We start from the raw sequence: 56,862 nt of genomic DNA, 5'->3' as shown, positions 1-56,862 counted from the left end.
CCTGTATGTCTCCAAGCAAAACGTTCAACATGGCGGGCCTAATGTTCTCCAACGTGATTATTGCAAATGAAGGACTTCGAACGATCTGGCAGAAACGGCATTATGGATTCAAAAATCCGCTGAGCATTGCAGCGACTCAAGCGGCTTACGAACTTGGCGACGAATGGCTGAAACAGTTGAAAACGTATCTCGACGACAATTTTGCCTTTGTGGATCAATATGTGAAGCGTTACCTGCCACAGGCGGTCTTTCATATTCCGGATGCTACGTATCTGGCATGGATTGATATTACGGCATACGTCCCCTCAAATGTAAACCTGCCTTTATTTTTCGCTGAACAGGCGGGGGTATTACTTGAAGATGGGCATATGTTCGTAGCTAATGGAGGTGGGTGTATCCGCCTGAACCTGGCATGCCCGCGTTCGGTTCTTGAAGAGGGTCTCAGAAGAATAAGCACCGTGTTGGTCAATAAAGATGAGGGCGTACCCGTTCAAGTCTGAATAGTACAGATTCAGAGCGTATCAATTCTCAGCGATTGCCATTTCATGGTCGGTCTGAAGTAACGTTAGTTATACAGGCAACCTATCCCCCTGATGTACACTTCTGGTCTGCTGTCCCCGGTTATGTTAAAATGGTGGATAGTCTATGAGTCGTAGGTTTCGGCTCACGCAGGTGGCAGTTCGTTATGTGGACTGCACGGATATGTATTCATCAGGGAAAGGAGCCTTTACATATGTTTGGAAATGATTGGGACACGGTACTTCAGGAAGAGACTGAAGCCGAGTATTTCAACAACATTCGTTATGCACTCGCCGCCGAGTATAAAACACAGACCATCTTTCCACCCAAGGAAGATTTGTTCTCGGCTCTTAAACTGACCCCGTATCATAAGGTCAAGGCCGTTATTATCGGTCAGGACCCTTATCATGGAGCAGGTCAAGCTCAAGGATTAAGTTTCTCAGTCAGACCGGGGGTGCGTATTCCTCCTTCTTTGAAAAATATATATAAGGAGCTTCACGCGGATCTGGGTCTGCCGATTCCGAATCACGGATCGCTGGTTCATTGGGCAGAGCAGGGCGTGCTGTTGCTTAATGCGGTTCTTACGGTACGTGAAGGACAGCCGAATTCCCATCAGGGACTGGGTTGGCAGACGTTTACTGACGCTGTTATCCGGGCATTGAACGAACGTTCAGAACCGATGGTATTTATGCTTTGGGGCAGTCATGCCCAGAAGAAAGGGGCTTTCATTAACCGGGATAAACACCTGGTGTTGGAGTCTACGCATCCAAGTCCGCTTGCAGCACATCGTGGTTTCCTGGGCAGTCGTCCTTTTTCCAAAGCCAATGAATTTTTGACCTCCAAAGGTATTGAACCGATTGATTGGACGATACCGGAAAACTAGACAAACGGGGGGCGATGGCATTGCGACATTGGGTAGGGCGGAAAGTAGCCGTATATCGTGCAACCGGCATACGAGAGCCACTGAAAGGAACGCTGGTTGAGTGGGATGAAGAAGCGGATTGTGTACGAATCGGACCCAAGCGGATCAAGGTATCGTTCGACAATATCGCAATGATCCGGCCTCTGCCTGAAGAGAGCCTTCCCTTGAAAAAAGCGCGATCCGAGGTGCATAAGGTTGGATATGTGATGAAAAAGGCCGTACAATTTGAAAATGCCATCTATTTTAAATCACAGGTTATGATTTGGCGTCGGGCCAAAATTGTAGCATTATCCACAACGATTATACGTCATGATGATGATCAGGTTGAGCTTGCAGACGGCCGGATTCTTCGCAAGGACAAGCATATGTTTGTAGTGCGCTCACGGCGTGGAATACGATAAGTCCACTGATATTTAATATTCATTTCATGCAAAGATCATATGGATTTAATGTTCGGCCTTTATAGTAAACAGTAACAACCCCTTCTAAATGATGTGTACTAATTATGGGAGCCCGGCCGGCTGCAAACGGTCGGGTGTTTTTTTTATTCACTTGTGTAAGATGATTGATGTAACATAGTATTTACATTCATGTTATACACTAATGAAATAGATAATGAGAAGGAGTGAAACCCATTGAAACGTATATGTGTTTTTGCAGGCTCCAATCCGGGAAATCACCCCGATTACACACAGCAGGCTATTAAATTGGGTAAACAGATCGCCGATAGTGGGTACGCACTTGTCTATGGCGGTTCATGTATGGGATTAATGGGTGCGGTAGCCGATGCTGCTCTGGAACAGGGTGGAGAAGTGATTGGTGTCATGCCGACTGGCTTGTTCCGGGGAGAGGTCGTACATGCAGGTCTTACGCAGCTGGTTGAAGTGGGAACGATGCATGAACGCAAGGCAACGATGGCTGAACTGTCCGACGGATTTGTGGCTCTTCCTGGTGGTATGGGTACATTTGAAGAACTATTTGAGGTTCTTTGCTGGGCACAAATTGGCATTCATCGTAAACCCGTCGGCTTGTTAAATGTAAATGGATATTACGAGCCGTTGATGAAAATGGTTGAGCACAGCGTGCATGAAGGATTCTCCAATACCTCACATCTCAGTCTATGGAGTCTGGAATCTGATCCGGCTGAACTGTTGAACCGGATGTCCTCCTATATTCCGGCACAGTTGACCCAGAAGTGGTCTCAGCTTCAGGATAAGTAACTACCCGCTCCAGCGGAAAACTTTCCGATGTGCCCAAGCAAGTTCCCTCCCCAAACATAGTCTATAGTGTACTTTCTTAAAAGAGGGGAGTGTCACTCATGAGCGAAATCAAAGGCACAGGATATGGTTACGGATACGGCGGCTTTGGCGGTGGAGCATGGACATCAACAGGCGCGATTTTGGTGTTGTTCATTCTGCTCGTTATCATCTCTCGTACATTCATACTTTAATTCGGTCAGCCATTCCGGGACGGTGACATAGTTGCCGGAGCAATGCCCGGTGAAGAAATGGCCTTTCCAAAGAGACGTCGGTACGGTCGGCGTCTCAGGGGAACGGTTTTTTTCTGTCTGCAAAAAAAGGAACTCCGCCTCTAGGGAAAAGGGAGACAGAGCAGGGCAAGAGAGGTTAGACCGTTACCACAGTATCACCCGGCAAACTGAGTGTTCTCCAGGCAATGTATAGTCCAATTGCAGCCGCAATAAGAGCAAGGATGGCAGCGATAAAAGCCAACTTATCCAGTTGACTCTGTTCATTAATAACAGTTGATTGATTACTTGTTTTGTCGGGAACAGCCAGCCCCCGAACGGATGCCTTTTTCATGTGTTGGCGTGTTCCGGGTGGGGTTCTTGTTTTACTGCCGGGTTTGCTGGGTCTGCTTTTGGCAGAAATTCTGGGTAAGGGAGCTTTTTTGGAGGAAGTTGTGTGAGATACAGATCTCTTCTTCGTTAGGGGTTTCAATGGGCGACCTCCTTACAGCGGAGTGCAGTTGTCTATGACTGATACTATATTATGTTTGCTTTACAGATGGGTTCACAAAATGAGTGAATCCCCAGCCCTCCAAGATGTTGCCCTATACACGGACGGAGCATACAATTAAACGCTCTGTTAATACAGGTATGACAAACTGTGTTTATAGTGAGATTCATAGAGTTAATGTTGAACTCAGGAGGCGCTGGAATGAAAAGAATTGAAAATATTGCCCATAGGGGAGCATCCGCCGTATGTCCCGAGAATACGATGGTGGCATTTGAACGCAGTTTGCAGCTTGGAGCAACAGGCATCGAAACAGATGTCCAGCTGTCCAGTGATGGTAGACTTGTACTGATACATGATGAGACGTTAAGCCGCACTGCCGGAGCAGAAGGCTGGGTAAAGGATAAATTATATGAGGAGTTGCGTACTCTTGACGCAGGAACTTGGTTCCATGCCGATTTTGCTGGAGAACGTATTCCATCTTTGGATGAATTATTCGATCTGGTTCGGGGGAAAGACATTTTACTTAACCTTGAATTGAAAAATGGTATCATTAGTTATAAAGGAATGGAAGAAAAGGTCATACAAGCGATTCGGGATTGGGACATGGAACAACAGGTCATTCTGTCCAGCTTCAATCATGCTTCGTTAGTGAGGTGCAAACGTCTTGCCCCGGAAATTCGCACAGCAATTCTATATATGGAAAAGCTGTACCGCCCATATAATTATGCGGCCAAACTGGAAGCTTCTGCTCTGCATCCCTACAAGCTGGCTGTAACACGAGAAGAAGTTGCTGCTGCACTGGCTCAGGGAATTGCAACACATCCGTTCACGGTGAATGATCCTGCCGAGATGCAGGAACTGATCGACATGGGTGTAAAAGGAATCATTACGGATGTGCCTGATGTACTGGCAGCATTGACTGCGGTGCTTAGTCGTTAATTCATTTTAAAAACCAAGGTGCTGCATTGGAGTTCTTATACTCCAAGCAGCTTTTTTTAGTACAAAAATTCATTTATGCAATAAACATGTCCCATTTGTCCATTGCCAGCGACAGTTAGTTGACATACAATGGTCTATGGGAATGAGAATCAATATCAATATCAGTTATGTATTAATAGAGAGGTGAATGTTATGTACATAGGATCTGTCTACACCACTCATAACAAAGGTGGGGGCATATGAGTTCGAAAGTTTCACCGGCAAGTCAACCTACGGAATCACCAACAGCCAAAATACACACTCGTCCCTGGGCTGCCACATTGATCCTGACCGGGGGGATTCTGCTGCTCGCGCTGGGTATGGCGTTATCCATTTCGTTTGGGGCCGCAGATATTAAGCTGGGCGTGGTATGGGAAGCAATTTTTAACTTTAATCCTGAACTGACTCCGCATCAGATCATATGGGAGATTCGGTTACCGCGTATTCTTGGCGGAGCGATGGTGGGTGCCTGCTTCGCAGTAGCCGGTGCCATTATGCAGGGGATGACCCGTAACCCGCTGGCAGATTCCGGTTTGCTCGGACTGAATGCTGGCGCGGGATTTGCGCTTGCTGTCTGCTTTGCCTTTTTCCCAGGCATGCCATATATGTATATCATTCTGTACTCCTTCGTTGGTGCAGGACTTGGGGTTCTGTTGGTCTACGGTTTCGGTGCAGCTTCTAAATCCGGACTTACACCTCTCCGGCTCGTTCTGGCGGGGGCGGCAGTGTCTGCGATGTTATCAGCACTCAGTGAAGGGATTGCATTGTATTTCAAAATTGGACAAGACCTCGCTTTCTGGACAGCTGGCGGTGTAGCCGGGACGAAGTGGTCCCAGTTAGAGGTCATGTTCCCTTGGGTTTTGGCGGCGCTTATTGCAGGGATTATTATCTCCCGTTCCATTACGCTGCTTAGCTTGGGAGAAGACATCGCCGTTGGATTGGGTCAACGTACTGGCTTGATCAAGCTGGTTGGTCTGATTGTTGTCCTGATCCTCGCGGGTACAGCCGTATCCGTGGTGGGTGCTGTTGGTTTTGTAGGTCTTATCATTCCCCATCTCACACGTAAATTGGTTGGGGTCGATTATCGCTGGATTATTCCATGTTCCGCAGTGATGGGCAGTCTGCTGCTGGTATTCGCGGATCTGGCTGCACGTATGATTAACCCGCCATATGAGACGCCAATTGGCGCCTTGGTTGCCCTAATTGGGGTACCTTTCTTCCTCTATCTGGCGCGTAAAGAAAGGAGGACTCTGTAACGATGGAATCCTCAACTCTGGTTGGAGCAGAACGCAAAAAGAAAACAAAAAGCACCATTGTCATGATTGTGCTGGGTGCGTTGATTATTACCGCTTTTATTATCAGTATGAACACAGGGTTCACTCGGCTTTCTCCGCTTGAGGTTATGCGGACCCTGTTTGGCGGTGGGACGGCAAAGCAGGAACTGATCTTGTTTGAATTCCGTTTGCCGCGTATCGTCATTTCGGTTCTGGTTGGTGCGGGACTTGCGTTATCCGGTTGTATTCTGCAGGGGGTATCCCGAAATCCTTTGGCTGATCCAGGGATTCTTGGTATCAACGCTGGAGCCGGATTGGTTGTTATGTTGTTTGTTTCCTTCTTCCCGACAACAACGGCAGCTCCAGTATTTTTGCTGCCAATCCTGGCCCTGATCGGTGCAACTTTTGCTGCATTTCTGATTTATGTGCTCTCTTACAAAAAGGGAGAGGGTCTCATGCCTACTCGTATGCTGCTTACAGGGATTGGGGTAGCGGCAGGGATTAGCTCAGCCATGATCGTGTTAACACTTCGGCTCAGCCCGGAGAAGTATCAATTTGTGGCCACCTGGATGGCAGGTAGCATCTGGGGTTCCAACTGGAAATTCGTAACGGCGTTGCTACCATTTCTCATTGTCCTTGTGCCGCTTGTTCTGTACAAAGCCCGTGTGCTCAATGTACTGAACCTGGGTGATCAAACAGCGAGTGGTCTCGGCGCTCCGGTGGAACGGGAAAGACTGATCCTGCTGGCTGCTGCCGTGGGACTGGCTGGATCATGCGTATCCGTCAGTGGGGGCATTGGTTTTGTGGGTCTGATTGGTCCACATCTGGCACGTCGTCTCGTGGGGCCAAAACATCAGTTCCTTTTGCCTGCATCCGCATTGGTCGGCTCATTGCTTGTGCTTGTTGCAGATACGCTGGGACGCGTAATTTTGCAGCCTTCAGAGATTCCGGCAGGTATTCTGGTTGCCATCATTGGTGCCCCGTACTTCCTGTATCTCTTGAGCAAAACGAAATAGAAAGCAATCATGTAGTATGGTTTGCTATAAGGAGGACTTCAGTCCATGCTTCGCCGTTTCTTTGCCTATTACAGGCCTTATAAAAAGCTGTTCATTCTGGACTTTAGCTGCGCGATTTTCGTAGCTCTGCTGGAACTGGCCTTCCCGCTGGCAGTTAATAGAGTCGTGGATGACCTTTTGCCAGGGGGACGCTGGGACTGGATATTATGGGCATGTCTTGCGCTGCTCGCGATCTATCTATTAAACTCGTTCCTCAACTTTGTTGTTACATACTGGGGACATAAGCTTGGTATTAACATCGAGACCGATATGCGTAAGGCTCTTTTCAACCATGTACAGAAGCTATCATTCCGTTTCTTTGACAATACCAAAACCGGACACCTGGTCTCTCGTATGACCAATGACCTCATGGATATCGGCGAGATTGCCCATCATGGTCCGGAGGATGTATTTATCGCAGTGATGACGCTGATCGGTGCATTCAGCATCATGATGAGCATTAACGGAAATCTGGCCGTGTTAACATTTATTATCGTACCGCTCATTATTTATCTATCCTTGTATTTTGGAAGCAAGATGTCCAAGGCATTTAGCCGAATGTTCGGGGATATAGCAGATTTCAACGCACGTGTAGAAAACAATGTAAGTGGTATTCGCGTGGTTCAGGCTTTTGCTAATGAAGAGCATGAAAAAGCACAATTCGCTGTAAACAACAGCCGTTTCCGTCAGACCAAACTGATCGCGTACAAAATCATGGCCTGGAACTCTTCCATCAGTTACATGCTGATGAAGCTGGTATCCCTTTTTGTGCTGGTATGCGGTACATGGTTTGTCATTAAAGGCAGTATGAGCTACGGTCAATTTATTGCATTTATTATGCTGTCCAATGTGTTTCTTACACCCATTCAGAAGATCAACTCCGTTATTGAGACGTATCCAAAAGGAATTGCGGGTTTCAAACGTTATACGGAATTGCTCGATATGGAGCCGGACGTTGAAGATCGACCGGGTGCCACTACGGTATCTCATCTGCGTGGAGATATCCGTTATGAGCAAGTGACCTTTGGCTATTCGGACCAGGAGCCTGTTCTTAAAGGGATTGATCTGAATATTCACGCCGGCGAAACAGTGGCCCTTGTAGGACCATCTGGTGCAGGGAAAACAACGCTGTGCAGTCTGCTGCCTCGTTTCTATGATGTGCTGGAAGGTCGCATCACGATTGATGGTCAGGAGATTCAAGACATGACGCTGGATTCATTACGTAGTCAGATCGGAATTGTTCAGCAGGATGTGTTCCTGTTCGATGGAACAGTTCGTGAGAATATTGCGTATGGCAAGCTGGATGCAACAGAAGAAGAAATCTGGATGGCAGCTCGTCGTGCACAGATGGAAACACTGATCACTTCCATGCCGGAAGGTATGGATACGTTAATTGGTGAACGCGGTGTGAAACTGTCCGGTGGACAGAAACAGCGTTTGTCCATTGCGCGTATGTTCCTGAAGAATCCTCCGATTCTAATTTTGGACGAAGCTACATCTGCATTGGATACTGAGACAGAAGCGGCGATCCAGCAATCCCTTGCGGAATTGTCAGAAGGACGGACTACCCTGGTCATTGCCCACAGATTAGCTACGATCAAAAATGCGGATCGCATTATTGTTGTTGCCGAACAGGGAATCACGGAGCAGGGCAGACATGAGGAATTGCTTCAAGCGGGTGGAGTATACAGCCGTCTGCATTATGCACAGTTTGGTGCCTGAACGTAACTTAGAGTTTGTGAACGCAATATAAGAAAGATGTATATAAATTAAAAATTAACGCCTTCGTCTACTCATTATCCTGAGTAAGCGAAGGCGTTTTTTTCTACTTTCTAATATCACGTTACTGAGCTTGAGTTGAGGTGGTGGATTCACCAGATTTTGCTTCAGCGTTCGTAGTGGATGGCTCTGCTTTGCTGCCAAAGGCTGATAATAGCACACCAATTAGGGTAATCATCAGTATAAGGATACCTAGTTTGCGTGTTGCTTTCATCGTTATGGTTCCTCCCGCATATCATTACTTGTTGTATAATGATAATCATTATCAATTTCATTCGAATGTGATCAGGTTTATCGAAAGCGGGGTGGCAGTACAATGGACAAACAGGAGGAAATCCTTTGTACAAAAATAAGGGGAATTTGAAGGAGAGGAGACAAAAGCTATGTTGTACATTTTCATAACCTGGCTAATATTGATTTTAATGTTGATTATACTGGCTAAAGGCATCCAAAAGAATTCCAAGGATAGAGAGGGATCTGTTAAACGTTGGGGCGGATGGTTAATCGGACTTTTTATTTTAGGTAGCGTACCATTGGGGTATGCATTATATACGGAGTTACGAGGGGGATATATAGGAGCCAACATTGGATTGGGACTGGCTTTGTTTTTGACATGGGGATACTGTGCTCTCTTGTTATGCGTTGCATTAGTGATCTGGGGAAGGTATGGGTATAAGCAGTACAGAAAGAAGTGATTTTGTTGCCCTCATGTTTATGATAAACGTAAGTTTGCATGCAACTATAAGCATATATTGAACGTTGAAATTAGAAATAGGTTTAAATAAGGGGATTTACATATGTCCCATCTTCATCGAGTTCTGATATCGCTTTCGATCCTGATCGTATGCCTTCCTGGATGCTCGGGATATAACGATTGTAATTCAGTGCAAACTCAAGCGAATACACCAAGTGAAGATGGATTCACTGGTTATGTGGTTGAGCGCAAAGACGATTCCATTCTAGTGGTTGATCCTGTGTATAAAGACTTCGGTGCGAACAAAGGAGAAAGTCGGTATTATCCGGCAAAATGGTTCTCCAATGCGCCTAATCCGCAGATCGGCTCCTATGTTGAGATTTGGACGGATGGCAGCCCGGAAAATCAGCCCTATCCCGGGCAGGCCAGAGCGGAAACGATTGCTGTATCTTGCCCGGCCAATCCAGATGGTGCTCATATGAGTGAGGAGGATGCCATCCGGGCTGGATTGTACTCATCAGACGGAGAGCAAGTACGTATTCCTGTAATTGAGAATGTCGATTTCGATAAGGACATAGGAACATGGACCGTTCGTATGCGAGATGCAATGACCACGACGGATATTCAGGATCATATTGAAGTGAAAGTAGAAGACATTGAGCCAGTAGGGGAGCAGGAGTAAGGATGTAGGATTTCAATGTTGGATGAAAAGAGGAGATAGGTCTGAATGTTAGAGAATGGCTTCCCCGCGACAAGCATGATTTTGAAGCGGTGCGTAAGTTAAGTGAATTAGGTAATGAAGAGTTGAGAGATATCATTCCTGAGCTTATGGAGTGGTTGCAAGATGGGAATTGACCCATTGCCAGATCCGTAGAAGATTTACTTTTAAGATTTGGAGAAGAACTTATTCCTCATATTCAAAATGTATTTAAAACCAAAGATCCACAGTGGGAATATTTTATGCTTACTGGTTTAATCAGAAGATTGCCTTCGCGATATCTAATAGTTTTGAAGGTTGATTTGGAAAGAATTTTGAAAAATCCTACAGAGGATGAGATGCTTGAGGAATTGGATGAGGTTATAGTACCATTGCTGAAAAAAATACAATAACAAGCCAATAAGAAGCGTATTTTTCATTTTGTGATTCAGAATAGTTCATACGAAGCAGCAGTGCAAACAACCTTGAACGGCACAACCTTTCAGGGTTACCAAGAAATCAAGGAGCACCGTGAGTCCTGCAGATTGTAGTGTAGGAATGATTTGATGATGTGGAAGTTTATTGAAAAAAAGAAGGTGTGATTTTTATTTTGTATCAAGGAAAGTCAAGAAAATTCATCATTGTATTGTTATCTTTGTATACTTGTTTAACATTGTATTTCTTATTCCTGGGCTTCGATAGAAGCTCGGCCAGTCCTGATCAGGGCTGGCGATACAGCTTAACCCCTGAAAGAATTCCTTTACATTTTCCAATGGGGAGAGATTTTAAGATATGGTTTTTTGAAATGGGGAACTTTGTAGCATTCATCCCCTTCGGGATGGTCATTCCGCTCCTCTTTCGCTGTGGGTTTATTCGCTTTATCAGCATATTCATTCTCTGTATTACGCTGTTAGAGACATTGCAAATGTTTTCCCGTTTAGGTGCGTTTGATATAGACGATATCCTGATTAATACTTTAGGGGCGGCCGTGGGATATGGAGCACAACGGATAGTAAAGCATCATCGGAACACATTAAAAGGAATTATTCGAATCTTCCTGACAGCGATTATTTTTTCAATGGCTACGATCACTGTTGTTGGCGGCCTCAATCATTATTTAGATAAAGTTGACGGGAAAAGTGTTGCACTGAATGAACTTGTTTCGAGTGATGGGGCTGTAGTATGGGATGAAGAACTCTCCAGTTTTACAGTAGGAGAGGCAAATGTCGAGCCTCAAATCAATCTGTACAGTAGAAAAAACCAAAAAACGAATGAGTTTTCATATCTCTTAAATAAAAAGTGCAAAAATATGACAGGTTATTTCGCTATACCGGACGATGTTGTCCGCTCAGCAAGCCATGAGCCTATAACAGTAAGCTTTATCGCCGATGGCACAGAGATTTATTCTTTGGTTGTATCAGCGAACAGCGGAGAGAACCATCCTGACTCTTTTCAAACTCCGTTAAATGGAGTTAATGAACTGACTATAAAAGTAATGAACGATGGTTCAAATCCCATGACCAATATAGTGATGTGGGACATTACACTGACAGAGCCAAACACAGGGCAAAAGTTCATTAACAGCATTAAATCCACGTTCTAATATATCAATAATAAAGCCCTCGATCCTGCCACTAAAGCAGCAAGATCTGAGGGCTTAATCCATTTTCATACCATATCAACAACTAATACATCCACTACTAATGCTACCTTAATCCGCAATATTTCCCGCCATCTTCAGACGACGTGCAATTTCCTGGAAGTCTTCCTGTGAAATACCTGGTGCGAATTCTTCTTCCACCGCAGGAGCTTCTGGAATCGGGTACCCTTCAGGTACGCCTTGAATGACTTCCAACGGTTGTCCATCTTCAGGGTGTGTCCCTTTCCAGATCTGACTGATCGCAGTAAAGTCTTTATCACTATAGGTATACAGCTTGGTGTGTAGGCCTTTTTCTTCGTATTTCCACGCTTCGTTAAAGGATTTGTTGCTCAGGGATGGAATCGGCACCAATTTGGTTACATTCACTCCGGTTGCGATTTCAAGCGCTTTAGCATAAGCGACCACATGCACACCACCGCGTACCAGCAAATAGCCAACAACTGCCCGGGCTGCAGGATGATCGGTCATTTCATAAACTTTCATTTTATGGGTACGTGCTCCGCATTCAAGGAAAAAGTTATGCAGCAGATCTTCGACCAGATTCCCGCTGTTAAAGACATGAGCTCCTGTCCATGGATTTCCCATCGAGTCAAAAGGCATTGCTCCCTGTGCGCCAGCCAGGAAATGATAGGACAGACGCGCATCCTTTACTGAACCAAGCGGTGTATCATCAGGTTCTTTGTACTCGGTGGAACCTCTGAGGCATTTGTTAATGCCATGAGATACAAGCTCCACATGACCCAACTCTTCGGCGGTGATACTCATCACCAGATCGTAGAAGGGTTTCAATTTTTCTTTGGAGCGAAAATTAAAGGATTGATAGAGGTAGTTGTTCAACGTTGACATCTCTCCGAATTTACCACCCAGCAATTCTTGTATCGCTGCCGCTGCATTCGGGTCCGGTTTCTCGACATTGGGGATCTCAATTGCGATTTCATCCATACGTTTGAACATTCGGGTGTAACCTCCTCGAAATGATTGCTCAGAATAATGAAGTGATGCTGTCATGGCCTATTACACGTTTATCGAATACGCTAAACCCATAATTTTGCAAATGAGCCTTAAGGCATATGTAATAGAGTCTACATTTGTTATTTCCAATCCTATGTTATTTATGTACAATCAGGACGAATGAAGTTAAGTGTGATTGTCATTATCTGAATTAATGAAGGAGAAACTGAGAGTGCGCAAAAGTTGGATTATGGTGGGATGGGGTATCCTCCTGCTTGTCGTTTTTGGATGTAGCGATGTTACGGCAGCATATGCAAATTATCCGAGTGAGTTGGATCAACAAACACGAGATGCGCTTATAGAAAAGTACGGTTTGGAGAAGCCAGAAGATCCACCACCGCGAAATCTTTTATTGGAGGGTGACTGGGGGATAAGCTTCAAATCACCAATCGAACGGTATAAGATGGCGATCAGTACGATTCAATCGCTCCAGCAACCGATTACGTTTATCATTCGTCTACTGGTGTAAAATAAACTTCTACAGGGCAGGCTAACGTAAACATTGCCCCAAGGAGTGAATGAAATGAGAATGCTCATCGTAGCCCTGATGACGGTGGTACTAAGTTTAAGTGGACTAACAACCAGTTCAGCAACTGCGATTCCGGATTATGCGAAGTGGGGAATCATTGCAGTGAAGGAAACGCAGTCCAAGTACAACGTGGATATTTTGGATTACAAACACATCGGCCGCACCTCACTCTCAGCTGACCAATCCCGTGAACAGTTTAAGTTATGGGTACGTAACAAAGACGGTAAACAATTTGCTGTATTTGTAAATGTTGATTTTAACCCCTCGACCCAGCAGCTGAAAAAAGTACAATTTACGGAATCGGATCGACGTTGAACTGAACATGAACTGCACAGCAAGAAATATAAGAACCAGACTTCCCTGTAAAAGGGAGTGAGTCTGGTTTTTTTATTTCAAAAAAATCCTTTTTTTAGTTATTGAATAAAGAACTTATGTTCGCATATAATAATAAAACAAACACATGTTCTTATTGGAGGGATGAGTATGCTAGGGAAATATATTGGTCAGATGGTGGAGCTCGTCTACATGGATCGTGCAGGGCATATTACACAGCGGCAGATTCGAATCAACAGTGTACGGGAAGGGAAGATTAGAGCATCCGCAGGAAAAGAGGGGTCACCCCGAACATTTCTGGAACAAGGTATTCTGGCATGGCGTCCCCTACTCCATAAGGAAGGGAAGGAAGAAATATGCTGAATGATTTTGAACGCAAGATTTTGCGTATAATTGTGAATTATGCGGGCCAGCGCCGCCGAGTGCCACGAATGGATGAGCTGGAGAATAAGACGGGAAGAAGCAAGGCGTTCATTCATGAGTCACTACTGGAGCTTGAGCGCAGGCAGCATATTGTATGGGAGAACAAGTCTACGCTGGAAGGTATACTCATTCTGCAAGCATGGGAGCAGGCACCACAACCCATTCGCAAAAGCCAGCCTGCTGGCGATGCCGTGAAATATTTTACCGAATATTAAAACATAAAAAACGCCAACCCGGAATGCCGGATTGGCGCCTTGTTAATCAGCATACATCTATTAGAAGATAGGAAGTTGATCAAGGTTATTAGTTGGGTCGCCGTCTGCGTCACCGCGAATGTACATTTCGCCGTCTTTGCCTTTAAAGACGTTCACACCTGTAATTGCTCCCGCTTTTACTTCTGCCAGTGCCTGTTGATAATCCAGCACACGTCCGGATGAAGTTTGGAAGGCCGTCAGATCGCCGTCACCATTTTTTTGTACTGCTGTGAAGCTTTCGCGTGTCGTTTGATCCATGATGTCACACTCTCCTTATCTGACCAAATAGGAATCTGGTTACCTCTTTAGCCTGTCCGGATCAAAAAAAAGTATGCACAACATAGTTTCATATCGCACGCAGAGGTTACTTACAAGCTCTTTTGCATACGAACATGCAGAATGTCTGCATCATAAAAAGGCTCTTCCGAGATCACTTCATATCCGAGCTTCTCATAGAACTTCTGCGCCTGGCATTGAGCGTCCAAAACAGAGTAGGCTAATCCCAATTCACGTGCCCGTTCTTCCATGGCTAACAGCAGCACACGTCCGTAACCGAACGCACGATGAGATTTGAGTACAGCGATGCGCTGCATTTTGGCGGTATCCTTGGTGTAATAGATCAGACGTCCTGTGGCTACAGCCTGTCCATCGGTGCTCAACAATACATGATGCACATCAGGGCTGATGATATCATATTGATCAATTTCAATATCAGCAGGCACCTGCTGCTCGATCACAAAAACATTATTGCGAATATCCAATGCTTTCTGGAGTTGTTCTTCAGTCGTTACATAACTAATCTCAGCTGCCAATTCCATACCTTCTTTCTGCTCTACGCTATCAGACTGAATTATACAAAAAAATGCTTTTCCTGTATAGTTAAGACTGGAACATAATGGGGGAGGAGGGGCGAACCATGGGTATGGCAGGAGTGATGGCAATCACCCTTTTGATGTCAGCCGGAATGATTGCTTTGTTATATTATGTGACCAAGAAGGCGTATTCCAAAAAGTGGGACGAAGATGAGTGAAATGCGACTTAATGTTCCTCAGGGTAAGACTTCAACATTGCCTTGTGGGGAGTAAACGTCATGCACAACAGACTTGGAATACACATCCAGCCAAACGGGCAGGTCATCATTAACCTCATTGGGCACTTTTAACTGTTGGAATTGTACGGTATGTTCATCCCGTTCCAAACTACAACCGACAGAAACGTATATTAATGCAACAAGCGCAATCAGACAGGCTAAGTTTTTGGCTATGATAAATAAACGCAGTTTACGTTCTTTCATGTTCCTCATATGGAAGTCACCTCGTCATCAAAATGGTAATCATTCCTTTATTGTGCACCAATTCGAATAAAATATTACCAATATAACGATTGACAATGAACACGGTTACTTGGTATGATACTGTTACTTGATTGGAAAACAATTAGATATCATGATCTGTTAGCTCAGCTGGGAGAGCACTATCTTGACAGGGTAGGGGTCAGTGGTTCGAGCCCACTACAGATCATAACAAAAAGTCCTTGCGCAGCAAGGGCTTTTTTCTTTTGTCTATTTTTAGAACAAGGCATTGAAGTCTTGGGGGACAATTGGGGGACGAAAATTAAAAGAAATAAGCTATATCCTTCGCTGCGCTACGTTCACTAACTCTTCTGCAAATCAGCAAGATTCTGCTTACCCCAATCGCAGAGAATCTCCAGCACAGGCATCAGCGTTAATCCTTCACGAGACAAAGAGTATTCTACTTTTGGCGGTAATTGTGGGTATTCTGTACGGATAATCAATTGGTCGACCTCTAATTCTTTCAGCTGAGAGCTTAGCATTTTATGCGTAATGCCTCCCAAAGCTCTTTTCAATTCTCCATATCGCAATGTTTCTTTTTTCCATAACCAAAACAAGATATGCATTTTCCATTTTCCGCCGATCAACGACATGGCATGTGAAAATGGTTTAACGTTTACTTCTTCAGCAGTTTCCATATTCCACTCTCCTTTTAGATAGTATCTACCTTTTAAGTGCATACTATACTCTTTTTTCACCCTACTATACAATAACTCATGAAACAGAGACAAGGGCGAACAAGCCTAATAAAGGGAGAGAATATATATGGAAAATAGTAATCGTAATTTCTTGCAGCCTTATACATTTGCGAATGGTTTTACGCTAAAAAATAGAGTGGTCATGGCGCCGATGACAACGATGTCCAGTTTCTTCGACGGTTCAATCACCAATGATGAAGTCGATTATTATGCCGAACGGGCTGGTGGCCCTGGTATGATCATTACGGGTGTTGCATACGTAACTGAAGGGGGAAAAGGCTTCGAAGGTGAGCTTTCCATCGCAAGTGATTCTACAATCAAAGGACTGTCCAAAATTGCAAGGGCCATTCAGAAAGATGGAACGAAAGCCATTGTGCAAATCTTTCATGCAGGGCGCAAAACGAACTCCAAAACGCTAAGAGGTGTTCAACCCACCAGTGCGAGTGCAATCGCTGCCGCACATCCAATCGGCTCGGAGACGCCGCGTGAATTAACACCTGAGGAAATCGAAAGCATTATTAAGGACTTCGGCAGGGCAACCTTGCGGGCCATACAAGCTGGTTTTGACGGAGTAGAGCTTCACGGGGCCAATACGTATCTGTTGCAGCAATTTTTCTCCGTCAATTCCAATCAACGGTCCGATCAGTGGGGTGGCAGCTTTGAAAATCGCATGCGATTTCCGCTGGCAGTCATTCAGGAGGTTGCATCGGTTATCGATGCCCATGCAGATAAACCCTTCATCCTCGGTTATCGGATTTCACCCGAAGAAATTCATATGCCGGGCATCCAGCTCGAAGACTCCTTGGCTTTTGCCCAGGCTCTGACAGACACGCGGGTTGATTACATTCATCTGTCAATGGGAAGTTACAAACGAACCTCTTTAAACCAACCCGATGACAAGGAGCCGATCTTAACTAAATTCGTTCGTGTTTTGGATCACAAAAAACCTCTGATCGGTATTGGATCGATTGAGCGGCCGGAAGACGCAGAAGAAGTTATCAACGCCGGGGCAACTTTGGCTGCACTCGGACGGGAATTGATTCGCGAGCCGAAATGGGTACAGAAGGTAAAAGCAGGTGACCTTGGCAGCATTCGTTACCAAATATCCCCGTCTGATATGGATGAACTGCGTATCCCTTTGGCGATGCAGACTTATCTGGAAGGTTCGTTTCGGGAGGTTATGCACTTTACTACCGATAGTCAGGAAGGGACTGACTACCAGAATTCGCTTGCACCGATGGAGGGTTTTGAGAAGAAAATGTAAAAGCTAAACTATATTAGGTAGATTCAACTTTTGGATCAGTAATAGATATTTATTAATTCCGGAGCAACCATTTCCTGCTTTTACAAGAGGGAATGGTTGTTTTTTATTTAATAATAATGATTTACAAACACAATTAAATTGTGTACAATCTAATTGTTAGCAAAACAAAAAGAAATATCATCTTTACAAAATAAAATCTAAACATACAGAGGAGACAATACTCATGAAAACATTATACGAAACTACAGTTATCAATACAGGTGGACGTCAAGGGATCGTGCAATCGCCGGATAACGTATTTATGCTCGATGTCGCTGCCCCGCCTGAACTGGGAGGAAAAGTAACGACAGCTACGAATCCCGAGCAATTGTTTGCAGCAGGCTACAGTGCTTGCTTTAATTCAGCGCTGGAGTTTCAATTGAAGAAACACAAAGTCGAAATTGAGAGAAGCACAGTATCGGCTACGGTTATGCTAGTAACGGACCCTACGGATAATGGTGTGAAGCTGGAAGTGGAACTTGAAGTTAAAATTGAGGGTCTGGATGAAGAAACAGCACAGAAATTTGTCAAACTTGCTCATGACTACTGCCCATATTCCAAAGGCATCAAAGGGAACGTTAATGTTACTGTGGGACTAGCGTAATCTTCGAGCGGGGACGATTGAATGCTTTCGTTTGGACTTCACTGTTGAAGTCTGAAGCATGTATCTAAAATAAGGTCCATCATACTGAAGGCCTCCGAGGAATCGGAGGTTTTTTGATATGTTTTTAATTCTTCAGCGATATCCAATAGTAGATAAAGAAATTAATCACGATTGAAATATACCCATATGGGGTATATTATAAGAGTAGAAATCGAAAGTTCAAAGGAGTGCAACTCATGAAAAAGTATGCAATGATATTGCTGACTACGGTGATCACGGGCAGTCTGATGTTAAGTGGATGTGGCAAGAATGCTGAGCAGCATAATAGCAGTAGTGACAGTCATGCAGCGAGCACAGGAGAGATGCACCACTCGGATTCGGGAGAATTACCGGAAGGGCTTCAGGAAAAGAAAAACCCTACATATCCAGTGGGCAGCCAGGCCGTGATAAGTACGGACCATATGGCTGGAATGAAGGGCGCAGAAGCGACCATAGTGGGAGCCTATGAGACGACAGCCTATGCAGTCTCGTACACACCAACCACAGGGGGAGACACTGTGAAAAATCATAAATGGGTCATCCAAGAGGAAATTCAGGACCATACGGATCAACCGTATGCAGCAGGAACAGAGGTTGTGCTGAACGCTGATCACATGCCAGGAATGAAAGGTGCTAATGCAACGATTGACTCCGCTGAGCAAACGACGGTATATATGGTTGATTACACCCCGACCACAGGCGGAGATCCGGTGAAGAATCATAAATGGGTCACAGAAGAAGAATTGTCTATTCAATAATACTTTTTAATGAATAATCAAATTCCCACTCAATTATGGGTTATAATGGAACAATAAGATTAAAGCTGCTGGAAAGGGGAATGTATATGATGGACTTCAGCAAGCCGCCCCATGCCTCCGAATCACATACACACAAACAGCGCCATGAAGAAAATGAACAACAGCTTTTAGCCGGAGGGAAAAGTATTTGGTGGGAAATCAGCAATTGGCTAATTCTCGGTGGGATACTTGCGGTGATCTTCGTATTGTTTAAATTCGTGTTCTAGAAAAAGAGAAACATTAAAACTTTGGATAAGGGCCATATTAAATGGGCTCTTTTTTTTACGCTTGTACATATAAAATTATCAAGAAAATAACAAATGACAAAAATAATTATTTGTCATTTGTTATTCGGTGTGTTAATCTAATTTCAACGGAGGTGACTTGAGGATGGTGTAACCATCTTAATCATATGGATAAGGACAAAACTTCTGAATTTTTAACCAAGGAACAAATTATCGCAGCAACGCAGGAAACTCTTCGACGCTTTGGTGTTGCCAAAACATCTGTTACGGATGTCTCTAAATTGCTTGGAGTTAGTCACGGTACGATTTACAGGCACTATAAAAGCAAGAAAGAATTACTTGAAGGCGTGACCGCACAATGGCTCGAAGATGAGATTATCGCGCCTTTGACGGCAATAACTAAGGATCAGAGTTACAACGGAGAGGGAACACGTCATCTGAAAGTATATATAGAAGCATTAATCGCTCGTAAACGTCATTATGCAGAATCCGATGCAGAGTTGTTTGAGATGTACGCACGGGTAACCCAGGAATCCGCAGATATTATCGCTAAACATGTGAAACATCTTGTACGTCATTTGAGTGAAATTATCCAGCAGGAGAACCATTTCCAATTTAACAACCCAGATGTGGTTGCAACAGCGATCCTTCAAGCTACAGCTCGTTTTCATCATCCGGCACACGCTTATGAATGGCAGAGCCCTACAATTGATACGGAATTTGCACAGGTGTGGTTGTTGATCGAAAAGGGATTATTACATTTGGAACAAGAGAGGGAGTAATCGTAAATGAAAAAGCTAACAGGTAAAGTGGCCGTTGTAACAGGCTCATCCCGGGGGATCGGACGTGCTATAGCGGAGCAACTCGCTGAAATGGGCGCGGATGTCGTCATTAACTACGCGAGTAGCCCCGACAAAGCAGAGCAGGTCGCAGATATTGCTCGCCAAAAAGGAGTGCGTGCCATTACTGTTCAGGCTGACCTTGCCCGGAAGGAAGATGTGGAGCGTTTATTTTCCGAAACGATTAACCAGCTTGGAAAAATCGATATTCTGATCAACAATGCAGGCATCATGAAGACAACGCCTTTGGCAGATGTGACTGAGGAAGAATTCGATCAGCAGTTTGCGATTAATGTAAAAGGTACATTTTTTGCTTGTCAGCAAGCGTTGAAACACATGGAGAACCAGGGCCGAATCGTTAACTTCTCCACTTCTGTAACTGGACAGATGTTTCCGGGATACAGCGTGTACGCCGGTACCAAAGGAGCAGTTGAACAGATTACTCGTCAGCTTGCGAAGGAATTTGGCTCCAGACAAATCACTATTAATGCTGTTGCACCAGGTCCCGTGAATACCGAATTGTTTTCTGTCGGGAAGACGGAGCAGCAGCTCGAAGGGATGCGTAAAATGAATGCATTTGGTCGTCTGGGTGAACCGGAAGACATTGCAAATGTGATCTCATTCCTCGTCAGTGAAGAATCGCAATGGGTTACAGGACAGACGCTACGTGCAAACGGCGGTTTCATTTAACGAAATCATGCACGAAGTTTACCCCTTTTGACACACAACCGGGCGAATCCCCATATGATGCATTACATCAGCAAGCAATTGGGGAAATGGGGAATTCGGGATGGCAAAAGCAAAGGGAAAAAAGGCTCCCGCGTTAAAGAGTGACAAACTTCGTGTATCCATGAAATTGGTTACTTCGGATGTATGTGAGCGTTGCAAGACCCCCTGTACACGAGGAATGGATTATGCAGCACGGATGCGAACCGATGGAGCTGTAGGCAAGGGCGTACCTTGTATATTAACTCGTCATACTTCGTAGTCAGCAGCTTAATAAAATTGACCCAGAAGAAGTTCGTATAATTATGCATTGCCAACAACTATACTATAGGGGCGTCCTTTAACAGGGAACGCCTCTTTTTGATCATTCCAAGGGGTGGAAAATATTCTGGATAAAAAATGAAAAATGATGAAAAACAGCGCAACTTTGTGGATGAACCTGCAGTATAAATGTACAACAGCTAGCAGCAGGGGAGGGAATATTGACGGAATGAAATGGAAAAGAATTTTGCTGTGTGTCACAGTATTCTCCTTGCTCGGCGGGTCTTTATTGTTTGCAGATTCAGTGAACGAGAAGATTCGGGTTCTCATTAACGGCAAGGAAGCAGCTGACGGTGGTTATCTGATTGACGGAACGACCTATGTACCTGTAAGGGAAGCGGGCGGAATCGCCAGATGGGATAGCACAAACAAGAGAGTAACGGTTATCAAACCGAATGTACATATTTTTCTCTTCAAGGGAGATACCGTGTTTGGCAACGTGAACGTGGGTAAGTTGAAATTTAATGTGTTCTCACAAGTCGACAGTTTGACAACGGATATAGCTGCCGTGAAGGTGACGATTACCAATCCAAGTGGTGAGGTTAAAGATATTCAGTCCCAAGAGCTCAAGACTCAGAAGGATAACTTCTGGTTCCGAACGTACGATTTTACGTATGATTTCAGCCGGGCTGGCAAGTACCAAGTCGGTTTTTATATTAAAGAAAATGCAAATAGTAATTATGTGCTGGCAGCCGAGAAAATCATTACCGCGCTGAACGATTGAAGCAAAAATAACCTTGGCGGTTAAATTGACCTGGACCATTGAACATGTTACGATATGCAAGGTTACACAATTTCTATTTATAAAGCGAGGTATATCAATGAGCGATCACACACATGAACACGGCGATGCCTGCGGATGCGGTCAAGACCACGACCACGACCACGAGCATGAAGAAGTTCTTCTGACACTGACAGACGAGAACGGAAATGACGTGGAGATGGTTCTGGTGGAGACGTTTGACGTGGAGAAGCATGTTTATGCGCTCCTGCTGGAACGTAACAATCCTGAAGCTGACGGCATCATTCTGCGTATGGAAGAAGAAGACGAGGAAATGGTGCTCTACAATATTGAAGACGAAGAAGAGTGGACCCGTGTTGAAGCGGCGTACAACGAACTCGTTGCAAGCCAAGAATAGTCATCCTTTTGGAATAAAACAAGAAGGCTCCTTGATCACAGGGGGCCTTTTGTTTGCTTTTTATTAGGTGTATATGCTATTTTTTCTTGCTATAGGGACAGTGGAATAGGTGGGAAAATGCAAATAAGACAGCGATCATAACACAAGGCAGGACAAGTCTGTGTGGAGAAAAAAATAAAAAGGACCAAGCATCCCGCTTGGTCCTTAGAGATCGATCAACCTCATGAAGAGGTGGCTGTTCTAGAAAATCGCATCTGCTTCCACGATGACTTTTACATTGGTTACGCTACGGTCTTCAGGTCCTTTTACAGGCAGTCCAACTTCAACATGATCAATGATGTAGTCGATGTTTTCCTGAGTGATAACCTCACCTGGCAGCAGAATCGGAATTCCTGGTGGATATACGTAGATGAATTCCGAAATAATTCGGCCCGCGGATTCCTTGAAAGGAATGACTTCGGTATCACCATAGAACGCATCACGTGGAGTCAGCATCAGCTGTGGGACATCTGGAACCTTAACCACCAGCTCGTGGGCTGGATTCACTTGATAATACGTACGGGATAGATCTTGCAGGGCGTTCAGCAAGATTTCTACGGAGTCATCCGTATCTCCCGGCGTGATGAGGCACAGAATATTATACATATCACTGAGCTCTACCTCGATTTTGTAATGCTCACGTAGCCAGTTCTCTGTTTCGTAGCCTGTAATTCCAAGGTGGCGAACATGAATGGTTACTTTGGTTGGGTCGTAATTAAAGGTAGCCTCTGTGCCCAGCAGCTCTCTGCCGAAGCAATACAGTCCGTCCATATCATTAATGGAGCGTCTTGCAAACTCAGCCAAATCAATGGCTTTCTGTGCCATCTGATGGCCATTCAGAGCCAGATTACGTCTCGACGTGTCGAGCGAAGCCAGCAGGATGTAAGAAGTCGACGTTGAAGTCAACATACTAAGAATGGTTTGTACACGTTGCGGATTCACATAGCCATTCTTCGTGTTCAGGTTGAGTACAGAACTCTGAGTCATCGAACCACCCAGCTTGTGTACACTCGTTGCAGCCATATCAGCCCCGGCGGCCATGGCTGAGAGTGGCAGATCTTCATGGAAATGAATGAGCACGCCATGTGCTTCATCCACAAGTACTGGAACCTGATAGCTATGCGCCAGTTCGACAATTTCTTTCAGATCGGTACATACGCCGAAGTACGTTGGGTTAATGACGAGCAATGCCTTGGCATCGGGATGACGCTCAAGGGCACGTCGGATCGCGCCGGTAGTGACACCGTGATCGATTCCTAGATTGGCATCCTGCGCAGGAGAGACGAACACGGGTTTCGCTCCTGAGAAAATGATGGCAGACATGACCGATTTATGCACATTACGGGGCACAATAATCTTGTCACCCGGTTCACATACGGACAGAATCATGGTCATGATGGCACTGCTTGTGCCTTGTACACTAAAATAGGTATAATCGGCTCCGAAGGCATCGGCTGCCAGAATCTGCGCTTCCTCAATGACACCGGTTGGCTGATGCAAATCATCTAGCGGTGCGATGTTAATCAAATCTATGGAGAGGGCATTATCGCCGATAAATTCACGAAATTCGGTGTCCGTTCCCAATCCTTTTTTATGTCCCGGAATATGAAATTGCACCGGATTGAGTGCCGCGTGATTTTTTAAAGCGGTAAACAGCGGCGTACGGCGGTGATCCATCAGTGCTGTCACAACCTTTCCTAATTATAATTTGTAAGAAAAACGTCTTTCGACGTAAATTCTATGAAGACAGACCGCATGTAGCGGATGTTTTTCTTGCGATCACGGATTTAGTTCAGCTTCGCTGATAACTTATCATTTTGTAATCTCAAACAAATTTGAGTATAGCAAATTAAGAACCGAATGCAAGCAGTATTGCTTGACAATTTTTCGAATTGCTGAGATTTGGACACATCCCCGACGGTTACAGTAAGGATAGGAGATGGGCAAGCAAGCATCGAAAGGGGAAAAAGAATGCAAACCAATACAAAACCAGCCAAAATCCTGCGATCACCTTTCTTTATAGCCATGTGGCTAACGCTTTTTCTAGTAGAAATCATCAAGGGTGCCCTGCTGGTCGCTATTTTGCCCGTGTATATGGACAATATTCTGGGCTTATCCGCTGGCGTAATTGGTGTGGCCTTTGCCCTTCAATATTTGGGAGATAATCTGTTCCGGGCTCCCTCTGGCTGGGCAGCAGAACGGATCGGGTTTCGCGCTACAATGGTGACGGCCCTAATTTGTACATTAGTTGCTGTAATCATGATTATCTTTTTCAAAAGTGCATTTGGCCTTGCCATGGCTTGCCTCATTCTTGGAGTCGGTACGTCACCCCTTTGGCCTTGCGCCATGACGGGCGTGACCGCGATGTCGGGGCCGCAGAATAAGAACGGTACAGCCATGGGTGCGCTGGAGATGGCGGCACTTGGGGGGACTGGACTTGGGCCGATCGGAATGAACTGGTTATTGGAACGGACGCATCACGATTATCGCACCATTTTCCTGGTGTTGATGGGTGTTGCAATTCTGGTCATTCTGGTCGCCTTGATTCTACCCGGACGTGTCGTTGTTGAGGGTGAGCATGCGGAAAGTGAGACCAAGCGGACAGATATGAAATATCCGGCTAAACCGAATATTCTTACGCCTTTCATCCGACTCAAAAACAGTGTCCAGGGCACATTGCAACGGGTACGAAGCACCCTTAATGTGAATCCGCTCGTATATCCTGCACTGTTCATGCAGTCCTTTGTTATTGGTCTGCTCAGTCCCGTGATTACGCTATACACTCGCACAGACCTGCACATCTCGCCCAACCTGTACAGCTTGTTGCTGATAGCCGGTGGCGGGATTACGGTCATTGCACTGTTGCCTGTAGGGAAAATGGTAGACCGGTTTGGAACGGCACCGTTCCTGAACATTGGTTTTTTAATGGCAGCAGCAAGCCTGTTTGCTTTTTCATCCATTACGTCTATTCCTGTTGTGTTCGGCATCGTCATGCTGGTTGGCGTCAGCTATGCGATGATTCTCCCGGCCTGGAATGCGTTTGTAGCCACATTGATTCCCAAAGGAGAACGCGGAGCGATCTGGGGTTTCTTCCTGACCCTTCAGGGATCAGGCATGGTCGTAGGACCGATTGTATCCGGACTGCTGTGGGATCACGTTAGTCATCCTGCTCCATTTATCGGAAGTGCTGTCGTTATGGCTGGACTTGCTGTTGTGCACTATGTGTTATCCCGTAAACCGTATCGTACAGCTCCTGCTAAATGAAGCGATGAAGCCTGGTAAGGTTGATCTAATAAGAAAAGGGAGTTCCAACAACCGTACAGGCTGTGGAACTCCCTTTTTATGCAGCATAGTCCATCCATTTAGCTAACGACGTGAAGATTGTTCTGCCCGCCGCAGTAGTCAACCTCGGGAACTTACTGCGAACGAACCGTTTCCAGGAACTTTTCCCCATCCGCAGGAAGCGGATCATCCCGATCAACTCGCAGTCCGGACATGACCTCTGCATACCTCCATTTCGCGTCCGTTATATCATGAAAAACGGGGGCTTGCCCCTGTGCATCTGCGGAAAGCTGCGATCCTCCGGATCAATCGGTGAAAAATAGTCAAATAACCAAGTACCCTTACATAAAATGAAGTATAAAATAGGGTAAGCCGATTGAGTAGAAGCGATTGAAGAAGATGGCCGGAGCATCTCCGGTACAGATGGAGGGAGTGCCGTGAATAAGAGTTATGAAGTTGAATATTGCAATCTGGAGCTGCGGTTCAACCGTCGGCATATCCAAAATTTGATCAAAGACCTTATTCGTGAGGGGTATTCACTATATTGGAGCGAGGACGAATCCTTTTTTATTCTGTCAGTCCGCACCGGACGCAAGCTGGTAAAGCTCCGTTTTCAACAGACGCGCAGTGGGAATTACAAGATGACAGGAGATTATATTATCAAAGATGCAAAACTTGCGGAATGGTTGGAGAAACTGATTGGGGATACACGCGGGCATGCCGTTGTGAAACGCTTTAAGGATCAGCAGATGACCGTGGAGAATATTTTGTTCGGTGAAGTCATTCGTCTCGTTGAAGTATCCGGGTTCAAACAGCGTGTTATTTTTCAAAAGGAACCTGCGCCGACGGCGGAAGAGATGGAAGAAATGTTTCTCTCGCGCGAAGGTGAGGAGCGACTCATGCTGCTGCGCATGGAAGTAGACGATGAACTGGAGCGTCTGCATGCCGCCATTCAGACGGATAATATCGAAAAAGCAGATGCCTGTCGTAAAGTCTTAAAGCAGTTGTCAGGGCACATGTTGATGCTGGAAGGCTGAAATATAACGCTGTATTTATGAAAATACGATGAACACCTCAGGTAATTGGGGTGTTTTCTCGCTGTGCGACCATGGTCCGGGGTTCACTTCTATGCGTAAAACCGTTAAAATGGGGGTATTGTTGAGAATTCATTCAATAAAATTAATTGGAGCAAAGGATGGAGGACCAGATGGCGAAACAACAGATCGGTGTCATTGGACTTGCAGTAATGGGCAAAAATTTGGCCCTTAACATTGAAAGCAGAGGTTTCACGGTATCGGTATTTAACCGTTCCCCGGAGAAAACCAACGATCTTCTGAAAGAAGCCGAAGGTAAAAACCTGACAGGCACATTCTCTATTGAAGAGTTTGTGGCATCCCTGGAATCCCCGCGCAAAATCCTGATCATGGTACAAGCTGGTTATGCAACCGACGCTACCATTGAACAACTGCTTCCTCATTTGGATGAGGGCGACATCATCATTGATGGCGGTAACGCATACTTCCCTGACACACAACGTCGCAGCAAAGAGCTGGAAGACAAAGGCATTCGCTTCATCGGTACAGGTGTATCCGGTGGGGAAGAAGGCGCTCTGAAAGGCCCTGCAATTATGCCAGGTGGACAAGAGAGTGCGTACAAGCTGGTTGAACCGATCCTGACAGCCATTTCGGCCAAAGTCGGTGACGATCCTTGTTGTACATATATCGGACCAGATGGTGCCGGACACTATGTAAAAATGGTGCATAACGGTATCGAATACGGAGATATGCAGCTGATTGGTGAAGCTTACCACCTGCTCAAATCCGTGTTGAATGTGTCCGTTGAGGAGCTTCACGCCATCTTTACAGAATGGAATCAAGGAGAGCTGGACAGCTACTTGATCGAAATCACGGCAGACATCTTCTCCAAATACGATCCAGAAACGGGCAAACCAATGGTTGATGTCATTCTGGATGCAGCTGGACAAAAAGGAACAGGAAAATGGACAAGCCAAAGCGCGCTGGATCTCGGCGTACCATTGTCCATGATTACGGAATCCGTATTCTCCCGCTTCCTGTCTGCGATGAAAGACGAGCGTGTGGCAGCGAGCAAAATCCTGAACGGACCTGCGGTTGAAGCATTCTCCGGTGACAAAAAAGCGTTCATCGAGAATGTTCGCAAAGCGCTGTTTGCAAGTAAAATCGTATCCTACGCACAAGGTTTTGCCCAAATGCGTGCAGCTTCCGATGAGTACGGTTGGGATCTGAAATACGGCAACATCGCTATGATCTTCCGTGGTGGTTGCATCATCCGTTCGCAGTTCCTGCAAAACATTAAAGAAGCGTATGACAAAGATGCAGCACTGAAAAACCTGCTTCTGGATCCATACTTCCAAAATATTGTAGAATCCTACCAAGGTGCGTGGCGTGAAGTAGTAGCTGCTGCGGTAATTCAAGGCGTTCCGGTTCCTGGGTTCTCCAGTGCATTGTCCTACTACGATAGCTACCGTACAGAGCGTTTGCCTGCGAACCTACTGCAAGCACAACGTGACTACTTCGGTGCTCATACGTTCAAACGTCTGGACAAAGAAGGCAGCTTCCACCACAACTGGATGGAATAGTAGCGTATAACGCAAGTCCGTGAGATTTGGCTAAATTGTCCTGAATCAAGGACCTTGGCTGGAAGAAAAGCATGGACTGAAGCTTGGAAAGGGGGGACTTGGAGAGTCGGTACATACCGATGAGCTCCAGGTCTCTTTTTTAACGTATGCGTAAGCTGGGTCCTACATCGAGATTCGTTACAATTTTAAAATCGCCTATATTTCCAAAATAGGCTGATCTGAGTTCTTTAAAATCGTTTGGATTACAAGGAAGTGCTTCGATATGATCTGGAAGTGCTTGCGGATGTATGGAGGGAAGACAGTCATACTATGGCCTTCCCCCGTCCGCAGGGCTGTGTTATGATAGGACAAAAGTGCTCACGAATTGCTTGAATTAAAGGAGTGTACACCTTGAGCAAGTCTAACAATATTATTCTCATCGGCATGATGGGAACTGGCAAATCAACCGTCGCTGACATGCTCGCACGCGAGTTAGGTTACCGACTGATTGATGTGGACGCCGCGGTGGAAAAAGAGGAAGGCTGTACGATTTCTGAGTTGTTCACAGGCAAGGGAGAGACGTATTTCCGCGATGCCGAGAGTCGCATGTTGTGCTCGGTGTTAGAGAAAAAGGCGCAGGTGATTGCGACCGGAGGCGGTGTGGTACTACGTTCGGACAACTGCGATGTCATGTCGAAGAACGGCTGGGTGGTTGCACTGACTGCTGATCCGGCAGTGATAGTAGAACGCGTCAGCGGTTGTGATAACCGTCCGCTCTTGGCAGGCAATGCGGAGGAACGCATTCAGACCATTATGCAGGAACGGAAGGACGCATACCGGTTTGCGCATTACACGGTGGATACAACCGAGTTATCCGCTTCTGAAGTGACTCGTTTAATTTTAGCGCATTACCGCGTCTAAGCTTGTAATTATTTCATTTTCTCGTCAGTGAGAGTATGGATAGAACGTACACATGAGTGTAGGGTCGATGCATGGAGAGGGATACATTTCGCATGTGGAAGAAGATATGTTGAAGGATTTAAAGTGGTGAATGGGATGTGATCGTGAGAGATTGATGTGAAAAACGGGCCGATTGGCCCGTTTGACTGATGGTAAGGATCAGGGTGCATGGTGGTTATCGAGAACTGCTGATTGCAGCTAGCTATCCTAACCCTTTACCCTAATCCTGATATTATTTAGTTTTCCTCTTGCCATTGCAGCATGCCGCCAACCATATTGGTGCAGCCATCATATCCGAGCTGCTGTAAGTACTCACAGGCACGTTCGCTACGGTATCCACTACGGCAGATCAGAACAATCTCACCAGACTTTTGAATTTCGGACAGTCTGTCCGGAATCTGTCCAAGCGGGATGTGTTTCGCTCCCTCGATCATGCCTTGTGCGACCTCATCGTCCTCACGGACGTCTATCATCTGCAGCTTCTCTCCCGCCTGCAAGCGGCGGCGCAGCTCAGAAGTTTCAATTTCAGCAATTTGTGTCATATTCAGGTCCTCTTTTCTGTATGGACTTAACGCCTATAATGATACCCAAGCGATGTATGGAATGTCAATTTGGCAGTACAGCATCACCGTATGTATCCTGAACCAAATACGTAACAGGATCATCTAACGAAGCACATTATAATCAATGAAGGAGAATTTCATCCATGGACGTTATCGTTAAACCGACCCCATCCCTGAAAGGGGAAATTGGAGCTTTGTCTTCCAAAAACTACACCACACGCTACTTGCTAGCTGCTGCGCTGGCAGAAGGCACGAGTACGATCCATTACCCGGCTCATAGTGAAGATAGTGACGCTATGCGCAGATGTATTCGCGATCTTGGAGCAGTGCTTGAAGAAGATGACAGCAAAATCGTTATCCAGGGCTTTGGCAGCCATCCACATGATGTGCGTGAATTAAATGTAGGCAATGCGGGTGCAGTGCTGCGTTTCCTAATGGGGGTAACGGCACTTTGTCCTGAGGTGACGTTTGTAAATACGTACCCGGATTCTCTTGGCAAACGCCCACATGATGACCTGATCGATGCGCTTGGTCAGCTGGGTGTTGAGGTACAGCACGAACAAGGACGCTTGCCAATCACGATCAAAGGTGGTCAGGCTAAGGGTGGACATATCCGTGTATCCGGTTCTGTCAGCTCCCAGTATTTGAGTGCGTTGCTGTTTGTAACTCCGCTCCTGGCCGAAGACAGCACAATTGAAGTATTGAATGACTTGAAATCCAAAGTGGTTATTGGTCAGACGCTGGAAGTACTGGAACAAGCGGGTATCGTCATTCATGCGACTGATGATTACATGTCCTTCCGCGTACCTGGCGGCCAAGCCTATAAACCGCAAACATATACGGTTCAAGGAGACTATCCGGGTTCAGCAGCTGTCCTCGCGGCCGCGGCGGTCACTCAATCGGATGTTAAAATTTTGCGATTGATGGAACAAAGCAAACAAGGTGAGCGTGCTATCGTTGATGTTCTGCGCATGATGGAAGTGCCGTTGACGCATGAGAATGATGTGGTTCACGTGCAAGGTAACGGTACATTGAAAGCCGTGGAATTCGATGGAGATGCCGCGACAGACGCGGTTTTGGCCATGGTAGCGGCAGCAGTGTTTGCGGAAGGCACCTCACGGTTCTATAATGTAGAGAACTTACGTTACAAGGAATGTGACCGAATTACGGATTATTTGAACGAACTGCGGAAGGCAGGAGCCAACGTAGAAGAACGTCAGGCCGAGATTATCGTACATGGTCGTCCAGAAGGCGTCGAAGGCGGCGTTGAGATTAACGCTCACTACGATCATCGCGTAATTATGGCACTGACCGTTGTCGGTCTGCGTTCCAAAGAACCGCTTCGTATTCGGGATGCACACCATGTAGCCAAGTCTTATCCGCAATATTTCGATCATTTGCAGGCGCTTGGCGCCTCGGTTCAATGGGTAAAAGAGTAAAATAACACGTTTAAGAGGTTGTTCAAAAAACCGCTTTTGATTACGAAGGATGCCTGGAGGCATCATCAGCATCGAATATGGAATTCAGCCGAAATGTCCGTTGCTCACGTAGTTTTCCCTACGCTCCGCTACTCCATTTCTAGCTTCATCCCATCTTCTCGGTACTGAAAACCGGTCTTTTTGAACACGCACTTTAAGCAGAAAAGGATGGTGCTTGAACATGGAATTTAACAATCCTACTCGTGAAGAAATTGGACAACTTTTGCGCAAGGCAGGCAACATCGCAGTCGTCGGCTTATCGGACAAATCAGATCGCACTTCCTATATGGTAGCGGAAGCCATGCAAAGCAGAGGTTATCGCATCATCCCGGTAAATCCGCAGGTACAAGGTGAGATTCTCGGGGAGACGGTATATGCGACTCTTGCAGATATCCCTGAGCCGGTTGATATCGTGAATGTATTCCGCCGCGATGAATATTGTGCGGATGTCGCTCGTGAAGCTGCGGCGATCAAAGCGAATGTATTGTGGCTTCAGCTTGGTATCCATAGTGATGAAGCCGTACAGATTGCTGCTGAGAACGGCATGACAGCGGTAACGAATCGTTGTATCAAGGTAGAGGATTCCATCGTTCTGCGCGGTGCTGGACGCGGTTAAATCTCAATCACTAAAAATCCCGTTAACCTCGAGTTGACGGGATTTTTCTGTTACATTCTTGGAATATAGAATAAATTACCAACAGGATACTGTTTTGCTTTGACAAAACGTTGCGTAAAGCTTACCATCTAGGATAGAAAGGAGAGGTCGCCATGAATTGGCTCGGATCCTTGCAGCAGCTCGGACGAGCGGTAATGCTGCCTACAATGGTCCTGCCCGCCGCCGCAATTTTGCTGAGTGTTGGCAGTTTGCCCTGGGACGCCTGGGGATTGAAAGTTGTTGGTGAAGTGTCTACCGTGGCCGGACACGGTATTTTTTATTTTTTGCCGTATTTGTTCGCTGTCGGTGTAGCGCTGGGACTCTCCAACCAGGCCGGACAAGCGGGACTCGCTGCTCTGGCTGGTATTGTGATATATGATCAGGTGACTCGCAATTTCGGGGATGGCACCGTTCAACCTGCTTCCTTAATTGGAATTATTCTCGGCGCACTTGCCGGGGTGACGCATAATCGCTTCAAAAGTATTAAACTTCCCGAAATCTTACAATTTTTCGGTGGTTCCAGGTTTGTTTTGCTCATCGTAGGGCTGTGCTCGGCACTGTTCTCCTTCTTTATGTTATGGATCGCACCCATTCTACAACATGCATTGAACGCCATCGCCACCTGGGAATACAGTCTCGGCGGTTTTGGGCTGTTTATATATGGGGTCTTGTACAGGGTGCTGGTGGCCTTCGGACTGCATCATCTGCTTAACAATGTGTTCTGGTTCCAACTGGGGACGTATGAAACAGCAGACGGCAATATTGTGCAAGGGGATTTGCCGCGATTTTTTGCGGGTGATCCGACAGCAGGGTATTTTATGGCTGGGTTATTCCCGATCATGATGTTTGCGATTCCAGCGATTGCCTTTGCGATTATTCAGGAGGCAAGGGAAGACCTGAAGCCGAAAATTAAAAAAACATTTCTCACTTCCGCACTTGTTTGTTTTCTGACAGGGGTATCGGAGCAGATTGAGTTTGCCTTTTTGTTTGCGGCACCTTATCTGTTCATCGTGCATGCAGTCATGTCAGGACTTGCGATGTGGATCAGTTATTGGCTTGATATACGCCATGGATTCTCCTACTCGGCTGGCGTTATTGACTACATACTCAATTTCCATCTATCGGAGAATGCTTGGAAGCTCATACCGATTGGCATACTATATGGGTTGGTCTATTATTTCCTGTTTAGGTGGGCGATTCGTACGTTCAAGATTCCAACTCCAGGACGTGAAGAGGGGTCCATGCTGGAAGATTGGGTAGGTAACATTCCTTATCAAGCTCCTCTCATTTTGGAAGCATTGGGCGGGAAAGAAAACATTGTGCAGGTAGAGGCCTGTATTACACGACTTCGACTCACCGTGCATAATGATCGGTTAATCGATACAGGTGCAATGAAGAGTATGGGGTCGGCAGGGCTCATTAAGCTGGGTGGCGGTAACGTACAAGTGGTATTTGGCACTTATTCGGAATTAATCCGGGAAGAGATTGCGAAGCTGCTCGAACGGGATCTGCAACAAGTGCTGTTCTGTGCTCCTGTGCAGGGCAAAATGCTGCCGATTGAGGAGGTGCCGGATCAGATATTTGCAGCCAAGCTTGTGGGCGATGGAGTAGCCTTTGTTCCGGAAAAAGGAGAGCTGGTCTCACCCGTATATGGAACGATTATGCACATGTATCCGACGATGCACGCACTGGGCATATCAACCCGGGAGGGACTTGAGGTCCTGTTGCATATCGGTATTGACACATCCCAACTGAAAGGCCACTTTGAAGCCTTTGTTCAGGAAGGGGACACGGTGGAGCCAGGTCAGTTGTTAATCAAGTTTGACCTGGCTGTATTGCGAGCCGAGGCGGCATCGCTGACGACACCGATGGTCATCACGAATCCCGATCGTGTCAAATCATGGAGTTTCGCTCCATTTAAGCAAGTTAAGAAAGGTCAGGCATCCGTTATGTCCGTGGTGCTCTATGACAGGAACGTTGGAGGGGTAGAATGAAGATACAAGGCATCAACGGCGCTGCAGGCATAGCCATCGGCAAAGCATTTGTCCTGCCCAGTTGGGAATGGGATCTGCCGGATCAGAAGATGGATTCGGTGGATCTCGCCCAAGAGTTCGAACGGCTGTACGAGGGCATACGGACATCGAAGGATGAGATTGAATATATCAAGAACGAGTTCAAGGAAGTGGTCGGTCCTGAAGAGTCCAGCATTTTTGATGCGCATCTGGCCATTCTGGAAGATCCGGTGTTCATGAACGAAATTCGAGGCATTATTGAACGGCAGTACAAAGCAGCAGAAGTAGCCGTCAAAGAGGCTATTGATCATTTTGTCACCATGTTTGATCTGCTCGAAGACGAGTATATGAAGGAGCGGGCCATTGACATCAAGGACGTGGGGAACCGTCTGTTAAAGCATCTGCTGGGAGCACCGGAAATTACGCTTCCATCGGATACCCAGCCTTATATACTTGTTGCCAAAGAGCTGTCTCCCTCTCAATTGGCGCATTTGAATCCAAGCCACGTGCTGGGCATTGTGACACTCATCGGAGGCAAAACATCACATTCGGCAATTATGGCTCGTGCACTTGGCATTCCTCTCGTTTCCGGTCTGGAAGCGAGTCTTGGCATGCCGGTGGAGACCGGAGATATGCTGGTTGTTGATGGAGATAATGGCCTCGTATTTACGGAGCCGGATCGCAAGACAATTGAACGTTACACGATGATTCGCAGCAAACAATTGAAGAAAAAAGAGCAGTTGCAGGTACTTGCAACAGTAGATGCCGTAACCAAAGATGGTTCCGTTCTGCATCTGGCTTCTAACATCAGTTCCGTCAAGGAATTGGATATGGCACTGAAACATGGGGCAAAGGGCGTGGGGTTGTTCCGGACAGAGTTCCTATACATGGACCGCGCTACGTTCCCGGGTGAGCAGGAACAGTATGAGGTCTATCGTCTTGTCGCTGAGAAAACTGCTGGTCAGTCTGTCGTTATTCGTACACTCGATATCGGTGGTGACAAGCAGCTAGACTATTTTGAACTACCAGAAGAAGATAATCCATTTCTGGGATATCGTGCGATTCGGATCAGTCTGGACCGCAAAGATCTGTTCAAAACACAGCTCACAGCCATTCTTCGGGCAAGTGCTGCAGGCAATGTCAAAATTATGTATCCGATGATCTCTTCGGTAGAAGAACTTCAGGAGGCCAATGAAATCCTGCGTGAAGCGATGTCTGATCTGGACGAGCGCAAATTGCCGTACGATCCGCATATTCAGGTGGGCATCATGATTGAGGTTCCGGCAGCGGTGATGATAGCCGATTTGCTTGCCGAAGAAGCTGATTTCTTCAGTATCGGTACCAATGATCTCGTGCAATATGTACTGGCTGTAGACCGAATGAATGAACAGATTGCACATATGTATCATCCGTATCACCCAGCTGTACTTCGCATGCTTCGCGCAACAGTCGATGCGGCTCATACGGCAGGCATTGATGTCAGTGTCTGCGGAGAGATGGCAGGAGACGAGCGTTCGATTCCCCTATGGCTGGAGCTGGGGATCAGCAATCTGAGTATGTCTCCACAATCCTTGCTGCGTGTGAAGCACAGGGTACTGAATACGACGGCTGCTGCTGCCAAAGAGGCAGCCCATGATTGCTTCACCCTGCGGACAAGTGCAGACATCGAAGAGCGCCTACAGGTCTTCAATGATTCGATGGGCAGTCCAGATGAACAGAGTGGATCGAATGCATCTTGAATGGGATATTTTCAAATAAATACCTTTAAGTGAAAATATTAACTTTTTTACAATTTTGGAAAATAGTCTTATTTTAACGATAAAACCCCACGCCATTGGCGCGGGGTTTTGTTTTATTTTTCAGCAAGTGCATCGCAAAATGCTTTGCCATATGGCGGAAGGTCAGGTGGACGACGAGCTGAAATGATGTGTCCATCCACAACAACGGCCTCATCTTTCCAGATGGCTCCGGCATTTTCCATGTCATCCCGGATACCCGGTGTAGATGTGACCGTAACCCCGTCCAGTATTTTGGCGGATATCAGTACCCAGCCTGCGTGACAGATCTGTCCAATCGGCTTACGATCCGCATGCATTTCCTTAACGAGCTCAAGTACTTTGGGGTAGCGACGAAGCTTGTCTGGTGCCCAGCCCCCGGGTACAAGGATACCATCATAGTTTGAACTATCCAATTCATCAAAACTGTATTCCGCTTCGGCGGGAACACCATATTTACCAATGTAGGTTTTGCCTTTTTTCTCTCCGGCGAGATGCACCTCAGCGCCTTCTTCACGGACACGATGCACCGGATACCACAGTTCAAGATCTTCGAATTCTTCATCGACCAGGGCGATGACTTTTTTGCCTGTTAATCTCATCATCATCTCTCCTTTTGCGGTAATTAGCACATAGCGTCTTTATTGTAACAGATTCTCATGGTGACTTCATCGTCATGCAATCTCGCCAGCAGGGAAGCGATTACAACTCAATAAATGCCTACATTCGACAACCTTCTTCTGGAGACGGTGGTAATTTGTGCAACCTATGGTTTATAGCAGGATTTGAGCGGAAATAGGTCGAATGGTATCTATATAAGAGTATAGAACGAATGAGGTGATGACTGTGCGTAAGACGTGCAGATGCGGACATGTAATGGAACTGGAATTAAGAACGGTGGTATATGCCAAAAAGGTGGAGATTCGTAACGTACCTGTATTTGCTTGTACAGACTGTGTTTCCTATGAAGTGCTTCAGCCGGTCAAGCCGGATTTGAAAGAGTGCATCAGTACACTCGGCGAACAGCCAGCGAAACAGGATGTATCGTTTGGAGAACGTAATGAACTTGCGGACCTCTTCCATGAACAATTGTTGGCCTGGCCGGACGCTTCGGATCGTGAGATGGAGCATCGGATGCAACGTGCTGTGGAGGAGAGAATTAACCTTCTGCTGGATATTATGGGATATGCCCAGAAATCTAATGATCAAGAATGGATCGAGATAACACAGCGCAGATTAGGTCAATTATCCGGCTTTGTATGGCAGGCGCACTTCTCGAATGCTGTCTAATTTTGACGTGCAAAATGCTTGTTTTCATGAAAATTGGCTTTTTCGCCCGCTTTTTGTTAAGATATCGTAGAGTGAAAACGCTCAACATAGCGGTAATCCTGGTAAAGGGGGATGTATATCAAATGGCTGACATGACTAAAATGACAAGTATTGAACAGCTAAACTCCGCAGTGGAGGCTACCGAGGATCAACCCTTGCTTCTGTTTAAGCACAGTACACGCTGCCCGATCAGCGCGAACGCTTATCAGGAGATGAACGATTATTTGCAAAATAGTCCAAGTGAACAAGTGAAATACGGTATCATTTATGTAGTGGAAGATCGCCCTGTGTCCAATGAAGCAGCGGACAAGCTGGGTGTTAAGCACGAATCTCCGCAGGCGATTCTAGTAAAAAAGGGAATTCCTGTATGGCATACTTCCCACTCGAATATTACTTCAACCACAATCACGAATGCACTGCGTGAGTCCTAAAGCCTATTTTAATTGATTAATGCATAAATTTGTCGTAATATAAATCTTAATGAAAATGGTATGAAAATTTACTGGTAATGGAGAGAAGTACTGTGACGGTAACCATTTATGATGTGGCACGTGAGGCCGGTGTCTCTATGGCAACGGTATCACGGGTTGTTAATAATAACCCTAATGTTAAGCCACAGACACGCAAAAAAGTATATGAAGCCATCGATCGGTTGGGATATCGGCCGAATGCGGTAGCCAGAGGCTTGGCGAGCAAGAAGACAACCACGGTCGGGGTCGTTATTCCGGACATTTCGAACTCAACCTTTGCAGAGATTGCCCGCGGAATTGAAGATATTGCGAATATGTATCACTACAACATTATTTTGTGTAACGCGGATAAGAAGAAAGAAAAAGAAATTCGTGTAATTAACACGTTGCTCGAGAAACAAGTGGACGGTCTGCTCTTCATGGGTGGAACTGTGACGGATGAGCATATTCAGGCGTTCCAATCAGCGGCTGTGCCGATTGTTCTCTGTGCAACAAGTGACGAGAAGGGCACGTACCCTTCTGTAGATATCGATCATGAAGCAGCGGCATTTGACGCTGTAAATACGTTGATCCGTCATGGACACAAGGAAATCGCAATGATCAGTGGTACACTGCAAGATCCTGCCAACGGTTATGCTCGTTTCCAAGGGTACAAGAAAGCGCTTGAAGCAGCAGGTATGGAATATCAGGAGGATCTCGTACGCATTGGTAACTATCGTTATGAGTCTGGTGTGGAAGCGATGAAGTATTTCCTCGGTTTGAAGAAAAAACCATCGGCAATCTTTGCTGCAACAGATGAGATGGCAATTGGTGCTATTCACAGCATTCAGGATGAAGGTCTGAAGGTACCGGATGACTTCTCCATCATCAGTGTGGATAACATTCGTATGGCTTCCATGGTCCGCCCTCAGTTGACTACTGTAGCTCAACCGATGTATGACCTGGGCGCTGTAGCAATGCGTTTGCTGACCAAGCTTATGAAGAAAGAAAATGTGGAAAACCCACGGGTTATTTTGCCGCATGAAACGATTCTTCGTCTGTCTGTAAGCCATGCAGACGTAGTTTAAATACAGGCTTGGATGATTCATCGTCATTTCCGATTGAAATGGAAATGGTTTAAGAAAGGGAGAAGGCATTCTCTCTACATAGTGGAATGACGGAAGCTCCGGAAACGGAGCTTTTGTGCTGAATGGGTTTTGGAGACGTAGACTAAAAAACATACTTGGAGGGAAACGAGTCCAGGTTTGCATGCAGAATGCTATATAGGAGGTCATAACATGCGTGAAACGATCGGTATCATTGGTGCAATGGATGAGGAAGTAGAACTTCTCTTGGCTGGTATGAAGCAACTAGAGACTGTAAAACAAACCGGTATTACCTATGTCGCAGGTGAATGGCTGGGTAAACAGATTGTGGTCTGCAAATCAGGCGTGGGTAAAGTAAATGCAGCTGTGACGACACAGATTTTAATTGATCGTTTTCAGGTTAACCGTATTATTTTCACGGGTGTTGCGGGTGCAGTTAATCCGGAGTTGAACATTGGAGATATGGTCATCTCGTCCGAATGTGTACAGCATGATATGGATGTGACTCCACTTGGATTTGAGCGCGGGGTTATTCCTTATCAGGAGACGTCCGCCTTTCCGGCGGAAGCATCCCTTATTGCGTTAGCTGAAGAAGCCTGCAAAGCGCAAGGAGCGAACTATCTGATCGGCAAAGTGCTGTCAGGAGATCAATTCATTGCAAACAAGGATACGGTGAAAATGCTGTATACCGAAATGAATGGGGCATGTGCGGAGATGGAGGGAGCTGCCGTAGCGCAAGTAAGCTTCATGAACCGTGTTCCGTTCGTTATACTTCGCGCAATGTCTGACAAAGCAGATGGATCAGCACATGTGAACTTTGCCGAGTTTACTGTGGAGTCTTCCCAGCGCTCTCACCGTATTGTGGAACATATGCTGGGACATATGTAACCCCATAAGGTATACGCATGTTGAGCATGGTATAGGCTTAAAAACAACAAAAACCGCTTCCTCCTTTCAGATCATCCTTGATGAACCTGTTGCGAAGAGGCGGTTTTTCTATGTATACGTATTCGGAATCTTGCATGCGAAGTCGTGATTAATACATAAAACGATGGCGGAATCGAACGCGGTCGAACTGTTCTTCCGATTCCAGGGGTACTTGGCTGCCAATGCGGACCATGAGGCAATTCGCCGGATGTGAACATATCTCGGGATCATCGGTGGCGTACCAAGTCATGTCTACGGTTTGCATCAATTTTTCCATCATCTTGCGGTAATCCCACACGGAAAGGGCGCTGCCCTTCAAATCCCAATGCCAGTAATATTCCGTTGTGAATATGATATATTTCTCCATCTGTCCATTTTCAAACGCGGTGAGCAGCATTTCTCGCCCAATCCCGAGAGAGCGATAGGAATCCGCAACCTCAATGGCGCCCAGCTCAATTAGATCGGTCATATTGCCTTCCGACCAACGTTCGCATTCATCTGCATAATGGAAAGTCACATAACCGACAATGGTTTCATTCTCCCGTGCAATGATGATTCGACCTTCAGGCAAAGCGGCAATTTCGGCCAATGCCTCCTGTTGTTCCGAAGGGCGCCGGAAGGCATCCAGATCGGAATGAAATTCAAGCTGCGTAATCGTCTCGACCTGAACTGGTCCCTCAATGATGATTCGGTGGCCGGACTTGAAGATGGAACGCATATGATGCTCCTTAATATGCTCCATAGTTCATGCTCCTCTCTCCCCCTACTTATAGCAAAAAACCAAAAATTTGAAAAGCCATAGACGATGATTGAAAAGATTTGCTATAATTGCGTAGACAAAAAATGTTCACAATTCAACTGCAGTTTGGGTTCATCGGTTTGGCCTGGGCAAGTACATGATGAGAAGTTCTCTCTACTAATGTAAGCGCTAACTGGAAGTTCAGTCAACACAAAGGCAATCAGAAGTGACCCATATTGGGAATCGAAATGTCGAGTTGAAGGAGGCTGGCAAGCATGAGTCAAGCACATGGTGAGATGCTGCAAACGGTTGTGTCTGAATCTAATCTGGGCGATTACACGGAGGCCCGAAGCCGGTTTGATTGGGAATCGGTTGAAAAGCACTTTACGTGGCACGCCAGCGGGAAAGTCAACATGGCGCATGAAGCGATAGATCGTCATGTGCTGGAAGGAAGAGGCGGGAGAACGGCGCTATTATACAGTGATGCTTCGCGTGAAGAGGCATACACGTTTGCTGACTTGAGTGAGCAGTCCAGTCGCTTCGGTAACGTCCTGCGTAAATATGGCATTGCTAAAAGTGATCGGGTATTTATTTTTATGCCACGCAGTCCTGAGCTCTATTTTAGTCTGTTGGGCATATTGAAGGTTGGGGCTGTTGCAGGTCCGCTATTTGAAGCGTTTATGGAAACTGCGGTGAAAGACCGACTGGAGGATAGCGGAGCTGTAGCCCTGGTGACGACCCCTCAATTGCTGGGACGAATCAAACGTTCCGAGTTGCCTGAACTGAAGCATATTTTTGTTGTGGGTGGCGGTCCGCAGACGGAAGAAGGACTCATCGACTTTGATGCAGAGATGTCGGCAGCTTCCGATGATATGGAAGTGGAGTGGCTGACTCGCGAAGACGGTCTGCTGATTCACTATACATCCGGCTCTACAGGTAAACCGAAAGGTGTATATCATGTACAGAATGCGATGATTCAGCATTATTACACCGGCAAGGTTGTACTCGATTTGCGCGAGGATGACGTATACTGGTGCACAGCTGATCCGGGTTGGGTCACAGGTACATCCTACGGGATCTTTGCACCCTGGTTGAATGGGGTGACCAACGTTATTCGCGGGGGACGATTTAGTCCAGGAGACTGGTACAGCACCATTGAGAAAAATAAAGTTAGCGTATGGTACAGTGCGCCGACGGCTTTCCGTATGTTGATGGGAGCGGGCGAAGAGACCATTGCCCAGCATGATCTGAGCAGTCTCCGTCACGTCATGTCTGTTGGCGAACCGCTTAATCCCGAGGTGGTCCGTTGGGGCTGGAAAGCCTATGGACAGCGAATTCATGATACCTGGTGGATGACGGAGACGGGTGGACAGTTAATCTGTAACTACCCGGGCATGCCAATTAAACCAGGTTCCATGGGTCGTCCATTACCGGGGATTGAAGCCGCCATTATTGACGATCGAGGACAGGAACTGCCGCCATACAGTATGGGTAACCTGGCTATTCGTACTTCCTGGCCGTCCATGATGGCGAAGATCTGGAATAACCCGGCCAAATACGAGGAGTACTTCCGACTTTCTGGCTGGTATGTATCCGGTGATTCCGCTTATATGGACGAAGATGGCTACTTTTGGTTCCAGGGCCGGATTGATGATGTCATTAACTCTTCAGGCGAACGCATTGGCCCCTTTGAAGTGGAGAGCAAGCTCGTAGAGCACCCTGCGGTAGCAGAGGCGGGCGTTATCGGCAAACCGGATGTAACTCGCGGAGAGATCATTAAGGCCTTTGTGGCACTGCGTGAGGGGTATGAGCCGACACCGGAGCTGAAGGAAGAGATCTATCGATTTGTAAAAGAAGGCTTGTCTGCTCATGCCGCTCCGCGTGAGATTGAGTTCAAGGATAAACTGCCCAAGACCCGCTCCGGCAAGATTATGCGCCGTGTGTTGAAAGCTTGGGAGTTGGATCTGCCGACAGGCGATCTATCGACCATTGAAGACTAAAGTATAAACCAGCAGATGCTACGTGTCTGCTTGTCCCATGATTCCAATAAAAAGCCTGATCCGTGTCTCACTTACGGATCAGGCTTTTTTACTTTGGATTATGCACGAATAACAAAACCCCATCCTCATGATGCGAGAATGGGGTTAAGAGTGGAGCTATGGTAACTCTGTATTACGGTTGGAAATGCACGGCTCCGGACGGCTCGGATTCGCCTATGCTGTTGCTGGCGGATACCTTGAACCATCCACTGGTGGATGCAGGCACTCCGTAGTCCATGGAGGTACCTGAAGTTGTGCCAATTTTGGTGTAAGGGGCTGCCCCTGTTTCACTAAAATATACAGCATAACTTTGAACGCCATCCGATTCCGGATTGGAGGCCCACTGAATGCGCAGTCCTTGGGAGAGCGCCGACACGGTCACTTGGCCCGGCGTAGCCGGAGCCGTAGATGCGGCATTCTCATTCTGAGAGTCTTCCGGTGTAACGACTGTTCCCGGAACATTAATCGGTTCATTTATTTCTTCATCTGCAGGAGGCTCTACCATTCCCGCACTGCTAACTGCTGCGCTAGGAGCAGACTCACGACCCGCTACATCTACTGCTGTAACGTAGAACGCAAAGTTTCCACCCTGTGCATATGCGGTAAATGATCTGGACTCACCTGTCAGGACAACCTGCCCCTGATTCTGGAATCCGGCGCCATTTACTGAGCGATACAGGCGATAACCAACCACATCACTTTCCGGTGTTGCATTAAACGTAATCACGGCGTTCCCGTTGGCAACGGAAATTCTCACATTGCCTGGTGCATCCGGTGCTTTGCCGTTATCGGTTCTTGGATCGATCTGTGTCGGCATGTCTGCATCGGCATCTTCCGGCAGGTAATATGCAAGTGATTCGTGACGACTCATGCGTGAGAATGCACTTTGCAGTTCCTTGATGAGATCAGAGATCGGTTTCTTGCGCTTAACGACGGTTTTCTCTTTCGTCATATCTCCAGGTGTTTCATCACGCGGAATGTAGTTGACACCATTGTAAGTGATATATTTGGCTTTTGCGACGCCATCATCGCTGTCCTTCGGCACAAATTTGCTATTGAAAATATCAGTGACAAATCTGTCAGTAAGAGATGTTGGCAATTTGCCGCTATAAGCGGATACGGTTCGTGTCTCGATCCCGGATGGTTTCTTGAACGAATCGGTTACGAACATCTCTTTGTCAGTAGCGATGACTTGATTCATGATTTGCGTCCACAGCTGCTGTGCACGTTTCTTCTGTGATCTGGTCTCCAGCGTGTTTACCGGCTGTTTGTATCCAACCCATACACCCAACGTGACATCCGGCGTATAGCCTTCAAACCAAACATCGGCGTAGTTTTGAGTTGAACCCGTTTTGCCTACGATAGGCACACTCTTGGAGTACTTGTAGTTTTCACGAACTTTATCGGCTGTACCTTCCGTAATAACGGTGCGAAGCATATCTGTCATCAGGTATGCCGTCTGTTCTGAGAAAGCTTGAACAGGTTCTGCATCGTGTTTATATACGATATTCCCTTTTGAGTCTACAATTTTGCTAATCATATAGGAATCATTGTACACACCATTGTTGGCAATGGCTCCATAGGCATTGGTGAGCTCTTCAACGGTAACACCGTACTGAAGTCCTCCAAGTACACCAGTCTGGGCTTGGTAGTCAATCGGTTGGATGGTGGTAATCCCAAGCTTCTTGGCGAAAGCCCATGATTTGTCGATACCAACATCTTCGTTGAACAGCTTCAGCGCAGGAACATTCAGCGAGTAGTTGAGTGCTCTACGTGCAGTCACAAGTCCCTGGTAGCGATTGTTGGCATTTTTCGGAATATGGAATCCGGTCTGGCCGTCTTTGAGAATTATCGGTGAATCATCAATAATGGAAGCCGGTTGAACAAGTCCTTCATCCAGTGCAGGCAGATAAGCAGCAATGGGTTTCATAGTTGAACCTGGCTGACGCACCATCTGAGTTGCATAGTTCATCTGTTCATCCTGGAAATCACGGCCTTCAATCATGCCGAGAATGGCGCCTGTTTTGTGATTGATCAACATGGCAGCAGTCTGCTCTTTTCCCTTCACGGGATCGTCAGCAGCGAAATTACTGTCATCTTCGGCAATGGTACGCATCGTTTTGTAGATACTCTTGTTGATCGTCGTGTAGATACGATATCCACCTGTACGCAATTGCTGCTGAGCTTCTTCCAGCAGGACACTGCTTTCTTTTTGCGGTGTATCTGTATCCGTATCCTTGGCTGTATCCGCTTTGGCATCCGAGCCTTCAGCTTTATCGGAATTGAGTTGCATTAAAATCTGTGCAGCTTGTCGCTCTGTTTCCATCATAAGGTATGGATAAGTATTGTAAGCTTTGATGGTTTTGGGTGCGAGTGAACTCTTGATGTCAAAAGCAAGAGCTTCGTCATACTCGGATTGATTAATTTTGCCCAATTCCAGCATACGGCGCAAGACCAGATGCTGACGATTAATTGCTCGCTCAAAATTGTCCTCAACAAAGTCGCCTTTTCCATTAAAGGCAGAATAAGAGGAGGGGAGCTGAGGCAATCCTGCCAGATAAGCAGCCTGAGCTGTGTTTAATGTGCTCAAATCATTAATATTGAACAGTCCTTTGGCAGCTGCCTTGACTCCATATACATTATATCCACTGGAGCCGTTACCAAAAGGAACCTTGTTCAGATACGCTGTCATAATTTCGTCTTTGGTCAGGAAACGTTCGAGTCGGAGCGAAAGTAATATTTCTTTCACTTTCCGGTCCTCGGTTCGATCCAGATTGAGGAATACACGCCGGGCCAATTGCTGAGTCAGTGTGCTACCGCCAGTTTGAACAGATTCTTTTAGCACTTTCTGTTTCACGGCACGGAGCGTTCCGCTCATGTCTACACCTTTATGTTCGTAAAAATGATTGTCTTCAATCGAAATGACTGCATCAATAACGTTCTGCGGAATCTGGTCAAAGGTGACCGGACGCCTGTCTTCTTCTGTTCGTAATTGACCGATCGGGCTGCCGTCGGCAAAGTAAGCAAAGCCTGTGATGGAGTTTTCGCTGACTTTTTGTTCAATCAGCGCCCTTGAACGGACGGGTTCGTCTTTCACAATGGAACTGACGTATCCCATCAGAGCACCGCCTACAAATAGTACCCCCATGAATCCCAGGACAACCATCCATTTGACGAAACTACCCAGTCTGCGGGCGAAGCTGCGCTTGCGGGCAGGCTGTTCATCGGGCTTTTTCTTATTAACATCAACCATTCAGTGTCTTCCTCCTTTTAACAGCACTTATTATAGCATAAAAAGGCTGGTTTGCATGCCTGAGAAATACAAGCAATGGTCGAAAATTGCCATTCTTTCTTGGTTTATGATATATATCATGCGGAATTGAATTACATATCATGAGAAGTCATGGAGAATTTCAGTAAAACGTGGAAGTCTTGAGCATTTGAGTGTGGATGAAAATAGATGACTATGTATAGGAAGGAGGCCATATCCATGCAATTGATACAGGAGGGATGACCTCCATTTTTTACTCTTTGTTTCTCTTAAAATAAAAAAAACAGCTGCCGAGAAAATCTCGGACAGCTGTTTGGTGTGAAGCTTAATGAAATTCCAACGATTAACGGTTGTAGAACTCGACGATTTGTTTTTCGTCGATGTCTTGGGACAACTCCGAACGCTCAGGCAAACGAATAAATTTACCTTCCAGAGCAGTATCGTTGAATTCTACGTATGCCGGAAGATGCGAACGGTTTTCCAAAGCTTCCTTAACGGAAGAAAGACCGCGGCTTCTTTCACGCAGGCTGATAACGTCGCCAGTGCTTACTTGGTAAGAAGCAATGTCAACTTTTTTGCCGTTTACAGTTACGTGACCGTGGGATACCAACTGACGCGAACCAGCGCGGGAGTTAGCGAATCCAAGGCGGTATACGAGGTTATCAAGGCGGCTCTCAAGCAAGAACATGAAGTTTTCACCCGCGATACCTTGCATTTTTTGCGCTTTAGCAAAGAGAGTGCGGAATTGCTTCTCGCCCAAACCGTACATGTGACGCAGTTTTTGTTTTTCTTGCAATTGCATACCGTAGTTGCTCATTTTTCTCCGTTGGTTAGCTCCGTGCTGACCTGGAGGGAAAGGACGTTTCAATTCTTTGCCTGTTCCGCTCAGGGAAATGCCGAGGCGACGGCTCAATTTAAATTTAGGACCAGTGTAACGTGCCATGTTTAAAGTAGCTCCTTTTTAGTTAAAGTTCATATAGGGCTCTGTTTGCGCTCCAATTTGTTGATGCGGGCTAAGCCACGCATAAGACGATCAGAAAAGTTCAGCCGCTGTCCTGAAAGCAACAAAAAGAATGAGGGTGACACAACCGGTAATGCCCAAATTTAAAGACCCATTAGTAGTCTTCATCAACAATTTATTTTACAGTTTACTAGAACCAAAGTCAAGCGTGTGATAAAAGCAAAAAAACGTCTAAATTTGTCGATAGGTCCTTAGGCCCAAAATAATGGGACGATTTTCTGAAATATGGATGCAAAAATGCTTTAAAGAGAGTAAAATAGATTGTATCTTAACTTTAAATGATCTTGTACATTAAGGTTATCGCATAGGATTTGCAGGTTTGCGATAACGTCTGCAGATTAATGCATCCGAGTGGATGCAAAAACGGTGCAAAGGAGCGCCTGACATGTTAGAACATCTAAGAAGTAAACCAGCCAGCTTGAATTCGCGAAGTTCGGGCGATTCCGCATCTTCTGCCGCTCCTCACGAAGCGCATGTATTCTGGATGCAAAAAATGGACATCACACCTTTTGATTTTTCATATTTGGGAACCCTACTGCAGCAAGCATACACCGACTGGAATGCCCAACGGCGGCCACACTCAGACAGATCATCGATAATATACAACGTATGGAATACAGAAGGGATCTGTATGGGGCAAGGGATTGAAGGGGCTCCATTGCTCGATGTACATTCGACTGTGATGCAATGCCTTGAAACGGGACAGGCCCAGTCGTTACGTGGAACCACTGAAAATGGAGAGTACCATCTAATGGCTGAACCTCTATTCTCCAGAACAAATAAGGATATGTTTGCTGTCTTCACTGCTATAACCTACGAGCAACATCGAGATGACACGTCTGAAGCCGTTGTTCGATCGGAGGCATTGCATTATCGTACCTGCTTTTACCGAAGATTTGAATACATATTTATGACGGATCTATTACATGCTCATGAACAAACAGCACGAGAAGAACACCGAAGGTCAATACTCTTCCAAATCGTTCAACGGATGCATGACAAAATGGATGTGGACGCGATATTGGATGAAGTGTTCGACAGCATTGACTACTTATATCCAACAACCCGTATGACATTGTATATGTCTCAGGATCAGAGCAGCCTCAACCCCCGTATTAAACCGTTGCTTGTTCATGAACGTGGAGAAGACATCTGTGTACAATCGTTTATGGAGGGCAAGCTCATTGTTGTTCGATCGGATGAAGGTGAACATCGCATTCTGGAGGTTGGTCTTCCTCTAAAAGGTAAACAAGGGATCTATGGTGTATTTCATATTGAGATGAATGAGGAGTTAATGGAAGATTCCGATCTCCAACTCATTACGATGATGGCGGATACAGCAGGAACTGCCTTTGAAAATGCCAAACTGCACGAGCAATCGAATATGTTGATCCAGGAACTTCGTCTAATCAACGATCTGACACAACGTTTGAACAAAAGCCTGCAGCTGATGGAGATCTATCAATTCTCCGAGCAGGAGTTAAAGGACATCTTTCAGGCTGAATCATGTTGTATTCTTCAACTGAATGACAGTACGGATCAATTTGAAGTAATGTCATCCAATGTGAATGAGTTAGGTCGCAAAACGTTTCCAATGGATTATGGAATTGCAGGGTTGCTCTATCAAACCGAAGAACCGCTCATTCTATCCAATTATGCGAAATACGATAGAGTGTCATCGGTCTTCATGGATCTTACCGGTTCTATGTCATTGATTGCTTCACCCGTTCGGGTGAATGGTGAAGTGAAGGGTGCCATTTTGCTGGGACATCCAAAAAAGCAGTATTTTTCGTATGACAATTACCGTCTGTTGCAGATGTTGTCCATTCATATTGGACTTGCTCTCTCCAATGCAACGCTTCACGCCGAGGTACGACGTTTGGCTAACCTGGATATGCTGACAGGACTGTATGTGAGGCATTATCTGGATAGTGTGATCCATGAACGTCAGGCTCATGAATTCTGTGGTTCACTGATTGTCGTGGATATTGACCAGTTTAAACAGGTGAATGATACGTTTGGGCACCAAACAGGTGATCAGGTATTAAAACAGGTGAGCGACATTGTGACGAGTTCCGTCCGGCCTGAGGATATCTGTGCCAGATGGGGTGGAGAAGAACTGGCTATTTATATGCCTCAGATTGGTGCTCGTCAGGCACTGGAATATGCAGAAATCATTCGTACCAGAGTTGCTGAGGAGACAAGGCCTTCCGTGACCGTATCCAGCGGTATTGCCGAATGGAACTGGATGGATGAGAAGGTTAGTGTGGAATCGTTATTTTACCGGGCTGATATGGCCTTGTATGATGCGAAGCATGGTGGTCGAAATCGGATCGTCATGGAAGAACAGGAAGTTACACGTTAAGAGAGGACTATTCCGATTGCGGAGTCGTCCTCTCTTTATTTTTTTGAAGAGGCGATGCCAAAGGAAGGAAGTATAAGCAAATAAGGGAGGGGCAGGCTATGGAGAAAGTTTGATGGAAAGGTGGAATAGAACATGTTGAACCGTCGGTATATACGTGGGCTATTGTTGATTCTGAGCATTGTTGTGTTGTGTGCTCCTGGTTGTGGAATGTTAGAGCGAGATCGAACTCCCGAGGAATTATTTTCACTGGCTTTATCAGGAATTGCAGGCAAAGAAAAGCTGAGTTTTGATGGGGAAGCGGGGTTGCGACGAGAAAGCAGCGGGCTGTTCGAAAATCAGTTTAAATTTGAGGGCAAGCTGGAGAATCATGACCGTTTGACCTTGCAAACGAGGCTGCCTGGAACTGTGACTGCTGCCGGAACGGGAGTAAAAGGAGTAAATTCCGCCGCTGTTAACAATAATGGACAACCGAGTGGATTCAGTGCATCTTTTGAACGAAAACAAGGACAATGGATGGCTTTAACTGCCCAACATGAGCCCCTGCGTGGTTCGCTGTCCCGTTTTAATCCTATCGCTCAAATGGAAAGTATCGATCGTATGAACAAGACGATAAAGTCCGAGTACGGTTCAGGCCGTCGAACAAAAATACTGCGTATTGAACTCGCGCCGAAAGACGCCAAAACGTGGGCACTCGCGCAGCTTAACGACGAGATGAATGCGATTCGGGCGGAGTATATGCACAAGGCTACTGCGGTTAAGGGAGGTAGTCAGGAGAAACTGGAGAAGGATTTGAACAAAGTGTGGGAGCAAGGTGAAACATCGATGCAAGAGATGATGAAACAGGCCGAGGTACAGACGGTGTATCATCTAACCGTAGATCAGAAAACTAGCTTGCCATTGCGACTTTCCTCGGAAAGCCAGGTGAGCTATAAGGACATGAATAGCAAAAGGAATAAAGAAGCTCTTGTCACAGATGTAAACTTCAGGGCCTATGAATAGATAAGTTGCGGGGCTACCTGCTGACGGGATCGTTGCAGCGTGCTACAATAGTATCGTAATTTACCGTTGTTCAATTCGGGAATGGCGGATGACAGGAGGAGTTTACACGATGAAAGACCCAAGAATTCAGAAGCTCGCAGCCAATCTGGTGGGCTACTCTGTAGATGTACAGCCCGGCGAGAACGTGCTGGTTGAGATGATCGGTACAGAACGTGACCTGATTAATGCAATTATTGAAGAAGTAGGCAAAAAAGGCGGTAACGTCTTTGTACAGCTGACTGACAAAACAGTACAGCGTGCCATGCTCAAAAATGCGACAGAAGAAATGATGAAAACCTGGGCAGAGATCGATCTGAACCGGATGAAGCAAATGGATTGTTACATTGGCATCCGTGCAGGGGAGAATGTGAATGATCTTTCCGATGTACCGGAAGAGAAAATGAAAATGTACAATTCACTTTATTCCCATCCGGTACATAGCGAGCAACGGGTAAAACATACAAAATGGGTTGTTCTTCGTTACCCGAATGCAAGTATGGCACAGCTGGCGAATACAAGCACAGAAGCGTTTGAAGATTTCTACTTCGACGTATGTAACCTGGATTACGCTAAAATGGACAAAGCACAGGATTCATTGGCTAATCTGATGAAACGCACGGACAAAGTGCGTATCACTGGACCGGGAACAGACCTGAGCTTCTCCATTAAAGATATCGGTGCAGAGAAATGTTCTGGCCAAAAAAATATTCCGGATGGCGAAGTGTACAGTGCCCCTGTACGTGATTCCGTGAACGGAACGATTAGTTATAACGCGCCAACGTTGTATAACGGCATTACTTTTGAAAATATTAAATTCACGTTCAAAGACGGTAAAATTGTTGAAGCAACAAGCAACGATACAGACCGCATCAATGAAATTCTGAATTCAGATGATGGCGCTCGTCATATCGGAGAATTCGCAATTGGCTTCAATCCACATATCCTGCACCCAATGAAGGACATTCTGTTTGATGAAAAAATTGCAGGCAGCTTGCACTTTACGCCAGGCCAGGCATATGAAGAAACAGATAACGGAAACCGTTCCTCCATTCACTGGGATCTGGTGTTGATCCAGCGTCCAGACTACGGTGGTGGCGAGATTTATTTTGATGATGTATTGATCCGTAAAGACGGGATTTTCGTTATTCCTGAGCTGGAATGCCTCAATCCGGATCGTCTGAAATAGGAACAGTATTTTGCTGTTGCTAGGAAAGCGGATTCACGGTATCATGTAGTGGTAATTAATAGATGATACCAAAAGTGAAAAGACGGAGGGATTCCTATGTCGAGTAATAACGCAGCGGTAGTGGAAATTGCTCAAACAGCGAGCAAGTTTACTTCTTCAATCGTGCTTCATTCAGAGAACAAGTATATCGATGTAAAAAGTATTCTCGGACTGTTTACAACGCTGATCAGCACGCACAGCTATGAACTGCATGTTCATGGACCGGATGCAGCTGAAGCCAAAGCAGCTATGTCAGAAGTATTTGCCAAACATGGACTGAATGTAAGTATCGCATCCGAGTAATGGCACTAAGAGCATCTCTGCCTATTATGGCAGAGGTGCTTTTTTTGCATGAGATAATTGAGGTGTAAGGCAAGACCTCCGTAAAATAGGGAGATTAGGCAGGAATAAAGCTCTTCAAGATCTATGGTTATTTTGGTCAGGTTCTTGTATTAGCTCCTGATTTCGTCTAATATTAGAGGTAGAACGTCTTTACGCGATTTTTGGGACATAGGGGGGAAAAATGCATGACTTCATCTGATCTGCAGGACCAGTTGCACTTGAAAGCGATCAGTCTTCTTCAAGAAGATGCAGATAAAATACAGAAGCTTATTGAAGTACAGATGGAGAATCTGGCTACCCGCTACTGCCCTCTCTATGAGGAAGTATTGGATACACAGATGTATGGGTTCTCCAAGGAAGTCGATTTTGCTGTTCGTGCAGGGCTTCTTCCAGAAGGTGCTGGTAAGCAGCTGGTAAGCGCGCTTGAGCGGAATCTGGCGATTCTATATGAAGCTTTGAACAAGAAGAATGAGCAATAGCCTGCAATAGCGTGGGTCAGAATAGAAGGCATGCAGGTGTTTGCATGCTTTTTTTGTGCGCCTGGATCGGAACAGCTCGTCTGATGTGGTTCAGGCAGAGGGAGAAAAGAAAAAAGCAGTCTGGAAATGCGATTTCCAGGCTGCCTTTTTACGCGCTAATTTTTTTGACTATTATTTAGGATGATGGGAGTACTGTTATACCAGGAAGAACGATACACCCAAAATAACATACACAACCATTAGGAGCAGACCTTCGTACCAGTTCGTTGAACCGTCCTGGGTGATGGACTTGGCGATAAATACGGCTACGCCTATGGCGACCAGCTCAATCGTTGTAAACACAATGTCCATCGTTCTGCCTGTAAAGTAGCTGACAAAAACGAGCACAGGAGCAACGAAGAGTGCGATTTGCAAACTGCTGCCGACTGCGATCTCCACGGCGGCACCGATTTTGTTTTTCATGGCAAGCATGATGGCTGCACTATGCTCTGCGGCGTTACCGATAATGGCTACGAGGAACGCACCGACGAACAGTTCGCTGAGTCCAAATTGTTCAGTAAACACCTCAAGGGTACCAACGAGCCATTCACTGACGAAGGCAACCATGACGGTCGCAAGAACGAGATAGAGAATTGATTTTTTTTTGGACCACTCGGGTGCATGTTCATGCGGCAATTCTTCATCTTCATCCACCGTGACATCTGCGAGATAGTTCTTGTGTGTAACCATGGAGAATACCAACCACGCTATGTAGGCAAGGATCAGTAAACCTGCGACAATGAGACTGAGTGTGTTCGTATCCTTCTGTGTGATGGAATGGGTATTCAAGAAGACGGCTGGAATAAACAGGGCAATGATGGCTACAATCATCAGGGAGCCGTTTAGACCGGCAAGGGATACGTTATAATTCTGAATTTTGAACTTGAGTCCTCCGGCAAAGATACTTAGACCTAGCACCAGCAGCAGGTTACCGATAATGGAGCCTGTCAAACTGGCCTTAACCATGTCGAACAATCCTTCTTTGACGAGGAAAATGGCGATGATCAATTCGGCAGCATTGCCGAATGTAGCATTCAAAAATCCGCCTAACCGCTGTCCGGCATAATGGGCTACATTTTCGGTGGCTTTGCCTAAAAAACCGGCCACAAAAATAACCGAAATGGCTGAAATGACGAATTGCAGAATCGAATCCCATTTCAAGTAGTGGGCGACGGCGCTGAGTGCAAAGGTGGCAATCAGCAAAATGGATGAAATTCGGTTTCTCACAACAAACACCTCGGTAACTTATTATTTTGTTTTAAACGATATTACTAAACACTTATGAGATTATTTTCATATTTCAATATAACCAAATCGTAGTAGGTTGTAAACGCATCTTTTTGAGTTTAATTTGCTTTTTGGGGTGGAAAGGATTTAAAATACGAGTAACGAAGTGAAGGAGGATGTGGCATGGCAGAACAACTTCAACTAGAGGGCGGAAACATCCGGATTGCCGATGACGTAGTGGCGAAAATTGCCGGAATGGCTGCGATGGAGACACCCGGAATTGCCGCAATGTCTGGAGGATTGTCAGAGGGCTGGGCCAAGCGCCTGAGCGGTAAAAACGTACAGAAAGGCGTAGGCGTGGAGGTCGGCCAGCTGGAAGCAGCCATTGATCTGCGCATCATCGTCCTGTACGAGACACCGATTCATGAAGTTTCCCGCATGCTCCAGCAGAATGTAAGAGAAGCGGTAGAGACCATGACCGGGTTACGTGTTGTTGAAGTCAATGTAAAGGTAGAAGGCGTATCTTTCAGAGGCGACGATCTGTAAACTTGAGCAATCCTTGATGGAAGAACAGCGGTATATTGACCTGGTTCTTCATCTAGATAGACAACAGCAAAAAGACTTGGCATCGAATCCGATGCCAAGTCTTTTTCTGTTTCCAATTCATTTTGTTTCAATACCATTCGTATCACGTTTGCTTCGCATTACCGAATTCGACGAATGGATTCACGTGAACGAAGTGCGGGAGAGGTACGTGATGTCTGAACCGTTACCGACTTCGTTTTCTCTTCCTTGATGACGTCCAAATTATTGGTACGCGAGATGCTGAGCAGGATTCCCATGGCCACCATCATCACAAAGAGTGAGGTACCGCCATAACTGATGAACGGAAGAGTAACCCCTGTCACCGGAATGGTCTGGGTCACGCCCCCAATGTTGATAAAGGCCTGGATTGCAATTAATCCCATAATACCAATACCAACCAGCGTCCCAAATGGATCGGGACAGCGAAGGGAGACAATAATTCCTCGCCAGATGAAGTAAAGGTAGACCAACAGAAACAGCGCTGTTCCAACAAAGCCAAGCTCTTCCCCAATTACGGAGAAAATAAAGTCATTATAGGCATTAGGCAAATAATGCAGCTTCATCGTACCTTGTCCGATCCCGGAGCCGGTGATGCCTCCATCTCCAATTGCAACAAGGGAGCGATAGAGGTTAAGGCTTCCGCCTGTCGTATCGGATAATGGATCAAGGAATGCCTGTATGCGCCCGATTTTGTAGTTCTGTGTAGCTTCCGTAGCTGTAGTGCTATTGGCAGTATCTGAAGAAGACATGGAAGAAAACAAGGCATTTGCTCCAAGTGCTAATGCTGCTCCCAGTACAACCAACAGGATGGAAGCCAGAATATGTTTCATGCTAGCGCCACCTGCGTAGATGACAAGACCGCAAGTAGCCACGAGAATGAAGCATGTACCAAAGTCGGGTTGCAGCATGATTAACCCGGCAATGAACCCGACAATAACCAACACCGGAATATATCCTGTCTTAAGATCCCTGAACCGTTCACCTTTTTTGGTAATCAGTGCAGCGAGGTACAGAATAATAGCAATTTTAGCAAACTCGGCGGGCTGAATACTAAAGCCAAAGATGCGAATCCAGCTTCGTGCACCATTCAACATCGCGCCTGAAACCAAAACGACCAATAGCAATACCGTCGTGAACAAGAAAAATGGTGCATAAAGTTTTTTGTATTTGTTAAATCGGATATTCATGGCAAAAAACATGCCCACTAAACCGATAACCGCCCACATAAGTTGTTTTTTCGTGAAGAACAGGGCATCATTGTTAAAACTTTTATTTGCAATTGCAATGCTGGAACTGGAGCTGAACACCATCACCAGTCCGAAGCCCACCAACAATAAAGTGAGGATTAGCAGTTGAAAATCCGGCGTGCCTCTCTTCGTTTTCGTTTGGGCCGTTTGTTGTTTCATGGTTCGGCCCAGCCTAAGCTTCCAGCAGTTCTTTAAGCTGCTGTAGTTTTTGGGCCGCCAGCTTCACGACTGGCTGCGGTACGGTAGAGTCATAATCCAGACCATGTGGAAAGGTTGCTTTTCCAAGATAAACAGCTTCAACTGCGAGAACCGTATCCGGTTTTTCGAGTTTGCCATCTATCGCACGGGTATTAATACGTACAAAGTATTCCGATTTGGTTTGTTCATCTTCAATTTTGTAGTCATATGTAGCACGATAATATTCCCATTGCCACCGGACAAATCCGACTTTCTCGGCGCTCTCATCCAGGTATGCCAAGTCGCTCTTCAAGCCATCCAAGCCTGTATTCTCAAAAATCATAAGCGTCTGATCCTCCTCATAAGCTTCCGAGAGTATAAATCTCGTTCTTTTCTCTAGTTTATGATAGTATGTTTCCCCTTCCCGTGCAAGCTTTCAAGCGGTCATTCGTATCGGTTTTCTTCCAATTCTGCTACAATATACAGCAATAGGTTTCAAGAGGAAGGTTCGGGCTTGATGAAAGTCCCGTATAGAGAGCGAAAGGATGGAGAGACATGACAAATAATATATGGTGGAATGACCTGCAAATCCACATGGTAGAATGGCGTCGTCATCTTCATCGGAATCCTGAGGTTTCCTTTCATGAGGAGAAGACATCCTCTTTTGTAGCGGGTATGCTGGAGAGCTTTGGCGTTGAAGTGAAACGGCACGTTGGCGGACACGGGGTTATAGGTACCCTTCGTGGAGACAAGCCAGGGCCTGTCGTAATGCTTCGTGCAGATATGGATGCACTTCCGATCCAGGACGAGAAGGACGTTGAATATGCATCACAACAAGCAGGAGCCATGCATGCCTGTGGTCATGATGGTCACATATCCATTTTGCTAGGCACGGCATTGTACTTCAGTCGTCATAAACATGAGATCAAGGGTGAGATTCGCTTTTTGTTCCAACCTGCAGAAGAATTGCTTCCAGGTGGGGCTCTCAAGGTCATTGCAGACGGAGGACTGGAAGGGGTAGATGTCATCTATGGTATTCATCTATGGACCCCGCTTCCTGTAGGCGTGGCAGCAAGTACCCCGGGGCCGATGATGGCAGCGGCAGATGACTTTTATATTGAGATCAAAGGAAAAGGTGGACATGGTGGCATGCCGCAATCCACAGTGGACAGCCTCGTGGCAGGTTCCGCCCTGGTAATGCAATTGCAGACGGTTGTCAGTCGCTCAGTAGATCCTTTGCGTCCCGCAGTATTGACGATTGGCACGATGCAGGCAGGGTCAGCACAGAATATCATCGCCGAGTTATGCAAAATGACGGGTACGGTGAGAACCTTTGATGAAGAGACGCGCAGTATGATGAAGGAACGTGTGCATACGATCGTGGCTCAGACCGGAGAGATCTATGGTGCTGAGACGAAGTTGAATTATATTATGGGATATCCTCCAGTCGTGAATGATGAGCAGGAAACGGCACGTTTCTTCAAGGAAGCGGTAGATGTATTTGGTGCAAACCAGGTACAGAAGTCACCGATGTTGATGCCAGCTGAAGATTTCGCTTATTACCTGCAGCAGATTCCTGGCTGCTTTATGTTTGTCGGAGCAGGCAACCCGGAGAAGAATGCCATCTATCCGCATCACCATCCCAAGTTTGACTTTGATGAGGATGCCATGCAAAATGCTGTAAAACTATTTATAGCAATGGCTAAAGGATATACAGCCGAATGATTTGAT

At 46.1% G+C, this 56,862-nt stretch carries 61 protein-coding genes, 1 tRNA gene and 1 pseudogene (1 of these 63 running past the window's edge); 46 read left to right on the top strand and 17 right to left on the bottom strand.

What is annotated here, in order from left to right:
- From G3352_RS07055 to G3352_RS31085, 5 genes are all read left to right on the top strand, one after another.
- Window positions 1-500, top strand: the end of a protein-coding gene (locus tag G3352_RS07055; RefSeq protein ID WP_163755406.1) for a MalY/PatB family protein. It extends 721 nt beyond the left edge of the window; only the last 500 of its 1,221 coding nucleotides appear in the window; the start codon falls outside the window, past its left edge; its stop codon occupies window positions 498-500.
- Window positions 501-733: 233 nt separating this feature from the next.
- Window positions 734-1,402: a uracil-DNA glycosylase gene (gene ung, locus G3352_RS07050; protein WP_113054054.1), complete on the top strand. Its 669-nt coding sequence runs from the start codon at window positions 734-736 to the stop codon at window positions 1,400-1,402.
- 14 nt (window positions 1,403-1,416) lie between these two features.
- On the top strand, window positions 1,417-1,842 hold the full coding sequence (locus G3352_RS07045; protein WP_125477324.1) for a hypothetical protein: 426 nt from the start codon (window positions 1,417-1,419) through the stop codon (window positions 1,840-1,842).
- Window positions 1,843-2,076: 234 nt separating this feature from the next.
- On the top strand, window positions 2,077-2,661 hold the full coding sequence (locus G3352_RS07040; RefSeq protein ID WP_163755258.1) for an LOG family protein: 585 nt from the start codon (window positions 2,077-2,079) through the stop codon (window positions 2,659-2,661).
- 98 nt (window positions 2,662-2,759) lie between these two features.
- On the top strand, window positions 2,760-2,891 hold the full coding sequence (locus G3352_RS31085; RefSeq protein WP_217506391.1) for a YjcZ family sporulation protein: 132 nt from the start codon (window positions 2,760-2,762) through the stop codon (window positions 2,889-2,891).
- A gap of 175 nt (window positions 2,892-3,066) precedes the next feature.
- Here G3352_RS31085 and G3352_RS07035 read toward each other — a convergent pair whose 3' ends face one another.
- Window positions 3,067-3,261: a hypothetical protein gene (locus G3352_RS07035; RefSeq protein ID WP_163755064.1), complete on the bottom strand. Its 195-nt coding sequence runs from the start codon at window positions 3,259-3,261 to the stop codon at window positions 3,067-3,069.
- A gap of 357 nt (window positions 3,262-3,618) precedes the next feature.
- Between G3352_RS07035 and G3352_RS07030 the strand changes: the two genes are divergently transcribed.
- From G3352_RS07030 to G3352_RS07015, 4 genes are all read left to right on the top strand, one after another.
- Window positions 3,619-4,356: a glycerophosphodiester phosphodiesterase gene (locus G3352_RS07030; RefSeq protein WP_163755256.1), complete on the top strand. Its 738-nt coding sequence runs from the start codon at window positions 3,619-3,621 to the stop codon at window positions 4,354-4,356.
- A gap of 239 nt (window positions 4,357-4,595) precedes the next feature.
- The gene (locus G3352_RS07025) at window positions 4,596-5,651 is read left to right on the top strand and encodes a FecCD family ABC transporter permease (protein WP_063565538.1); all 1,056 of its coding nucleotides are present in this window, start codon (window positions 4,596-4,598) and stop codon (window positions 5,649-5,651) included.
- Between the two features lie 2 nt (window positions 5,652-5,653).
- Complete coding sequence (locus G3352_RS07020; protein WP_163755254.1) at window positions 5,654-6,685, top strand: FecCD family ABC transporter permease; 1,032 nt, start codon at window positions 5,654-5,656, stop codon at window positions 6,683-6,685.
- Window positions 6,686-6,730: 45 nt separating this feature from the next.
- Window positions 6,731-8,446, top strand: coding sequence for an ABC transporter ATP-binding protein (locus G3352_RS07015; RefSeq protein ID WP_163755253.1), 1,716 nt, complete (start codon window positions 6,731-6,733; stop codon window positions 8,444-8,446).
- Between the two features lie 121 nt (window positions 8,447-8,567).
- On the opposite strand, the gene G3352_RS07010 is transcribed toward G3352_RS07015, so the two are convergent.
- Window positions 8,568-8,717 (bottom strand): hypothetical protein, encoded by a 150-nt coding sequence (locus G3352_RS07010; protein ID WP_163755251.1) that lies wholly within the window; start codon window positions 8,715-8,717, stop codon window positions 8,568-8,570.
- A gap of 583 nt (window positions 8,718-9,300) precedes the next feature.
- On the opposite strand from G3352_RS07010, the gene G3352_RS07005 reads away from it, so the two are divergent.
- From G3352_RS07005 to G3352_RS06990, 3 genes and pseudogenes are all read left to right on the top strand, one after another.
- Window positions 9,301-9,879 carry a DUF3221 domain-containing protein gene (locus G3352_RS07005; RefSeq protein WP_163755249.1) on the top strand — a complete coding sequence of 193 codons (579 nt, stop codon included), beginning with the start codon at window positions 9,301-9,303 and terminating at the stop codon, window positions 9,877-9,879.
- Window positions 9,880-9,914: 35 nt separating this feature from the next.
- Window positions 9,915-10,307: pseudogene (locus tag G3352_RS31675) on the top strand (DUF5071 domain-containing protein).
- A 185-nt stretch (window positions 10,308-10,492) separates the two neighbouring features.
- Entirely contained in the window at window positions 10,493-11,497 is a 1,005-nt protein-coding gene (locus G3352_RS06990) for a VanZ family protein (protein WP_345940734.1), read from the top strand.
- A 108-nt stretch (window positions 11,498-11,605) separates the two neighbouring features.
- Here the strand turns inward: G3352_RS06990 and G3352_RS06985 are convergent, their stop codons facing one another.
- Window positions 11,606-12,508: a manganese catalase family protein gene (locus G3352_RS06985; protein WP_024631180.1), complete on the bottom strand. Its 903-nt coding sequence runs from the start codon at window positions 12,506-12,508 to the stop codon at window positions 11,606-11,608.
- Between the two features lie 229 nt (window positions 12,509-12,737).
- Here G3352_RS06985 and G3352_RS06980 point away from each other — a divergent pair, with 229 nt between their 5' ends.
- The 4 genes from G3352_RS06980 to G3352_RS06965 all read left to right on the top strand — a co-directional run bounded on the left by G3352_RS06980 (window position 12,738) and on the right by G3352_RS06965 (window position 14,065).
- The gene (locus G3352_RS06980; protein ID WP_163755247.1) at window positions 12,738-13,034 is read left to right on the top strand and encodes a hypothetical protein; all 297 of its coding nucleotides are present in this window, start codon (window positions 12,738-12,740) and stop codon (window positions 13,032-13,034) included.
- 54 nt (window positions 13,035-13,088) lie between these two features.
- A complete protein-coding gene (locus G3352_RS06975) occupies window positions 13,089-13,409 on the top strand; it encodes a DUF3889 domain-containing protein (protein ID WP_163755245.1) in 321 nt (106 codons plus the stop codon).
- Window positions 13,410-13,577: 168 nt separating this feature from the next.
- Entirely contained in the window at window positions 13,578-13,790 is a 213-nt protein-coding gene (locus tag G3352_RS06970) for a hypothetical protein (RefSeq protein ID WP_163755243.1), read from the top strand.
- Window positions 13,784-14,065 (top strand): hypothetical protein, encoded by a 282-nt coding sequence (locus G3352_RS06965; protein ID WP_076288192.1) that lies wholly within the window; start codon window positions 13,784-13,786, stop codon window positions 14,063-14,065. The genes G3352_RS06970 and G3352_RS06965 overlap by 7 nt, the downstream gene beginning before the upstream one ends.
- 60 nt (window positions 14,066-14,125) lie before the next feature.
- Here G3352_RS06965 and G3352_RS06960 read toward each other — a convergent pair whose 3' ends face one another.
- The 3 genes from G3352_RS06960 to G3352_RS06950 form a co-directional block, all read right to left on the bottom strand.
- On the bottom strand, window positions 14,126-14,362 hold the full coding sequence (locus G3352_RS06960; RefSeq protein WP_163755242.1) for a DUF3892 domain-containing protein: 237 nt from the start codon (window positions 14,360-14,362) through the stop codon (window positions 14,126-14,128).
- 110 nt (window positions 14,363-14,472) lie between these two features.
- On the bottom strand, window positions 14,473-14,916 hold the full coding sequence (locus G3352_RS06955) for a GNAT family N-acetyltransferase (RefSeq protein WP_163755398.1): 444 nt from the start codon (window positions 14,914-14,916) through the stop codon (window positions 14,473-14,475).
- 236 nt (window positions 14,917-15,152) lie between these two features.
- Window positions 15,153-15,407 (bottom strand): hypothetical protein, encoded by a 255-nt coding sequence (locus G3352_RS06950; RefSeq protein ID WP_076288194.1) that lies wholly within the window; start codon window positions 15,405-15,407, stop codon window positions 15,153-15,155.
- Window positions 15,408-15,551: 144 nt separating this feature from the next.
- Between G3352_RS06950 and G3352_RS06945 the strand changes: the two genes are divergently transcribed.
- Window positions 15,552-15,624, top strand: a tRNA-Val gene (locus tag G3352_RS06945).
- 133 nt (window positions 15,625-15,757) lie between these two features.
- Here the strand turns inward: G3352_RS06945 and G3352_RS06940 are convergent.
- The gene (locus G3352_RS06940) at window positions 15,758-16,093 is read right to left on the bottom strand and encodes a winged helix-turn-helix transcriptional regulator (RefSeq protein WP_163755240.1); all 336 of its coding nucleotides are present in this window, start codon (window positions 16,091-16,093) and stop codon (window positions 15,758-15,760) included.
- Window positions 16,094-16,220: 127 nt separating this feature from the next.
- On the opposite strand from G3352_RS06940, the gene G3352_RS06935 reads away from it, so the two are divergent.
- The 9 genes from G3352_RS06935 (at window position 16,221) to G3352_RS06895 (ending at window position 22,166) form a co-directional block, all read left to right on the top strand.
- Entirely contained in the window at window positions 16,221-17,417 is a 1,197-nt protein-coding gene (locus tag G3352_RS06935; protein WP_163755238.1) for an NADH-dependent flavin oxidoreductase, read from the top strand.
- Window positions 17,418-17,640: 223 nt separating this feature from the next.
- Complete coding sequence (locus G3352_RS06930) at window positions 17,641-18,060, top strand: organic hydroperoxide resistance protein (protein ID WP_064636540.1); 420 nt, start codon at window positions 17,641-17,643, stop codon at window positions 18,058-18,060.
- A gap of 236 nt (window positions 18,061-18,296) precedes the next feature.
- On the top strand, window positions 18,297-18,857 hold the full coding sequence (locus G3352_RS06925; RefSeq protein WP_163755235.1) for a YdhK family protein: 561 nt from the start codon (window positions 18,297-18,299) through the stop codon (window positions 18,855-18,857).
- A gap of 86 nt (window positions 18,858-18,943) precedes the next feature.
- Complete coding sequence (locus G3352_RS06920) at window positions 18,944-19,123, top strand: hypothetical protein (protein ID WP_053784269.1); 180 nt, start codon at window positions 18,944-18,946, stop codon at window positions 19,121-19,123.
- 185 nt (window positions 19,124-19,308) lie between these two features.
- Complete coding sequence (locus G3352_RS06915; RefSeq protein WP_163755232.1) at window positions 19,309-19,923, top strand: TetR/AcrR family transcriptional regulator; 615 nt, start codon at window positions 19,309-19,311, stop codon at window positions 19,921-19,923.
- Window positions 19,924-19,929: 6 nt separating this feature from the next.
- Window positions 19,930-20,670, top strand: a complete 741-nt coding sequence (locus tag G3352_RS06910) for an SDR family oxidoreductase (protein WP_163755230.1) — start codon at window positions 19,930-19,932, stop codon at window positions 20,668-20,670.
- A gap of 100 nt (window positions 20,671-20,770) precedes the next feature.
- On the top strand, window positions 20,771-20,968 hold the full coding sequence (locus G3352_RS06905) for a hypothetical protein (protein ID WP_072735367.1): 198 nt from the start codon (window positions 20,771-20,773) through the stop codon (window positions 20,966-20,968).
- A 228-nt stretch (window positions 20,969-21,196) separates the two neighbouring features.
- On the top strand, window positions 21,197-21,751 hold the full coding sequence (locus tag G3352_RS06900) for a copper amine oxidase (protein WP_076288201.1): 555 nt from the start codon (window positions 21,197-21,199) through the stop codon (window positions 21,749-21,751).
- A gap of 97 nt (window positions 21,752-21,848) precedes the next feature.
- The gene (locus G3352_RS06895; RefSeq protein WP_063565566.1) at window positions 21,849-22,166 is read left to right on the top strand and encodes a DUF1292 domain-containing protein; all 318 of its coding nucleotides are present in this window, start codon (window positions 21,849-21,851) and stop codon (window positions 22,164-22,166) included.
- A gap of 240 nt (window positions 22,167-22,406) precedes the next feature.
- On the opposite strand, the gene G3352_RS06890 is transcribed toward G3352_RS06895, so the two are convergent.
- Window positions 22,407-23,882, bottom strand: coding sequence for an aminotransferase class I/II-fold pyridoxal phosphate-dependent enzyme (locus tag G3352_RS06890; RefSeq protein WP_063565751.1), 1,476 nt, complete (start codon window positions 23,880-23,882; stop codon window positions 22,407-22,409).
- Window positions 23,883-24,176: 294 nt separating this feature from the next.
- Here G3352_RS06890 and G3352_RS06885 point away from each other — a divergent pair, with 294 nt between their 5' ends.
- Complete coding sequence (locus G3352_RS06885) at window positions 24,177-25,469, top strand: MFS transporter (RefSeq protein ID WP_163755228.1); 1,293 nt, start codon at window positions 24,177-24,179, stop codon at window positions 25,467-25,469.
- Between the two features lie 76 nt (window positions 25,470-25,545).
- On the opposite strand, the gene G3352_RS30845 is transcribed toward G3352_RS06885, so the two are convergent.
- Window positions 25,546-25,686 carry a hypothetical protein gene (locus tag G3352_RS30845; RefSeq protein WP_205524742.1) on the bottom strand — a complete coding sequence of 47 codons (141 nt, stop codon included), beginning with the start codon at window positions 25,684-25,686 and terminating at the stop codon, window positions 25,546-25,548.
- Window positions 25,687-25,924: 238 nt separating this feature from the next.
- On the opposite strand from G3352_RS30845, the gene G3352_RS06880 reads away from it, so the two are divergent.
- The 3 genes from G3352_RS06880 (at window position 25,925) to G3352_RS06870 (ending at window position 29,004) form a co-directional block, all read left to right on the top strand.
- On the top strand, window positions 25,925-26,524 hold the full coding sequence (locus tag G3352_RS06880) for a hypothetical protein (protein ID WP_113053909.1): 600 nt from the start codon (window positions 25,925-25,927) through the stop codon (window positions 26,522-26,524).
- A gap of 170 nt (window positions 26,525-26,694) precedes the next feature.
- A complete protein-coding gene (gene gndA, locus G3352_RS06875; protein WP_163755226.1) occupies window positions 26,695-28,104 on the top strand; it encodes an NADP-dependent phosphogluconate dehydrogenase in 1,410 nt (469 codons plus the stop codon).
- A gap of 390 nt (window positions 28,105-28,494) precedes the next feature.
- The gene (locus tag G3352_RS06870) at window positions 28,495-29,004 is read left to right on the top strand and encodes a shikimate kinase (RefSeq protein WP_240342969.1); all 510 of its coding nucleotides are present in this window, start codon (window positions 28,495-28,497) and stop codon (window positions 29,002-29,004) included.
- Between the two features lie 275 nt (window positions 29,005-29,279).
- On the opposite strand, the gene G3352_RS06865 is transcribed toward G3352_RS06870, so the two are convergent.
- The gene (locus G3352_RS06865; RefSeq protein ID WP_163755224.1) at window positions 29,280-29,585 is read right to left on the bottom strand and encodes a rhodanese-like domain-containing protein; all 306 of its coding nucleotides are present in this window, start codon (window positions 29,583-29,585) and stop codon (window positions 29,280-29,282) included.
- 164 nt (window positions 29,586-29,749) lie between these two features.
- Between G3352_RS06865 and aroA the strand changes: the two genes are divergently transcribed.
- From aroA to ptsP, 4 genes are all read left to right on the top strand, one after another.
- Window positions 29,750-31,045 (top strand): 3-phosphoshikimate 1-carboxyvinyltransferase, encoded by a 1,296-nt coding sequence (gene aroA / locus G3352_RS06860; protein WP_163755222.1) that lies wholly within the window; start codon window positions 29,750-29,752, stop codon window positions 31,043-31,045.
- 220 nt (window positions 31,046-31,265) lie between these two features.
- Window positions 31,266-31,700 carry a CoA-binding protein gene (locus tag G3352_RS06855; protein WP_053784277.1) on the top strand — a complete coding sequence of 145 codons (435 nt, stop codon included), beginning with the start codon at window positions 31,266-31,268 and terminating at the stop codon, window positions 31,698-31,700.
- Window positions 31,701-31,852: 152 nt separating this feature from the next.
- Window positions 31,853-33,733 carry a glucose PTS transporter subunit IIA gene (locus G3352_RS06850; protein ID WP_163755220.1) on the top strand — a complete coding sequence of 627 codons (1,881 nt, stop codon included), beginning with the start codon at window positions 31,853-31,855 and terminating at the stop codon, window positions 33,731-33,733.
- Entirely contained in the window at window positions 33,730-35,490 is a 1,761-nt protein-coding gene (gene ptsP / locus G3352_RS06845) for a phosphoenolpyruvate--protein phosphotransferase (protein WP_163755218.1), read from the top strand. Before G3352_RS06850 ends, ptsP begins: the two co-directional genes overlap by 4 nt.
- A gap of 113 nt (window positions 35,491-35,603) precedes the next feature.
- Here the strand turns inward: ptsP and G3352_RS06840 are convergent, their stop codons facing one another.
- The gene (locus G3352_RS06840) at window positions 35,604-36,131 is read right to left on the bottom strand and encodes a type 1 glutamine amidotransferase domain-containing protein (protein WP_076288207.1); all 528 of its coding nucleotides are present in this window, start codon (window positions 36,129-36,131) and stop codon (window positions 35,604-35,606) included.
- Window positions 36,132-36,402: 271 nt separating this feature from the next.
- On the opposite strand from G3352_RS06840, the gene G3352_RS06835 reads away from it, so the two are divergent.
- The 4 genes from G3352_RS06835 to G3352_RS06820 all read left to right on the top strand — a co-directional run bounded on the left by G3352_RS06835 (window position 36,403) and on the right by G3352_RS06820 (window position 39,298).
- Window positions 36,403-36,816 (top strand): hypothetical protein, encoded by a 414-nt coding sequence (locus tag G3352_RS06835; protein WP_163755216.1) that lies wholly within the window; start codon window positions 36,403-36,405, stop codon window positions 36,814-36,816.
- Window positions 36,817-36,938: 122 nt separating this feature from the next.
- Window positions 36,939-37,286, top strand: a complete 348-nt coding sequence (ytxJ, locus tag G3352_RS06830; RefSeq protein WP_076288209.1) for a bacillithiol system redox-active protein YtxJ — start codon at window positions 36,939-36,941, stop codon at window positions 37,284-37,286.
- 92 nt (window positions 37,287-37,378) lie between these two features.
- Entirely contained in the window at window positions 37,379-38,392 is a 1,014-nt protein-coding gene (gene ccpA / locus G3352_RS06825) for a catabolite control protein A (RefSeq protein WP_024631149.1), read from the top strand.
- 210 nt (window positions 38,393-38,602) lie between these two features.
- Window positions 38,603-39,298: a 5'-methylthioadenosine/adenosylhomocysteine nucleosidase gene (locus tag G3352_RS06820; protein WP_163755214.1), complete on the top strand. Its 696-nt coding sequence runs from the start codon at window positions 38,603-38,605 to the stop codon at window positions 39,296-39,298.
- A gap of 148 nt (window positions 39,299-39,446) precedes the next feature.
- Here G3352_RS06820 and G3352_RS06815 read toward each other — a convergent pair whose 3' ends face one another.
- Window positions 39,447-40,079: a GNAT family N-acetyltransferase gene (locus G3352_RS06815; RefSeq protein WP_163755212.1), complete on the bottom strand. Its 633-nt coding sequence runs from the start codon at window positions 40,077-40,079 to the stop codon at window positions 39,447-39,449.
- Window positions 40,080-40,351: 272 nt separating this feature from the next.
- Here G3352_RS06815 and acsA point away from each other — a divergent pair, with 272 nt between their 5' ends.
- The gene (gene acsA, locus G3352_RS06810) at window positions 40,352-42,076 is read left to right on the top strand and encodes an acetate--CoA ligase (RefSeq protein WP_163755210.1); all 1,725 of its coding nucleotides are present in this window, start codon (window positions 40,352-40,354) and stop codon (window positions 42,074-42,076) included.
- 172 nt (window positions 42,077-42,248) lie between these two features.
- Here the strand turns inward: acsA and G3352_RS06805 are convergent, their stop codons facing one another.
- Together G3352_RS06805 and rpsD are read right to left on the bottom strand one after the other, a co-directional pair.
- Window positions 42,249-45,368: a transglycosylase domain-containing protein gene (locus G3352_RS06805; protein ID WP_163755208.1), complete on the bottom strand. Its 3,120-nt coding sequence runs from the start codon at window positions 45,366-45,368 to the stop codon at window positions 42,249-42,251.
- A 361-nt stretch (window positions 45,369-45,729) separates the two neighbouring features.
- The gene (gene rpsD / locus G3352_RS06800; RefSeq protein WP_076288214.1) at window positions 45,730-46,329 is read right to left on the bottom strand and encodes a 30S ribosomal protein S4; all 600 of its coding nucleotides are present in this window, start codon (window positions 46,327-46,329) and stop codon (window positions 45,730-45,732) included.
- Window positions 46,330-46,792: 463 nt separating this feature from the next.
- On the opposite strand from rpsD, the gene G3352_RS06795 reads away from it, so the two are divergent.
- From G3352_RS06795 to G3352_RS06775, 5 genes are all read left to right on the top strand, one after another.
- On the top strand, window positions 46,793-48,772 hold the full coding sequence (locus G3352_RS06795; protein ID WP_163755206.1) for a sensor domain-containing diguanylate cyclase: 1,980 nt from the start codon (window positions 46,793-46,795) through the stop codon (window positions 48,770-48,772).
- A 132-nt stretch (window positions 48,773-48,904) separates the two neighbouring features.
- Window positions 48,905-49,771, top strand: a complete 867-nt coding sequence (locus G3352_RS06790) for a hypothetical protein (protein WP_163755204.1) — start codon at window positions 48,905-48,907, stop codon at window positions 49,769-49,771.
- Window positions 49,772-49,880: 109 nt separating this feature from the next.
- The gene (locus G3352_RS06785; protein ID WP_113053921.1) at window positions 49,881-50,996 is read left to right on the top strand and encodes an aminopeptidase; all 1,116 of its coding nucleotides are present in this window, start codon (window positions 49,881-49,883) and stop codon (window positions 50,994-50,996) included.
- A gap of 96 nt (window positions 50,997-51,092) precedes the next feature.
- On the top strand, window positions 51,093-51,338 hold the full coding sequence (locus tag G3352_RS06780) for an HPr family phosphocarrier protein (RefSeq protein WP_024631140.1): 246 nt from the start codon (window positions 51,093-51,095) through the stop codon (window positions 51,336-51,338).
- A 224-nt stretch (window positions 51,339-51,562) separates the two neighbouring features.
- Window positions 51,563-51,856 (top strand): Fpa/YlaN family protein, encoded by a 294-nt coding sequence (locus G3352_RS06775; protein ID WP_024631139.1) that lies wholly within the window; start codon window positions 51,563-51,565, stop codon window positions 51,854-51,856.
- Window positions 51,857-52,051: 195 nt separating this feature from the next.
- Here G3352_RS06775 and cax read toward each other — a convergent pair whose 3' ends face one another.
- Window positions 52,052-53,122: a calcium/proton exchanger gene (gene cax, locus G3352_RS06770; protein ID WP_063565584.1), complete on the bottom strand. Its 1,071-nt coding sequence runs from the start codon at window positions 53,120-53,122 to the stop codon at window positions 52,052-52,054.
- Between the two features lie 183 nt (window positions 53,123-53,305).
- On the opposite strand from cax, the gene G3352_RS06765 reads away from it, so the two are divergent.
- Window positions 53,306-53,668, top strand: a complete 363-nt coding sequence (locus G3352_RS06765) for an Asp23/Gls24 family envelope stress response protein (RefSeq protein WP_024631137.1) — start codon at window positions 53,306-53,308, stop codon at window positions 53,666-53,668.
- Window positions 53,669-53,826: 158 nt separating this feature from the next.
- On the opposite strand, the gene ftsW is transcribed toward G3352_RS06765, so the two are convergent.
- Both ftsW and G3352_RS06755 read right to left on the bottom strand, forming a co-directional pair.
- On the bottom strand, window positions 53,827-55,113 hold the full coding sequence (gene ftsW, locus G3352_RS06760) for a putative lipid II flippase FtsW (RefSeq protein WP_163755202.1): 1,287 nt from the start codon (window positions 55,111-55,113) through the stop codon (window positions 53,827-53,829).
- 13 nt (window positions 55,114-55,126) lie between these two features.
- Window positions 55,127-55,474: a YugN family protein gene (locus G3352_RS06755; RefSeq protein WP_053784292.1), complete on the bottom strand. Its 348-nt coding sequence runs from the start codon at window positions 55,472-55,474 to the stop codon at window positions 55,127-55,129.
- A 212-nt stretch (window positions 55,475-55,686) separates the two neighbouring features.
- On the opposite strand from G3352_RS06755, the gene G3352_RS06750 reads away from it, so the two are divergent.
- Window positions 55,687-56,856: a M20 family metallopeptidase gene (locus tag G3352_RS06750; protein WP_163755200.1), complete on the top strand. Its 1,170-nt coding sequence runs from the start codon at window positions 55,687-55,689 to the stop codon at window positions 56,854-56,856.
- Window positions 56,857-56,862: the final 6 nt, after the last annotated feature.

Origin of the sequence: Paenibacillus sp. ALJ109b, assembly GCF_010747435.1 — a bacterium.
In the GTDB taxonomy this organism is placed as follows: domain Bacteria; phylum Bacillota; class Bacilli; order Paenibacillales; family Paenibacillaceae; genus Paenibacillus; species Paenibacillus taichungensis.
Note: the sequence above shows the minus strand (reverse complement) of the source record. Positions and strands in the feature narration are given on the sequence as shown.

Bases quoted from the DNA above. Each gene is read 5' to 3' on its own strand.
- ung (WP_113054054.1), top strand. From the start codon at position 734: ATGTTTGGAAATGATTGGGACACGGTACTTCAGGAAGAGACTGAAGCC.
- G3352_RS07045 (WP_125477324.1), top strand. From the start codon at position 1,417: ATGGCATTGCGACATTGGGTAGGGCGGAAAGTAGCCGTATATCGTGCA.
- G3352_RS31085 (WP_217506391.1), top strand. From the start codon at position 2,760: ATGAGCGAAATCAAAGGCACAGGATATGGTTACGGATACGGCGGCTTT.
- G3352_RS07035 (WP_163755064.1), bottom strand. From the start codon at position 3,261: ATGAAAAAGGCATCCGTTCGGGGGCTGGCTGTTCCCGACAAAACAAGT.
- G3352_RS07030 (WP_163755256.1), top strand. From the start codon at position 3,619: ATGAAAAGAATTGAAAATATTGCCCATAGGGGAGCATCCGCCGTATGT.
- G3352_RS07025 (WP_063565538.1), top strand. From the start codon at position 4,596: ATGAGTTCGAAAGTTTCACCGGCAAGTCAACCTACGGAATCACCAACA.
- G3352_RS07020 (WP_163755254.1), top strand. From the start codon at position 5,654: ATGGAATCCTCAACTCTGGTTGGAGCAGAACGCAAAAAGAAAACAAAA.
- G3352_RS07015 (WP_163755253.1), top strand. From the start codon at position 6,731: ATGCTTCGCCGTTTCTTTGCCTATTACAGGCCTTATAAAAAGCTGTTC.
- G3352_RS07010 (WP_163755251.1), bottom strand. From the start codon at position 8,717: ATGAAAGCAACACGCAAACTAGGTATCCTTATACTGATGATTACCCTA.
- G3352_RS07005 (WP_163755249.1), top strand. From the start codon at position 9,301: ATGTCCCATCTTCATCGAGTTCTGATATCGCTTTCGATCCTGATCGTA.
- G3352_RS06985 (WP_024631180.1), bottom strand. From the start codon at position 12,508: ATGTTCAAACGTATGGATGAAATCGCAATTGAGATCCCCAATGTCGAG.
- G3352_RS06975 (WP_163755245.1), top strand. From the start codon at position 13,089: ATGAGAATGCTCATCGTAGCCCTGATGACGGTGGTACTAAGTTTAAGT.
- G3352_RS06970 (WP_163755243.1), top strand. From the start codon at position 13,578: ATGCTAGGGAAATATATTGGTCAGATGGTGGAGCTCGTCTACATGGAT.
- G3352_RS06965 (WP_076288192.1), top strand. From the start codon at position 13,784: ATGCTGAATGATTTTGAACGCAAGATTTTGCGTATAATTGTGAATTAT.
- G3352_RS06960 (WP_163755242.1), bottom strand. From the start codon at position 14,362: ATGGATCAAACGACACGCGAAAGCTTCACAGCAGTACAAAAAAATGGT.
- G3352_RS06950 (WP_076288194.1), bottom strand. From the start codon at position 15,407: ATGAGGAACATGAAAGAACGTAAACTGCGTTTATTTATCATAGCCAAA.
- G3352_RS06940 (WP_163755240.1), bottom strand. From the start codon at position 16,093: ATGGAAACTGCTGAAGAAGTAAACGTTAAACCATTTTCACATGCCATG.
- G3352_RS06935 (WP_163755238.1), top strand. From the start codon at position 16,221: ATGGAAAATAGTAATCGTAATTTCTTGCAGCCTTATACATTTGCGAAT.
- G3352_RS06930 (WP_064636540.1), top strand. From the start codon at position 17,641: ATGAAAACATTATACGAAACTACAGTTATCAATACAGGTGGACGTCAA.
- G3352_RS06925 (WP_163755235.1), top strand. From the start codon at position 18,297: ATGAAAAAGTATGCAATGATATTGCTGACTACGGTGATCACGGGCAGT.
- G3352_RS06920 (WP_053784269.1), top strand. From the start codon at position 18,944: ATGATGGACTTCAGCAAGCCGCCCCATGCCTCCGAATCACATACACAC.
- G3352_RS06915 (WP_163755232.1), top strand. From the start codon at position 19,309: ATGGATAAGGACAAAACTTCTGAATTTTTAACCAAGGAACAAATTATC.
- G3352_RS06910 (WP_163755230.1), top strand. From the start codon at position 19,930: ATGAAAAAGCTAACAGGTAAAGTGGCCGTTGTAACAGGCTCATCCCGG.
- G3352_RS06905 (WP_072735367.1), top strand. From the start codon at position 20,771: ATGGCAAAAGCAAAGGGAAAAAAGGCTCCCGCGTTAAAGAGTGACAAA.
- G3352_RS06900 (WP_076288201.1), top strand. From the start codon at position 21,197: ATGAAATGGAAAAGAATTTTGCTGTGTGTCACAGTATTCTCCTTGCTC.
- G3352_RS06895 (WP_063565566.1), top strand. From the start codon at position 21,849: ATGAGCGATCACACACATGAACACGGCGATGCCTGCGGATGCGGTCAA.
- G3352_RS06890 (WP_063565751.1), bottom strand. From the start codon at position 23,882: ATGGATCACCGCCGTACGCCGCTGTTTACCGCTTTAAAAAATCACGCG.
- G3352_RS06885 (WP_163755228.1), top strand. From the start codon at position 24,177: ATGCAAACCAATACAAAACCAGCCAAAATCCTGCGATCACCTTTCTTT.
- gndA (WP_163755226.1), top strand. From the start codon at position 26,695: ATGGCGAAACAACAGATCGGTGTCATTGGACTTGCAGTAATGGGCAAA.
- G3352_RS06865 (WP_163755224.1), bottom strand. From the start codon at position 29,585: ATGACACAAATTGCTGAAATTGAAACTTCTGAGCTGCGCCGCCGCTTG.
- aroA (WP_163755222.1), top strand. From the start codon at position 29,750: ATGGACGTTATCGTTAAACCGACCCCATCCCTGAAAGGGGAAATTGGA.
- G3352_RS06855 (WP_053784277.1), top strand. From the start codon at position 31,266: ATGGAATTTAACAATCCTACTCGTGAAGAAATTGGACAACTTTTGCGC.
- G3352_RS06850 (WP_163755220.1), top strand. From the start codon at position 31,853: ATGAATTGGCTCGGATCCTTGCAGCAGCTCGGACGAGCGGTAATGCTG.
- ptsP (WP_163755218.1), top strand. From the start codon at position 33,730: ATGAAGATACAAGGCATCAACGGCGCTGCAGGCATAGCCATCGGCAAA.
- G3352_RS06840 (WP_076288207.1), bottom strand. From the start codon at position 36,131: ATGATGAGATTAACAGGCAAAAAAGTCATCGCCCTGGTCGATGAAGAA.
- G3352_RS06835 (WP_163755216.1), top strand. From the start codon at position 36,403: ATGGAACTGGAATTAAGAACGGTGGTATATGCCAAAAAGGTGGAGATT.
- ytxJ (WP_076288209.1), top strand. From the start codon at position 36,939: ATGGCTGACATGACTAAAATGACAAGTATTGAACAGCTAAACTCCGCA.
- G3352_RS06820 (WP_163755214.1), top strand. From the start codon at position 38,603: ATGCGTGAAACGATCGGTATCATTGGTGCAATGGATGAGGAAGTAGAA.
- G3352_RS06815 (WP_163755212.1), bottom strand. From the start codon at position 40,079: ATGGAGCATATTAAGGAGCATCATATGCGTTCCATCTTCAAGTCCGGC.
- acsA (WP_163755210.1), top strand. From the start codon at position 40,352: ATGAGTCAAGCACATGGTGAGATGCTGCAAACGGTTGTGTCTGAATCT.
- G3352_RS06805 (WP_163755208.1), bottom strand. From the start codon at position 45,368: ATGGTTGATGTTAATAAGAAAAAGCCCGATGAACAGCCTGCCCGCAAG.
- rpsD (WP_076288214.1), bottom strand. From the start codon at position 46,329: ATGGCACGTTACACTGGTCCTAAATTTAAATTGAGCCGTCGCCTCGGC.
- G3352_RS06795 (WP_163755206.1), top strand. From the start codon at position 46,793: ATGTTAGAACATCTAAGAAGTAAACCAGCCAGCTTGAATTCGCGAAGT.
- G3352_RS06790 (WP_163755204.1), top strand. From the start codon at position 48,905: ATGTTGAACCGTCGGTATATACGTGGGCTATTGTTGATTCTGAGCATT.
- G3352_RS06785 (WP_113053921.1), top strand. From the start codon at position 49,881: ATGAAAGACCCAAGAATTCAGAAGCTCGCAGCCAATCTGGTGGGCTAC.
- G3352_RS06780 (WP_024631140.1), top strand. From the start codon at position 51,093: ATGTCGAGTAATAACGCAGCGGTAGTGGAAATTGCTCAAACAGCGAGC.
- G3352_RS06775 (WP_024631139.1), top strand. From the start codon at position 51,563: ATGACTTCATCTGATCTGCAGGACCAGTTGCACTTGAAAGCGATCAGT.
- G3352_RS06765 (WP_024631137.1), top strand. From the start codon at position 53,306: ATGGCAGAACAACTTCAACTAGAGGGCGGAAACATCCGGATTGCCGAT.
- ftsW (WP_163755202.1), bottom strand. From the start codon at position 55,113: ATGAAACAACAAACGGCCCAAACGAAAACGAAGAGAGGCACGCCGGAT.
- G3352_RS06755 (WP_053784292.1), bottom strand. From the start codon at position 55,474: ATGATTTTTGAGAATACAGGCTTGGATGGCTTGAAGAGCGACTTGGCA.
- G3352_RS06750 (WP_163755200.1), top strand. From the start codon at position 55,687: ATGACAAATAATATATGGTGGAATGACCTGCAAATCCACATGGTAGAA.